Source organism: Streptomyces sp. GB4-14, from assembly GCF_022696125.1.
Classification (GTDB): Bacteria; Actinomycetota; Actinomycetes; order Streptomycetales; family Streptomycetaceae; genus Streptomyces; species Streptomyces werraensis.
This window is the reverse complement of the sequence record NZ_RZHO01000002.1, coordinates 1425811-1483481: the sequence shown is the minus strand read 5'-3', so window position 1 is coordinate 1483481 and position 57671 is coordinate 1425811. Positions and strand designations below refer to the sequence as shown.

Sequence of the window (57671 nt, the reverse complement as noted above, 5' to 3'; positions counted from 1 at the left end):
GGCGGAGTTGGAGCAGCGGCAGAAGGCGCTCCAGGCGTCCAACGCCGAGCTGGAGGAGAAGGCCGAGCTGCTGGCCCGTCAGAACCGCGACATCGAGGTGAAGAACACCGAGATCGAGGAGGCGCGGCAGGTCCTGGAGGAGCGCGCCGAGCAGCTCGCGGTGTCGATGCGCTACAAGAGCGAGTTCCTGGCGAACATGTCGCACGAGCTGCGCACGCCGCTCAACTCGCTGCTGATCCTGGCCAAGTTGCTCGCGGACAACGCGGAGGGGAACCTCTCCCCGAAGCAGGTGGAGTTCGCCGAGACGATCCACGGCGCCGGGTCGGACCTGCTGCAGCTCATCAACGACATCCTCGACCTGTCCAAGGTCGAGGCGGGCAAGATGGACGTCTCCCCGACGCGCATCGCGCTGGTGCAGCTCGTGGACTACGTGGAGGCCACGTTCCGGCCGCTGACGGCGGAGAAGGGCCTGGACCTGTCGGTGCGGATCTCGCCGGAGCTGCCGGCCACCCTGCACACCGACGAGCAGCGGCTGCTCCAGGTGCTGCGGAACCTGCTGTCCAACGCGGTGAAGTTCACCGACTCCGGATCGGTCGAGCTGGTCATCCGGCCCGCCCGGGACGACGTCCCGCAGGCCATCCGGGAGCAGCTCCTGGAGGCCGGTTCGCTGACCGACCCGGACGCGGACCTGATCGCGTTCTCGGTGAGCGACACGGGTATCGGCATCGCGGCCAGCAAGATGCGGGTGATCTTCGAGGCGTTCAAGCAGGCCGACGGCACCACCAGCCGCAAGTACGGCGGCACGGGACTCGGGCTGTCCATCTCGCGGGAGATCGCGCAGCTGCTCGGCGGTGAGATCCACGCGCAGAGCGAGCCGGGCCGCGGCTCGACGTTCACGCTGTACCTGCCGCTGCACCCGAGCGAGCTGCCGCCGAACGGCTACCAGCAGCCGCCCATGCCGGCGCTGGAGGCCGGGGACCTGGTGGCGTCGGCCGAGCTGACCGCGCCGGAGGCCGAGACCCCGGCGGAGGTGACCTCGTACCGGGAGGCGCGGAACGGTCCGGCGGCGCTGTTCCGGCGCCGGCGCCGGGTCTCGCTCCAGCAGGATCAGCGGCCCTCCGCGGAGCTGGAGGAGTGGCCGGCCGTGGAGCAGGAGCAGCAGGCGGCGCGCACGCCGCGCAAGAACATCCGCTTCGGCGGGCAGAAGGTGCTGATCGTCGACGACGACATCCGCAACGTCTTCGCCCTGACCAGCGTCCTGGAGCAGCACGGCCTGTCCGTGCTGTACGCGGAGAACGGCCGCGAGGGCATCGAGGTCCTGGAGCAGCACGACGACGTGGCGGTGGTGCTGATGGACATCATGATGCCCGAGATGGACGGGTACGCGACGACCACGGCGATCCGGCGCATGCCGCAGTTCGCCGGGCTCCCGATCATCGCGCTCACCGCGAAGGCGATGAAGGGCGACCGGGAGAAGGCCATCGAGTCGGGCGCCTCCGACTACGTGACCAAGCCGGTCGACCCCGATCACCTGCTGACGGTGATGGAGCAGTGGATGAGGGGGGAGTGAGACCGGCGACGGCGGAGCGTGCGAAGCTGACGGCAAGCTTCCGAGGACGCGCGGAGTTGTCCACGCGTCGTGCGCGAAGTTGTGTAGAAGTGCGGTATTCGGGGAACCTTCTGGTCTCCCGCAGCGTTTCCGCTACGTGCACAGTGACATCGCGGTGACAGGGTGTGGCGACGAGCGGGGTGCGGCTACGATGACCGGCACAAGGACGGGCGGCGCAAGGGAGTCGTCGCCTGGGGCGGCACCCGCAGGTGCTGTGCCAGGTCCTGCGGACAGGGAGGGCCCCAAGCCGGGGCGAGGAGGGCGGGCCATGGTGCAGAAGGCCAAGATCCTCCTGGTCGATGACCGGCCGGAGAATCTGCTGGCGCTCGAGGCGATCCTCTCGGCGCTCGATCAGACGCTGGTGCGGGCATCGTCCGGGGAGGAAGCGCTCAAAGCACTGCTCACGGACGATTTCGCGGTCATTCTGCTGGACGTCCAGATGCCGGGCATGGACGGTTTCGAGACCGCCGCCCACATCAAGCGGCGGGAGCGGACCCGGGACATCCCGATCATCTTCCTCACCGCGATCAACCACGGCCCGCACCACACCTTCCGGGGTTACGCGGCGGGCGCGGTGGACTACATCTCCAAGCCGTTCGACCCGTGGGTGCTGCGCGCGAAGGTCTCGGTCTTCGTCGAGCTGTACATGAAGAACTGCCAGCTGCGGGAGCAGGCGTCGCTGCTGCGGCTCCAGCTCGAGGGCAGCGAGAAGGACTCGGGCGAGTCCAAGGAGTCCGTGGGGCTGCTCGCCGAGCTGTCGGCGCGGCTCGCCGCCGTCGAGGAGCAGGCCGAGGCGCTCACCAAGCAGCTGAACGACGAGTCGACGGACGCGGCCGCGGTCGCCACGGCGGCCCATCTGGAGCGCAAGCTCACGGGATTGCGGCGTGCGCTGGACGCCCTGGATCCCGGGACGGGAAGCGCGTCGTCGGTGTCCTCGCAGAACTGACCCCGCACGCGGGATGGGTTCCCGTCCCCGGAGAAGGCCCTCTCCCTGAGGGGGCCTCACCTGCGTGCCTCGAGGGCACCACGCGTCAGTTCCGCGCCTCGCAGTGGGCGACACGAACGGGTGAAGCATCCGCCACGCGTGTCACGTGCCGTCTCCCCCGGTAACCTCACACCATGGCCTCACGTCCCTCCGCAGCCAAGAAGCCGCCCGCGAAGAAGGCGGCCGCTTCCGCGAAGGCTCCGGCGAAGAAGGCCGCCGCCAGGAAAGCCCCGGCGAAGAAGGCGCCCGCCCGGAAGGCTCCGGCGAAGAAGCCCGCCCCCGCGCCGGCCCCGAACCCGACCGGCGCCGTCTACCGGCTCGTCCGCGCCCTGTGGCTGGGGCTGGCGCACGCCGTCGGCGCGGTGTTCCGCGGCATAGGGCAGGGCGCCAAGAACCTCGACCCGGCCCACCGCAAGGACGGTCTCGCGCTGCTGCTGCTCGGTATCGCGCTGATCGTCGCCGCCGGCACCTGGGCCGACCTCCAGGGACCCGTCGGCGAGCTGGTGGAGATCCTGGTCACCGGCGCGTTCGGACGGCTCGACCTGCTGGTGCCGATCCTCGTCTCCGTCGTCGCCGTGCGGTTCATCCGGCACCCCGAGAAGCCCGAGGCCAACGGGCGGATCGTGATCGGACTGTCCGCGCTCGTCATCGGCGTCCTGGGCCAGATCCACATCGCGTGCGGCTCGCCCGCGCGCGCCGACGGCATGCAGGCCATAAGGGACGCCGGCGGCCTCATCGGCTGGGGCGCGGCCGCCCCGCTCTCGTCCACCATGACCGACGTCCTGGCCGTGCCCCTGCTGGTGCTGCTCACGGTCTTCGGCCTGCTGGTCGTCACCGCCACCCCGGTGAACGCGATCCCGCAGCGGCTGCGTCAGCTCGGCGTGCGGCTGGGCCTGGTGCACGAGCCGGAGGAGTACGGCGAGGACGACGAGCGCTACGAGGAGCAGTGGCGCGAGGCGCTGCCCCAGAGCCGCCGCAGGCGCCGCCCCGCGCCCGAGGAGTACGACCCGGAGCGCGCGGAGGAGGCGGCGCTGTCCCGGCGGCAGCGCCGCCCGCGCCGGTCCGCGGTGCCGCAGCCCGACGCCAACCGTCCGATGGACGCCGTGGACGTGGCCGCCGCCGCGGCCGCCGCGCTCGACGGCGCCGTGCTGCACGGCATGCCGCCCTCCCCGGTCGTCGCCGACCTCACCCAGGGCGTCAGCACCGGTGACCACGAGCCGACCACCCCGACGCCGGTCCCGTCCGCCCGCCCGCGGCCCGACACGCCCAAGAAAGGCGAGACCAGGCGGGACACGCCCGCGAAGGACGAGGGCACCGAGCAGCGGGAGCGGCCGCCCGCGGGCGTGCTCGACATGACCAAGGCGCCGCCGCGCGAACCCCGTGAGCTGCCGCCGCGCGCCGAGCAGTTGCAGCTCTCCGGCGACATCACCTACTCCCTGCCCTCGCTGGACCTGCTGCACCGCGGCGGTCCCGGCAAGGCGCGCAGCGCGGCCAACGACGCCATAGTGGAGGCGCTGCGGAAGGTCTTCACCGAGTTCAAGGTGGACGCCGACGTCACGGGCTTCACCCGCGGCCCGACGGTCACCCGGTACGTCGTCGAACTGGGCCCGGCCGTGAAGGTCGAGCGGGTCACCGCGCTCACCAAGAACATCGCGTACGCCGTCGCCAGCCCGGACGTGCGGATCATCAGCCCCATCCCCGGCAAGTCCGCGGTCGGCATCGAGATCCCCAACACCGACCGGGAGATGGTGAACCTCGGCGACGTGCTGCGGCTCGCGGAGTCCGCCGAGGACGACGACCCGATGCTGGTCGCCTTCGGCAAGGACGTCGAGGGCGGCTACGTCATGGACTCGCTCGCGAAGATGCCGCACATGCTGGTCGCCGGCGCCACCGGCTCCGGCAAGTCGTCCTGCATCAACTGCCTGATCACCTCGATCATGATGCGGGCGACCCCCGAGGACGTCCGGATGATTCTCGTCGACCCCAAGCGGGTCGAGCTGACCGCGTACGAGGGCATCCCGCACCTGATCACGCCGATCATCACCAACCCCAAGCGGGCCGCCGAGGCGCTGCAGTGGGTCGTGCGCGAGATGGACCTGCGCTACGACGACCTCGCCGCCTACGGCTACCGGCACATCGACGACTTCAACCGCGCGGTGCGCGAGGGCAAGGTCAAGCCGCCCGAGGGCAGCGAGCGGGAGCTCCAGCCGTATCCGTACCTGCTGGTGATCGTGGACGAGCTGGCCGACCTGATGATGGTCGCCCCGCGCGACGTCGAGGACGCCATCGTGCGCATCACCCAGCTCGCGCGCGCGGCCGGCATCCACCTGGTGCTGGCCACCCAGCGGCCCTCGGTCGACGTCGTCACCGGTCTGATCAAGGCGAACGTGCCGTCCCGGCTGGCGTTCGCCACGTCGTCGCTCGCCGACTCGCGGGTCATCCTCGACCAGCCCGGCGCCGAGAAGCTGATCGGCAAGGGCGACGGACTCTTCCTGCCCATGGGTGCGAACAAACCCACGCGTATGCAGGGCGCGTTCGTGACCGAGGAGGAGGTCGCGGCGGTCGTCCAGCACTGCAAGGACCAGATGGCGCCGGTCTTCCGGGACGACGTCGTCGTCGGCACCAAGCAGAAGAAGGAGATCGACGAGGACATCGGCGACGACCTCGACCTGCTGTGCCAGGCGGCCGAGCTGGTCGTCTCCACCCAGTTCGGGTCCACGTCGATGCTCCAGCGCAAGCTGCGCGTCGGCTTCGCCAAGGCGGGCCGGCTGATGGACCTCATGGAGTCCCGTAACATCGTCGGACCGAGCGAAGGTTCGAAGGCTCGTGACGTTCTTGTGAAGCCTGATGAGCTGGACGGCGTGCTCGCGCTGATCCGCGGGGAGTCTGAAGGGTAGACGGCGGGAACACGCTCGTCGCGCCGGGACGTCCGGCCGGGTGATCGTGACCCTTCCGTAAGCGATCAACGAGCAACCGTTTCCCGTCGGCACACGTCAAGTTGAACGAAGTGTCAGACAGCAGGACGACCATCGGAATGTCGGGCCATTCCGATGGCGTACAAAGTCCGAACGCCCGGTTGCCCCACCCCTTCGTACCCCACCTAGACTGAACCTCCAGCACAGGCGGCTACACGCTCGAAAGGCGCCCCCGTGTCCATCGGCAACTCCCCTGAAGACGAGCGTCCGTTCGAAGACGTTTCCGAGGAAGACCGCCCTTCCGTCTCGGTCGGCCGTGCGCTGCAGCAGGCGCGCATCGCCGCCGGGCTCACCGTCGACGACGTCAGTAGCGCCACCCGCGTCCGCATCGGCATCGTCCACGCCATCGAGCGGGACGACTTCGCTCCCTGCGGCGGCGACGTGTACGCGCGCGGGCACATCCGTACGCTGGCCAAGTTCGTGAAGCTCGACCCGGCCCCGCTGCTCGCCCAGTACGAGGCCCAGAACGGCGGCGGCCGTCCGGCGCCCACCCCGGCCGCGCCCCTCTTCGAGGCGGAGCGCATCCGTCCGGAGCGGCGCGGACCCAACTGGACCGCCGCCATGGTCGCCGCGATCGTGGTCGTGATCGGCTTCGTCGGCTTCACGATGGTCAACGGCGACGACGGCGAGGCGAACGTCGCCGGCGACACCGAGCCGACCGCGTCGCCCACGCCCAGTCCCAGCAGCAAGACCGCCAAGCCCGTCGTGCCCGCGCCGGAACCCTCGGACAGCGCCATCGCCGCGGCCCCGCAGGACAAGGTGACCGTCAAGGTCGTCGCCGCCGACGGACCCAGCTGGATCTCCGCCAAGGACCACAACGGCAAGGTGCTCTTCGCCGAGCTGCTCAAGGAGGGCGAGGACAAGACCTTCCAGGACAGCTCCAAGATCGACCTGGTTCTCGGCGACGCGGGCGCCCTCGACCTGTTCGTGAACGGCAAGAAGATCGAGGACGACTGGCAGCCGGGCGCCGTGGAGCGCCTCACCTACACCAAGGGCGACCCCGAGGCCGGGTGACCGGCTCCCGGACACGCGATCACCACGGGGTTGGCCGGGTCCGGCCAACCCCGTCGACATGGGGCGTCGCCGGGACGAAGTAGTCTTGAGCCCATGCCTGAACGCCGTACCGTCGCACTGGTCACCCTTGGCTGCGCCCGTAACGAGGTGGACTCGGAGGAGCTCGCAGGCCGTTTGGAGGCGGACGGCTGGCAGCTCGTCGAGGATGCCGAGGACGCGGACGTCGCCGTCGTCAACACCTGTGGATTCGTCGAGGCCGCCAAGAAGGACTCCGTCGACGCCCTCCTGGAGGCCAACGACCTCAAGGGACACGGGAGAACCCAGGCGGTCGTCGCCGTCGGCTGCATGGCGGAGCGGTACGGCAAGGAGCTCGCCGAGGCCCTTCCCGAGGCCGACGGCGTGCTCGGCTTCGACGACTACGCGGACATCTCCGACCGCCTGCAGACCATCCTGAACGGCGGCATCCACGCCGCCCACACCCCGCGCGACCGGCGCAAGCTGCTGCCCATCAGCCCGGCCGAGCGGCAGGAGTCCGCCGCCGCCGTCGCGCTGCCCGGGCACGCCCCGGCCGACCTGCCCGACGGCCTCGCCCCCGCCTCGGGCCCCCGCGCGCCCCTGCGCCGCCGCCTGGACGGCTCCCCGGTCGCCTCGGTGAAGCTGGCCTCCGGCTGCGACCGGCGCTGCTCCTTCTGCGCCATTCCCTCCTTCCGCGGCTCCTTCATCTCCCGACGCCCGAGCGACGTCCTCAACGAGACGCGGTGGCTGGCCGAGCAGGGCGTGAAGGAGATCATGCTGGTCTCCGAGAACAACACCTCCTACGGCAAGGACCTCGGCGACATCCGCCTGCTGGAGTCCCTGCTGCCCGAACTCGCCGAGGTCGACGGCCTGGAGCGGGTGCGCGTCAGCTACCTCCAGCCGGCCGAGATGCGGCCCGGTCTGATCGACGTGCTGACCTCAACCCCCAAGGTCGCCCCCTACTTCGACCTCTCCTTCCAGCACTCCGCGCCCGACGTGCTGCGCGCCATGCGCCGCTTCGGCGACACCGACCGCTTCCTGGAGCTGCTCGACACCATCCGGAGCAAGGCGCCCCAGGCCGGCGTGCGCTCCAACTTCATCGTCGGCTTCCCCGGCGAGTCCGCGTCCGACCTCGCCGAGCTGGAACGCTTCCTGAACCACGCCCGGCTCGACGCCATCGGCGTGTTCGGCTACTCCGACGAGGAGGGCACCGAGGCCGCGGGCTACGACGGCAAGCTGGACGAGGACGTGGTCGCCGAGCGGCTGGCCCGCGTCTCCCGGCTGGCCGAGGAACTCGTCTCGCAGCGCGCCGAGGAGCGGGTCGGCGAGACCGTGCACGTCCTGGTGGAGTCCGTCGACGAGGAGGAGGGCGTGTACGGCCGTGCCGCGCACCAGGCTCCCGAGACGGACGGCCAGGTGCTGCTCACCAGCGGCGAGGGACTGAGTGTCGGCCGTATGGTCGAGGCGAAGGTGGTCGGCACGGAAGGTGTCGACCTGGTGGCCGAGCCGCTCTTCGAGGGCTCGCCCGCGCGCATCGAGGAGGCGGGCAGATGACGGGTGTCCCGGCATCGGCGGCAGGTGGCCCCTCCGGCGCGAGGAGGGCGAAGGGCCCCGCGTCCGGGGGCCTGACACCGGCGTCCGGCCGCGCGCTCGCGCGGGAGGCCAGGGACACGGCTCCGGGCGACTCCGGGGACGGGCGGGCACGGCGTGAGGTGCCGGGCCCCGAGGAGGTCCGCCCCGCGGCTCCTTCCTCACCGCAGCAGCCCACTGACGGGAGCGGCGGGACCGCAGAGGCACAGGGTTCCACACGGGCCCCGCGCGGCGGGAAGATCGCAGCGGCGGCCGTCGACCAGGCCAGCGTCTGGAACATCGCCAACCTGCTGACCATGCTCCGGCTGCTGCTGGTACCGGCGTTCGTCATGCTGATGCTGGCCGACGGCGGCTACGACCCGGCCTGGCGCTCGCTCGCCTGGGCGGCTTTCGCCATCGCCATGATCACCGATCTGTTCGACGGTCATCTGGCGCGCACCTACAACCTGGTCACCGACTTCGGGAAGATCGCCGACCCCATCGCCGACAAGGCCATCATGGGGGCGGCGCTGATCTGCCTGTCCGCGCTGGGCGACCTGCCGTGGTGGGTCACGGGCGTGATCCTCGGCAGGGAACTCGGCATCACCCTGCTGCGTTTCCTCGTCATCCGTTACGGGGTGATCCCGGCCAGCCGCGGCGGCAAGCTCAAGACCCTCACCCAGGGCGTCGCCGTCGGCATGTACGTGCTGGCGCTGACCGGATGGCTGGCGACGCTGCGGTGGTGGGTGATGGCCGCGGCGGTGGTGCTGACCGTGGCGACCGGACTCGACTATGTGAAACAGGCCATTGTGCTCCGCAGACAGGGAATCGCCGAGCGCAAGGCGGCGTTGGAGGAGACGGAAGAGTGAGTTCAACGGCCACCGAGGTGGTGCGACTACTCACCGTGAAGGGCGGGACGCTCGCGGTCGCCGAGTCGCTGACCGGTGGCCTGGTGGCGGCGGAGATCACCTCCGTACCCGGGGCGTCCAAGGTCTTCAGGGGCTCGGTGACGGCCTACGCCACCGAGCTCAAGCACCGGCTGCTGGGCGTGGACGCCACTCTGCTGGCCCAGCGCGGAGCGGTGGATCCGCAGGTGGCGGCCCAGATGGCGGCCGGAGTGCGCACAGCACTCGGCGCCGACTGGGGCATCGCCACCACCGGGGTGGCCGGCCCCGAGCCCCAGGACGGACAGGCCGTCGGAACGGTGTACGTGGCCGTGGACGGCCCCTCCGCGGACGGCGGCGGTTCCGCCTCTGGCGGAAAAGTGCGCCAGCTGCGGTTGAACGGCGACCGCGCGGAAATTCGTATGGAGAGTGTACGGAGCGTACTCGCACTGCTCCTCGCGGAGCTTGCGGGCGAACAGACCGGGAATGAGCGGGCACAGGATACGGAACGGAACGGGGGGTTTTGATGTTTGCAGCCCAGAGTGAACACGACATCGCTCCCCGCACGGCCGCGGCGCGAGGCGGTACGGTGGGGCGAGAAGGATGCGGCTACGCGGTCCGAGGAGGGAGCCACCGATGATTCTGCTCCGTCGCCTGCTGGGTGACGTGCTGCGTCGGCAGCGCCAGCGCCAGGGCCGTACTCTGCGCGAAGTCTCCTCGTCCGCCCGAGTTTCGCTCGGCTATCTCTCCGAGGTGGAGCGGGGGCAGAAGGAGGCTTCCTCCGAGCTGCTCTCCGCGATCTGCGACGCGTTGGACGTACGGATGTCCGAGCTCATGCGAGAGGTGAGCGACGAACTCGCTCTCGCCGAGCTGGCCCAGTCTGCTGCAGCGACCCCAAGCGAGCCCGTACCCACGCCGGTTCGACCGATGCTGGGTTCCGTGTCGGTGACCGGTGTGCCACCGGAACGGGTGACCATCAAGGCGCCCGCCGAGGCGGTGGACGTCGTCGCCGCCTGAGCCCGGTCTCCGGCGCCCTGCGCGGTGTGAAGGTGTGAGATGCCCCGGTGAGGGCTCCTCCTGAGGATTCAGGAGGGGTGCCGCCGGGGTTTTCGCATGCCCGGGGAGTCGTGGGGAGCGGGGCAGGGCTGCGTTTGCCGGTGCGGCGGCGGGCCGTCATGGTGGAGACGGAGACGGGGGGCCAGCCACGGAGGTGCGGATGTACGTCGTGAAGAGCCCGTTGTCCGACGAGAACCTGAAGACCGTTTCTGAGGCACTGCAGGGCGCCCTGGTCGATCTGGTCGACCTCTCCCTGGTGGCCAAGCAGATCCACTGGAACGTGGTCGGACCACGCTTCCGCTCCGTCCATCTCCAGCTCGACGAGGTCGTGACCACCGCGCGCGGTCACTCCGACACGGTGGCCGAGCGCGCCGCGGCCCTGGGCGTCTCGCCCGACGGGCGGGCCGCGACCGTGGCCGTCGGCAGCGGCATCGGCGTCACGCCCGAGGGCTGGGTGGACGACGCGGCGGCGGTGAGCGCGCTGGTGGACGCCCTGGGCGCGGTGATCGCCCGCATGCGGGAGCGGATCGCGGCGACCGAGGAGCCCGACCCGGTGACCCAGGACATCTTCATCACCATCACCGCCGACCTCGAGAAGCACCACTGGATGTTCCAGGCCGCGAACGGGTGACCCGGCCGCGGGGCGCCGGGCCGGCCCCTGTGCGGAGGACCGTGCCGGGGATCTGCCGGTGCGCCGTCGGCGCGGCGCTCACGGCCCTGTGGTGGTGGGCGGCGGCACGGCTGCTGCTCGCGCCCGACGCCGGCGCCCTGGAAGGCGTGGTCGCGGCCGGCGGCTGGGGACTCAGCGTGCTTCCGGTGCACTGTCTGCCCAAGGCGCGCGCGGACGGGGCGCTCGCCGCCGGGCGATGGCGTCGGGCCTGGCGTGCCGCTCGTAGGCCCGGGGCGGAGTGACGCCCCGGCCGGCCTCCGCGGTACGGAGTGACGCCCCAATCGGCTAGCGGGCGGGGCTTCGGCGGCCTCGTGGCGCGGGATCGGGGGCCGGTCCCGGCTGGCAGACGGGGCACCAGTACGTGGGGCGTTCGCGTGAGCCGTCGCCCTGCTCGGCCACCCGGATCGGTGTCCCGCAGCGCAGACAGGGGCGGCGGGCCCGGCCGTACACGTAAAGGTCCTGGCCGCGCCGGCCCGTGGTGTTGCGGATGGGGCGGTCGCGGTTGAACTCCAGCAGCTTCCTCGCCAGCTCCGGGAGGCTCGCCATGCGGTCGGCGGGCAGCTCGCCGACGGGGAGCCAGGGCGTGACGTTGAGCAGGAAGCACAGCTCGCTCTTGAACACGTTGCCGATTCCCGCGAGGTTCCGCTGGTCCAGCAGGGCCTCGCCGAGTTCGCGTTCGGAGTCCTTCCCGAGGTTGGCGAGCGCGATGTCGGCGTCCCAGTCGGGGCCCAGCAGGTCGGGGCCGAGGTGGCCGACCGCGCGGTCCTCCTCGTCCTCGGTGCGGATCAGCTCCAGTACCGGAAGCCGGTAGCCGACCGCAGTGCGCTCGGCGTTGGCGAGGACGGCGCGGATCTGGTGCGCCGGGCCGCCGTTCCAGCGCTGCCCGGGCGCGAAGATCCGCCACGAGCCGTCCATCCGCAGGTGCGAGTGCAGCGTCAGGCCGCCCTCGATCCGGGTCAGCAGGTGCTTGCCGCGTGCCGTGACGTCCAGTACCGAGCGTCCGGTGAGGTCGGACGTGGCGAAGCGGGGCACGCGCAGATCGCTGCGGACCAGGACTCTGCCCGCGAGGGCGTCGTGCAGCCGTCGCGCGGCCTGCCAGACCGTGTCTCCTTCGGGCATGCGTCAAGGGTGACACGGCCGGCCCGGACACGGTCAGGCGCGCAGCCGCAGCCCCCTCGGCGTGGCCACGAAGCCCGCGGTCTCCAGGAGGGCGCCCAGCGGGGACGACAGCGCCGGGGAGCCGTTGACGCGCTCCACGGTCACCGTGCCGAGGGAGCCCGCGCGGGCGGCCTTCGCGAGCGCCTCGGCGGCCACCGGCAGCCTCGGGTCGTCGGCCGGGTCGGCGCCGGGGCCGGCGGGCCAGGCCAGCACGGTCTTGCCACCGCGCTCCATGTAAAGCGTCAGCTCGCCGTCCACCAGCACCACCAGGGAGCCCGCCTTGCGGCCCGGCTTGTGGCTCGCGCCCTCCGGTGACTCCGGCCAGCCCAGGGCCGCCCCGTAGGCGTTGGCCGGGTCGGCCGCGGCCAGCACGACGGCCCGGGAGCCGCGCTCCGGCCCCGTACGGCGTCCGGCGAACGGGTCGTACGAAGGCCCCCCGCCGTTCTGCCAGGGCTGCGTGCCCTGGGCGGCGAGGTCGCGCGGCGAGACGTACTCACCGGGCCGCGAGGGCAGGTACGACGCGTCGCCCGTGCCCTGCCCCAGCCCGTACGGGTCCGACTGCCCGCCGAACGGAGCGGGCGCGTCCGGGGCCGTGTGCCCCTCGCCGCGCTCCCGGGCGTTGGCCGCAGCGCGCAGGCGGTCCACGGCGCCGTCCATCGCGAACTGGGCGGCGCCGAGGCCCTCCACCACGTAGCCGCGCCGGGCCTGCCCGGTCTCCTCGAAGGCGGACAGCACCCGGTACACCGCCGAGAAGCCGCCCTCGACGCCTTCCGCCGCGACGGCGCCCCGGGTCACCACACCGTGCCGGTCCAGCAGGGTGCGGGCCAGGGCGTGGGCGCGGACCGTGGCGTCGCCCTCCCGGCCGGGCAGCAGCGACCAGCGGCCGGCCACCGTGGGCGGGCCCGTGCGGGAGGCGCTGCGGGCCGCCGCCGTGAGGGAGCCGTAGCGTCCGCGCGGCACCGCGCGCTTGGCGCGGTGAGCCGTGGACCCGGCGGTGCGGCCGGAACCGAGCAGGGCGCGCAGCGGGTTGAGCGTGTCGTTGGTGAGCCGCCCGGACCAGGCGAGGTCCCACAGGGCGTCGGCGAGCTGCACGTCGCTCGCCTCGGGGTGCGTGGTGGCGCGGACCTGGTCGGCGATCTGACGGAAGAACAGGCCGTAGCCGCCGGACAGGGCGGCCAGCACCGCCTCGTGCAGCGCGGTCGTCTCCAGCGGATGCGGGGGAGGCAGCAGCAAGGGAGCCGCGTCGGCCAGATACAGCGAGACCCAGCCGTCCTTGCCCGGCAGGGAGCCCGCACCCGCCCAGACCACCTCGCCGGACGCGGTCAGCTCGTCGAGCATGGCCGGGGCGTAGTTCGCCACCCGGGTCGGCAGGACCAGCTTCTCCAGGGCGGAGGCGGGTACGGACGCGCCCTGCAACTGCTCGACGGCCCGCAGCAGTCCGTCGACGCCGCGCAGGGAGTGGCCCTTGCCCATGTGCTGCCACTGGGGGAGGAACTGGGCCAGCGCGGCGGGCGGAACCGGCTCCAGCTCGTGCCGCAGCGCGGCCAGGGAACGGCGGCGCAGCCGGCGCAGCACCGCCGCGTCGCACCACTCCTGTCCGATCCCGGCCGGGTGGAACTCGCCCTGCACGACCCGGCCGGCCGCCGCCAGGCGCTGCAGGGCACCCTCGGTGACGGCCACGCCCAGCCCGAAGCGGGCGGCCGCCGTCGCCGACGTGAACGGGCCGTGCGTGCGCGCGTACCGCGCGAGGAGGTCGCCCAGGGGGTCCTTCACGGGTTCCGTGAACGCCTCGGGCACGCCGACCGGCAGCGCCGTGCCCAGGGCGTCCCGCAGCCGGCCCGCGTCCTCGACGGCCGCCCAGTGGTCCTCGCCCGCGACGCGCACCCGGATGGCACGCCGCGCGGAGGCCAGCTCCCGGGCCCACTGCGGCTCGGCGCCCCGCTCGGCCAGCTCCGCCTCGGTGAGCGGACCCAGCAGTCGCAGCAGGTCGGCGACGCTCTCCACGTCCTTCGCGCGCCGGTCCTCGGTGAGCCACTGCAGCTCGCGCTCCAGCTCCGTGAGCACCTCGGCGTCCAGCAGCTCGCGCAGCTCCGCCTGGCCGAGCAGCTCCGCGAGCAGCCGCGAGTCCAGCGACAAAGCGGCCGCACGGCGCTCGGCGAGCGGGGAGTCGCCCTCGTACAGGAACTGGGCGACGTACCCGAACAGCAGGGAGCGGGCGAACGGGGACGGTTCCGGCGTGGTGACCTCGACCAGCCGCACCTTCCGGGACTCCAGGTCGCCCATCAGCTCGACCAGGCCGGGGACGTCGAACACGTCCTGGAGGCACTCGCGGACCGCCTCCAGGACGATCGGGAACGACCCGAACTCGCCGGCCACCTGGAGCAGCTGGGAGGCGCGCTGACGCTGCTGCCACAGCGGCGTGCGCCGGCCGGGATTGCGGCGCGGCAGCAGCAGCGCGCGGGCGGCGCACTCACGGAACCGGGAGGCGAAGAGGGCCGAGCCGCCGACCTGGTCGGTGACGACCTGGTCGACCTCGCCCTTGTCGAAGACGACGTCGGCGGCGCCCACGGGGGCCTGGTCCGCGTCGTACTCCGCGCCGGCCTTAGCCGGCTCCTGGTCGAGCAGGTCCAGGCCCATCAGGTCGGCGTCGGGGAGGCGCAGGACGATGCCGTCGTCGGCGTGCATCACCTGGGCGTCCATGCCGTACCGCTCGGACAGGCGCGCGCCGAGCGCGAGCGCCCAGGGGGCGTGCACCTGCGCGCCGAACGGGGAGTGGACGACCACCCGCCAGTCGCCCAGCTCGTCGCGGAACCGCTCCACCACGATCGTGCGGTCGTCCGGGATGTGCCCGCAGGCCTCGCGCTGCTCCCTCAGGTACGACAGCACGTTGTCCGCGGCCCAGGCGTCCAGGCCGGCGGCCAGCAGCCGCAGCCGGGCGTCCTCGTCGGACAGCGAGCCCACCTCGCGCAGGAAGGCGCCCAGCGCGCGGCCCAGCTCCAGCGGGCGGCCCAGCTGGTCGCCCTTCCAGAACGGCAGCCGGCCCGGCACGCCCGGCGCGGGGGAGACGAGGACCCGGTCGCGCGTGATGTCCTCGATGCGCCACGAGCTGGTGCCGAGGGTGAAGACGTCGCCCACACGCGACTCGTAGACCATCTCCTCGTCCAGCTCCCCGACCCGGCCCCCGCCCTTCTTGGGGTCGGCGCCCGCCAGGAACACGCCGAACAGGCCCCGGTCCGGGATCGTGCCCCCCGAGGTGACGGCCAGGCGCTGGGCTCCCGGGCGGCCGGTGATCTCGCCCGTGACCCGGTCCCACACCACGCGCGGACGCAGCTCCGCGAAGGCGTCCGACGGATACCGCCCGGCGAGCATGTCCAGCACGGACGTGAACGCGGACTCGGGCAGCGAGGCGAAAGGGGCCGCTCGGCGCACCACCGCCAGCAGGTCGTCGAACTGCCAGGTGTCCATCGCCGTCATCGCCACGACCTGCTGCGCCAGGACGTCCAGCGGGTTCGACGGGACGCGCAGAGCCTCGATCTCGCCCGTGCGCATCCGCTCGGTCACCACGGCGGCCTGCACCAGGTCGCCCCGGTACTTCGGGAACACCACGCCCGTGGACACCGCGCCCACCTGGTGTCCCGCGCGGCCCACCCGCTGGAGGCCGGAGGCGACCGACGGCGGCGACTCGACCTGCACCACCAGGTCGACGGCGCCCATGTCGATGCCCAGCTCCAGGCTGGACGTGGCGACCACCGCGGGCAGCCGTCCCGCCTTCAGGTCCTCCTCCACCTGCGCGCGCTGCTCCTTGGACACCGAGCCGTGGTGCGCCCGCGCGATGACCGCGGGCGCGCCCTGGGCGGCCCCGGAGCCGCCCATCAGCTCGGCGGGGGAGTGATGCTCGTCGAGGGGCTCGCCGGTGGCGCGCTCGTAGGCGATCTCGTTGAGCCGGTTGCACAGCCGCTCGGCGAGGCGGCGGGAGTTGGCGAACACGATGGTCGAGCGGTGGCTCTGCACCAGATCGGCGATCCGCTCCTCGACGTGCGGCCAGATGGAGGGCTTCTCCGCGCCCTCCGCACTCTCGGAGACCGGCGAGCCGCCCAGCTCGCCGAGGTCCTCGACCGGCACCACCACGGAGAGGTCGAACTCCTTGCCCGACTCGGGCTGCACGATCTCCGTCTTGCGGCGCGGGGACAGGAAGCGGGCCACCTCGTCCACGGGACGCACCGTCGCCGAAAGGCCGATGCGGCGGGCCGGCTTCGGCAGCAGCTCGTCGAGCCGCTCCAGGGACAGGGCCAGGTGCGCGCCGCGCTTGGTGCCCGCGACCGCGTGCACCTCGTCGAGGATCACCGTCTCCACGCCCGCGAGCGCGTCGCGCGTGGCGGACGTCAGCATCAGGAACAGCGACTCGGGCGTGGTGATGAGGATGTCCGGCGGCCGCGTGGCGAGGGCGCGGCGCTCGGCGGGCGGGGTGTCGCCGGAGCGGATGCCGACCTTCACCTCGGGTTCGGGCATTCCCAGGCGCACGGCCTCCTGGCGGATGCCGGTCAGGGGGCTGCGCAGATTGCGCTCGACGTCCACGGCGAGGGCCTTCAGCGGCGAGACGTACAGCACCCGGCAGCGCTTCCTGGGGTCGGCCGGCGGGGGCGTCGAGGCCAGCTGGTCCAGGGCGGCGAGGAACGCGGCCAGCGTCTTGCCGGAACCGGTCGGCGCCACCACCAGCACGTCCGAGCCCGCCCCGATGGCCTGCCAGGCGCCGGCCTGGGCGGCCGTGGGCGCGGAGAAGGCCCCCGTGAACCAGCCACGGGTCGCGGGGGAGAAGCCGTCGAGGGCGCGGCGCGGATCGCTGACCATGCGTCCATCGTGCACCCGGCCACTGACAACCGGGCCGGTCCGGGGCGCCGGCCGGGCCGCGTGACAATGACGGTATGGCGGAAACGCGTGAGGAACGGGCGCGGCACTGGCGGTACGAGGAACTGCCCGGTGTCGACCTGCTGCGTGCCCGCTACATCCGCAAGTCGTTCGTCCGGCACACCCACGAACACTTCGTGATCGCCGCCATCGCCGACGGCGTGGAGGTCTTCCACCACGGGAGCGGCGACCAGTACGCGGGCGCGGGCGCCCTCGCCCTGGTGAACCCGGACACGCCCCACACCGGCCGGGCGGGCGTCCCGGAGGGCTGGCAGTACGGCGCCGTCTACCCGTCGCCGGACGTCGTGGCCGCGATCGCCGCCGAGACCACCACCCTGCGCGGCACCCCGGGCTTCGTCACCCCGGTCCTCGACGACCCGTACACCGTCCGGCTCGTCCACCAGGTGCTGCGGGCCACCGACGAGGGCAACGCGCTCGCCGCCGACACCCTGCTGCGGGTCGCGGTGACCCGGCTGCTGCGGCTGAACGGCGGCACGCTGCCCCGGCGCGAGGTCCGCACGGCCGGCGCCCGGACCGCGGCACGCGCGCGTGCCGTGCTCGAGGAGCGCATGGCCGCGCCGCCCACCCTGGAGCAGCTCGCCGCCGGCCTCGGCACGAGCCCGTTCGCCCTGCTGCGCGCCTTCCGCGACACCTACGGCATGCCCCCGCACACCTGGCTCACCGACGCGCGCGTACGGCGCGCCCGGCGGCTGCTGGACGCGGGGACGACACCGTCCGAGGCGGCCGCCACCGTGGGGTTCACCGACCAGCCGCACCTCAACCGGCACTTCAGCCGCATCGTCGGTGTCCCGCCGGGCGCCTACCAGCGCGAGCGCAAGAACGTACAAGACGCGCGCGGGGACCTTTCCGTAGCGTCCGGGGTGTGGCAGTGGAACGGACAGCAGAGCACGAGCACGCGGACATACCGTCCGACGGAGAACACACCCCGCCCGAGGGCGTCCGGGGCGGAGGGAAGCCGGACGGCGCCGTGGTACGGGACGCCCTCGGCGTCGGGGTCGCCGTCGGACTCTCCGGGTTCGCCTTCGGCGTGACCTCGGCGGGCAGCGGGCTCAGTCTGCTCCAGACCTGCGCGCTCAGCCTGCTGGTGTTCACCGGCGCCTCCCAGTTCGCCCTGGTGGGAGCACTCGCTGCGGGCGGCGGCGCCGTCACGGCCGCCGCGGGCGCGTTCTTCCTCGGCGTGCGCAACGCCTTCTACGGGCTGCGGCTGTCGCAGCTACTGGCGCTGCCCCGCGCGGTGCGGCCGTTCGCCGCGCAGTGGGTGATCGACGAGACCACCGCCGTCTCGCTCGCCCAGCCCACCCGCCGCGCCGCCCGCATCGGCTTCCTGGTCACCGGACTCAGCCTCTACGTCCTGTGGAACCTCACCACGCTGCTCGGCGCGCTGGGCTCGGACGCCATCGGTGACACCGAGGCGTGGGGCCTGGACGCGGCAGGTCCCGCGGTGTTCCTGGCGCTGCTAGCCCCCATGCTGCGCACCGGCACCGAGCGGGCCGTCGCCGCGCTCGCCGTACTGCTGGGGCTCGGCCTGCTGCCCGTGCTGCCCGCCGGTGTCCCGGTCCTGGTGGCCGCTCTGGCGGCACCGGTCGTCCTGTGGGCGCACGGCCGCAGGACCGCTCCGCGCGCTCACACGAAGGAGGGGGAGCGGTGAACATCTGGCTCGCGATCGGCCTGACCGTCGTCGGCTGCTACGCCGTGAAGCTCGCCGGGCTGCTGGTGCCCGCGGGCGTCCTCGAACGGCCCCTGGTCCGGCGCCTCGCCGCGCTGCTCCCCGTCGCCCTGCTCGCCGCCCTCACGGCCCAGCAGGCCTTCGCGGACGGGCGCGCCCTGGTGCTGGACGCGCGCGCGGCCGGTCTGGCGGCCGCCGCCGTGGCCCTTCTGCTGCGCGCGCCGTTCCTGCTCGTGGTGGCGGCGGCCGTGCTCGTGACGGCGGGGGTACGGGCGCTGGGCGGGTGAGGCGGGTGCCTCGCCCAGCCTCCCGCGGCCACCTCAGGCGGGGCTGTGTGCGGCCAGGTGTGCAGTGCCTCGGGCCGTCCCGGGCGGGGACGGACGCACGCAACCGAGGTGTGCGGCGCCTCGGTGGTGCGACGAGCCGGGCATCGGGCGGACGGAGGACGGGCGCCTCGTCCGGCTTCCTGGCGGTCGTCGGACGCCGCCTCAGACGAGGCGGCCGTACGCGGTCAGGGCGCGTAGCGCCTCGATCGTGTGGATGGAGCGAGTCTCCAGGAGCGCGCCCGGGGCGGGCTCCTGGGTGCCCGGCAGCCGGCGGGCGGGCCAGCCTCCGTCGTCCTGCTGCCCGGCAGCGAGGGCGTCCAGGGATCGGTCCGTCTCCGCGTCGGTGAACCACGCGCGCGCCAGTGAGTCCGGGGTCGGCGCGTAGTCGTGGGGGAAACGGCGCTCGCCGGTGGCGTGGTCCGAGCCGTCCGGGTCGAGCACTGCCAGCCCTGCCCGGCGTACCAGGCGGCCCAGCCGCTCGGCGGCGGCCTCCGCGCGGGTGCGGTCCGGGGCGTGGTCCAGGAAGAGCACCGCGGCCTTCACGTCACCGGGACGCGCCGTCCCCAGCGACTCCACGGCCTGGCGGCAGAAGTCGGTCGCGCGGAACAGCCACGGGTGCCACACCTCGTTGCGGTGCAGCAGCCCCACCACCGGGGCGGTGGCCGACAGCGACCCGGGGAGTCCTGCCGCCCCACCGTCGTTCGCGCGCCTGCCTACGGCCGGAAGCGCGCCCTCCGCCGTCGAGACGGACGTCAGATACCGGCACACGTCCTCCGCGCGGCGCGCGTCGCAGCGCCCCACGGCGTCCAGCACGTGCAGCGCGCGTGCCGTGTGCGCGGGCAGGCTGGCCGGTCCGCGCAGGGCGGGCTCCAGGGCGTGGCCGTAGCCGCCGTCGTCGTTCCGGTACGCATCGAGGGCGGTCTCCACAGGTCCCGCGGCGCCCTCGCGGAAGTGATGGGCGAACAGGCGCTGCTCCAGTACGCGCGCGGTGAGCCACACGAAGCGCTCCGCGCGCGCGAGCGTGCCGCCCGGAGGGGACGCCGGGGTGAGCGGTACGGCTGCGATGTCGGCCATGGCACCGACCGTAGGGGCACGGCGGAGCCCCCCAGGGCCCGTGGCAGGGCGTCACCCCCGCAGGCGGGATACTGGGGGCATGCGGTTGACGGTTTTCTGGGAGCGCATGACGGAGTACTTCGGCGCGGGGTACGCCGACACCTTCGCGCGCGACCATGTCATGTCCGAACTCGGCGGACGGACCGTCCACGAGGCGCTGGCGGCAGGCTGGGACGCCAAGGACGTCTGGCAGGTGGTCTGCTCCGTCATGGACGTCCCCCGGGAACTGCGCTGATCGTCACATAAGCCCCACGGGAGCGGACAGTTGTCGTGGCCGTGGGTGAGACTTGGGCCGTGGCAGCCACCGACGAAACCGGGCCCGCCGGCCAGAACACGACCGCGCCCGGCGCGCCCCCGCCCGCCGGCCCGCCGACGGACCCCGCGCCCCGGGCCCGGGCCCGGATGCCGCGATGGCTGCCGCGCGCCATGGTGCTCGCGCTTGCGCTGATCGCCGTCTTCCAGCTCGGCAGCTGGGCCTTCCACCAGCTCACCGGGTTGCTGATCAACATCCTGATCGCGTTCTTCCTGGCGCTCGCCGTGGAACCCGCGGTGAGCTGGATGGCCGCGCGCGGGGTGCGCCGGGGTTTCGGCACCTTCCTCGTCTTCGTGGGCGTCCTGGTCGTGGGCGCGGGCTTCGTCACGCTGCTCGGCTCGATGCTCGCGGAGCAGATCATCAAGATCGTCGAGGACTTCCCGCAGTACCTCGACTCGGTGATCAACTGGATCAACACCCACTTCCACACCGAACTGCGGCGCGTCGACATCCAGGAGAACCTGCTGCGGTCCGACTGGCTGCGCAACTACGTGCAGAACAGCGCCACCGGCGTCCTGGACGTGTCCGCCCAGGTGCTCGGCGGGCTCTTCCGGCTGCTCACCGTCGCCCTGTTCTCGTTCTACTTCGCCGCCGACGGGCCCCGGCTGCGCCGCGCCATCTGCTCCGTCCTGCCGCCGGCCCGGCAGACCGAGGTGCTGCGCGCCTGGGAGATCGCCGTGAACAAGACCGGCGGCTACCTCTACTCCCGCGGCCTGATGGCCCTGGTCTCCGGCCTCGCGCATTACGTCCTGCTCGAGTTCCTCGACGTGCCCTACGCCCCCGTGCTGGCCGTGTGGGTCGGTCTGGTCTCGCAGTTCATCCCCACCATCGGCACGTATCTGGCGGGCGCGCTGCCCATGCTGATCGCCTTCACGGTCGCGCCCTGGTACGCGGTGTGGGTGCTGGTGTTCGTGGTCGTCTACCAGCAGTTCGAGAACTATGTGCTGCAGCCCAAGCTGACCGCCCGGACCGTCGACATCCACCCGGCGGTCGCCTTCGGCTCGGTCGTCGCGGGCACGGCCCTGCTCGGCGCGGTCGGCGCCCTGATCGCCATTCCCGCCGTCGCCACGCTCCAGGCGTTCCTCGGCGCGTACGTGAAGCGGTACGACGTCACCGACGACCCGCGGGTGCTCGGGCATCGCGGCTCGGGCGGGACGAGTGCCTTCGGCCGGCGGGTCCGGGGGCTGTGGGCCCAGCGGCGCCCGGAGGGTGACGGTGCCGAGCGGGCGGCCGGGGCCGGGGTGGCCGGCGCGGGAACGGCCGGCTCCGGTGCGGCCGGTGCGGCCGGGCCTGGTGACGGCGGGACGGCCGGGGCGCCGTGAGGGGCCGGGGCTTGTGACGTCGCGGGGTGCGGATCCCCGGCGGTGCGGCTTGACACGAAAATCGAACATCTATTCTTATGGGGGAGCCGGTGAGGCTCAACGCCGGGCGTTCTGCCCCAGTCGGGGCGGGTATGGGCCCGGGTTATCCACAGGCCGGACGTGCGTCGGGGCGCGTTGTCAGTGGCAGGCGTTAGCGTCTTTGACGTGAAGCGATCGACTCAAGCAAACCGGGTGGAACCCATGGCAGGAACCGACCGCGAGAAGGCGCTCGACGCCGCGCTCGCACAGATTGAACGGCAATTCGGCAAGGGCGCGGTCATGCGCATGGGCGAGCGGTCGAAGGAGCCCATCGAGGTCATCCCGACCGGGTCGACCGCGCTCGACGTGGCCCTCGGCGTCGGCGGCCTGCCGCGCGGCCGTGTGGTGGAGATCTACGGACCGGAGTCCTCCGGTAAGACGACCCTGACCCTGCACGCGGTGGCGAACGCGCAGAGGGCCGGCGGCCAGGTCGCGTTCGTGGACGCGGAGCACGCCCTCGACCCCGAGTACGCGAAGAAGCTCGGCGTCGACATCGACAACCTCATCCTGTCCCAGCCGGACAACGGCGAGCAGGCCCTGGAGATCGTGGACATGCTGGTCCGCTCCGGTGCCCTCGACCTCATCGTCATCGACTCCGTCGCGGCGCTCGTGCCCCGCGCGGAGATCGAGGGCGAGATGGGCGACAGCCACGTGGGTCTGCAGGCCCGTCTGATGAGCCAGGCGCTGCGGAAGATCACCAGCGCGCTCAACCAGTCCAAGACCACCGCGATCTTCATCAACCAGCTCCGCGAGAAGATCGGCGTGATGTTCGGCTCGCCGGAGACCACGACCGGTGGCCGCGCGCTGAAGTTCTACGCCTCCGTGCGCATCGACATCCGTCGTATCGAGACCCTCAAGGACGGCACCGAGGCGGTCGGCAACCGCACCCGCTGCAAGGTCGTCAAGAACAAGGTCGCGCCGCCCTTCAAGCAGGCCGAGTTCGACATCCTCTACGGCCAGGGCATCAGCCGTGAGGGCGGTCTGATCGACATGGGCGTGGAGCACGGCTTCGTCCGCAAGGCCGGCGCCTGGTACACGTACGAGGGCGACCAGCTCGGCCAGGGCAAGGAGAACGCCCGCAACTTCCTGAAGGACAACCCCGACCTCGCCAACGAGATCGAGAAGAAGATCCTCACGAAGCTGGGCGTCGGCGTACGGCCCGAGGAGGCCGCTGCCGAGGCAGGTGCGGACGCCGCCGCTCCGGCCGAGCCCGCGGCGGTGCCGGCCCCGGCGGCCAAGGGCTCCAAGTCCAAGGCCGCGGCGGCCAAGAGCTGACCCGTGACCCGACGAACGGACTGGGCCGAGTACGAGTACGACGCTCCCGGTGTCCCACGGGGGAGGGACGCCGTGGGCGGCGACGACCCGGCCGTCGGCGGTGACACGGCGTACGACGACGCGGACCCCGGACTCCCGGAAGCGGGCGGTGGCGGACCCCGGCGACGCGGCGGTCGTACGGCACGGACGGGTGGCTCGCGTGACGGCGGGCCGCACGGTGGGCGTGGCCGCCGACGCCGCTCCTTCGGTGAGGCGGCCGCGGCGGACGGAGGCGCCTCCGACTCGGTGAGGGCAGAGCGGGAGGAACCTCCGGGGGACCCGGTGGAGCGGGCGCGGGCGATCTGCCTGCGGCTGCTCACCGGGACCCCGCGCACCCGGAAGCAGCTCGCCGACGCCCTCCGCAAGCGGGAGATCCCCGACGAGGCCGCCGAGGAGGTGCTGTCCCGGTTCGAGGAGGTCGGACTGATCAACGACAGTGCCTTCGCGGACGCCTGGGTGGAGTCCCGGCACCACGGCCGAGGGCTGGCCCGGCGCGCCCTCGCGCGGGAGCTGCGCACCAAGGGTGTCGACTCCGCCCTGATCGACGAAGCCGTCTCCCGGCTCGACTCCGAGCAGGAGGAGGAGACCGCCCGCGAACTGGTCGCCCGTAAGCTGCGCGCCACCCGCGGGCTCGACCGCGACAAGCGGATACGTCGCCTCGCCGGCATGCTCGCCCGCAAGGGCTACCCGGAGGGCCTCGCCCTGCGCGTCGTCCGTCAGGCGCTGGAGGAGGAGGGCGAGGACACCGAGTTCCTCGGTGACGAGGGGTACTGAGCGAGCGCCCGGGCGCTACCGGCTACGCGGCTGCCGTCGTCACCGGAAGCCCTGCCGCCCGCCAGGCCTGGAAGCCGCCGACCAGATCGGTGGCCCGGTGCAGCCCCAGCCGGTGGAGCGACTCCGCGGCCAGACTGGAGGCGTACCCCTCGTTGCAGATGACGACCACGCGCAGGTCGTGGTGGGTGGCCTCGGGGAGGCGGTGGCTGCCGCGTGGGTCCAGCCGCCACTCCAGTTCGTTGCGCTCGACGACCGTCGCGCCGGGGATCAGCCCGTCCCGCTCCCGCAACGCGGCGTAGCGGATGTCCACGAGCAGCGCGTCACCGGCCCGCCAGGCGTCGTACGCCTCCTGGGCCTCGACACGGGTGTATCCGGCGCGGACGCGCTGCAGCAGCTCGTCGATGCCGGGCCGGCGGCCGCCGTTCCGGGCGGCGTGCCCCTCGGTTTCCGATCCGCTCACTGCCAGTCCTCCGGGCGCTCCACCTGCTCCAGGCGCAGGGTCTGGGCGGTGCGGCTGTAGCGGCGGATGCGCGGCAGTGGCGGGTAGTAGGCGTGCACGGAGATCGCATGCCGGTCCGTCGACTCGTTCAGCACCTCGTGCACATGGTGCCGGCCGAAGGCACGGCCCTGTCCGGTCGCCAGCCGCCGCTCGCGGTCGACGCCCTCGGTGAGTTCGAGGGTCGTCCAGCCGTCGGTGGGGAGCCGCACGGCGAGCGAGTTCTCCCTCAGCTCGCCCGACGCGGTCATGAACGCGCCGACGGAGTCCGCGTGGTCGTGCCAGCCCGTGCCGGTGCCGGGCGGCCAGCCGATCAGCCAGGCCTCGCTGCCGCCCGGCCCTTCGAGCCGGACCCAGGTGCGCCCCTCGGGATCGAGGGGGAGCGAGGCGATCAGATCGGCGTCGGCGACGGCACGCCGTACGAAGTCGAGGAGTTCGGCCTGCGTCGGCGCGGACGCGGAGACGGACGCAGGGGCAGCGGAGGAGACAGACATGTGCACCGTCCTGGAGGTGAAGTCGCGGAACGCGCGCGGTGACGACGCCGTCCGGGACGGACGGTCGGGGCGCGCGGAAAGAAGGGGCAACGTCGCGAATCAACAGGACGGGCGACACACGCAGCCCGCGTAACGGACGAGGTCCATGTGGACCCTCCGCCACAGGCGCACGCGGGTGTCGGTCATGACCGGAGTACACCATGGGGCTGCGACCGGGTTCAACCGGTCGCCACGATGTGGACGCCGGCGTGGCGCGGGCGCTCCGGCGTCCGCGCCGGGGACACGGGGGACGCGCCGGGTGCGGGGCGGCGGGCGCGGGTGGTCGCACCATGGTGCGGGCCGGACGTGCGCCGGAGTGCCCGGGTGGGCCTCGCCGCCGCGGAAGAACCCGCGCTCAGCGCGTCCATCACGACCGGGGTGCTCCGCCCGTCGCGCCCTCGCGCTCAGAGCCGCGTGAAGCGGGGACCGTCCGCCGCCTCGCGCTCGGCGCACTCCGCCGTTCGGCGGAGTCGGGGGCGGGTTACGTGAGCGGACGCGGGGCTTGGGGCGCTCTGGCCCCGAGCCGGACCTCGCGCCTCACCGCGACCCCGCCCCCGCGTCCTCCCGCGCCCCCGACTCGGCATCGGCGCCGGCCTCCGACGTCGTCCCGGTCGCCGGCCCGCCCAGGGCCGTCTCCGCCGCCGCGTACATGTCCGCCGGACGGACGCCGCTCAGGGCGGTCACGAGGTGGCCGTCGGGGCGGACCAGCAGGACCGTGTGGGCCGCCGCGCCCGGATAGCTCTCGGCGACCAGCAGTTCCGCGCGGTGCGGCAGCGCGGAGACGGCGGCCGCCAGGCGCGGCATGATCCCGGCGGACACCCAGTGGCGGCGTTCCCACACCCCTGTGCCCGGTGCGATCAGCACCACCAGCAGGGCGCCTCGCCCGAGCCGGTCCCGGAGGCGGACGAAGGTGCCGTCCTCGGCGGTGACGATCACGTCCGTGACGGTCGCCCCCGGGGTCGTGGCGACCGGGGCCTCGCCCTCCAGACGGCCGGGAGCGAGGGGCGAGTCGGCGTACGTGCCGGGCGCACCCAGTGCTCCACGCCCGAGGTGACCGTCCATCAGGAGCGTGTCGAGGCTGCGCGAGGAGCCGGGGACGTAGGTGCGCAGTCCTCCGCCGCCGCGCAGCAGCGGCAGTGCCTGGTCGGCGGCGCGCAGCCGGGAGGCGACGAGGGCGCGGCGCTCGGTCTGGTAGCTGTCGAGCAGTGCCTCGTGCGGGCCGTGGTGCCAGGCGAGGGCGAGTTTCCAGGCGAGGTTGTCGGCATCGCGCAGCCCCTCGTCCAGCCCGTGCGTGCCCAGCGCGCCGAGCAGATGGGCCGCGTCCCCGGCGAGGAAGACGCGGCCGGCGCGCCAGCGCCGGGCCAGCCGGTGGTGGACGGTGTGCACACCGGTGTCGAGGAGCTCGTACGGGGGCACCGTGCCGCCGTTCCAGCCGGCCAGGGTCTCCCGGATGCGGGTGAGCAGCATCTCGGGGGTGACCAGGTCCTTGCCCGGCGGCAGCAGCCAGTCCAGCCGCCACACATCGTCCGGCAGCGGCCGGGCGGTGACCTCCCCGGCGAAGGGACCGGAGGTGCGCCACGGCGGGGAGCGGTGCAGCAACGCCTCGTCCTGCCAGGGGAGCTCGGTGCGCAGGGCGGCGACGGCGTGACGTTCCACCGCGGTGCGGCCGGGGAAGCGGATGTCCTGGAGCTTGCGCACGGTGGAGCGGGGGCCGTCGCAGCCGACCAGGTAACTGCCGCGCCACCAGGTGCCGGAGGCGCCCCGGGTGTGGGCGGTGACGCCGGACCGTTCCTGCTCCATGGTGTCCAGCCGGCTGTCCACGGCGATTCTGACGAGCCGTTCGTTCTCCAGGGCGGCGCGCAGCGCGCCGGTCAGGACGTGCTGGGCGATGTGCAGGGGAGCGGCCTCGGCGTCCTCGAAGGCGACCTCGTTCGTCACCTGCTTGCGCCGCATCGACCGCCATCCGGCCCAACGGAACCCCGCGTGGTCGAGGGACAGCCCGGTCAGCCGCTCCATCAGCGCGGCGGTGTCCTCGCGCAGCACGACGGTGCGGGCGGGACGGGGTTCGTCCTTGCCCGGCCCCTCGTCCAGGACCACGCACGGCACGTCCTGACGCGCCAGCGCCAGTGCCAGCGTGAGCCCGACGGGCCCCGCTCCGACGACGATCACCGGGTCCACGGCGCGGCGCTCCCTGCTCGGAGTGACGTCGGGGAGGACGTGGGAGAACAGGAAGATGGAGCAGGGTGCACGATCACAGAACGTATGCAACCCATTGCCGGTGCTTGCGTCAAGTGACCGAAGGGCAGTGGCGATCATGAGCCGCCGCGGGAGCGGTCCCGGCACGTGACAGTTCATCACAGGGGTCCACGGCGCATCGCCCATCCGTCACGCTGACGACGGCCGGTCACCGGCATGACTGTGGCCCGCCGTTCCCGGCGGGCCACAGTCATGTCAGGAGGAAGTCGTGCGTCAGACGCCGTCGGTCTTGTGCGGACCGCCGACCTCGGCGGCGTTGATGTCGTCGACGTCCTCCACGCCGAGCACCGCGCCCGTGCTGCGCTTGCTGCGGCGCAGGCGCGCCTCGAGCCAGCTCGCGAACGTCGTCAGGGCGAAGTTCAACGCGATGAAGATCAGCGCCACGATGGTGAAGCTGGCAATCGTGTTGGCGCCGTAGTAGGCGCTCATCGTGTTCGCGGAGGCCAGCAGTTCGCCGAAGGTGAGGACGGCGCCGCCGAGGGCGGTGTCCTTCACGATGACGACGAGCTGGCTGACGATGGCCGGGAGCATCGCGGTGACCGCCTGAGGCAGCAGCACCAGCCGCATCAGCTGGTTCTTGCGCAGGCCGATCGCCATCGCGGCCTCGGACTGGCCCTTGGGCAGCGACAGGATGCCGGCGCGCACGATCTCCGCGAGGACGGAGGCGTTGTAGAGCACCAGGCCGGTGACGACCGCGTACAGCGGCCGGTCGTCCGAGGACACGCTGGTGTACTCGGAGAACAGGGCCAGACCGAAGATCATCAGGACCAGCACGGGAATAGACCGGAAGAACTCGACCACGATCGCGGCCGGCACACGCACCCAGACGTGGTCCGACAGCCGGGCGATGCCGAGGACGGCACCGAGGGGCAGCGCGATGATCACGGCGAGGACAGCGGCCTTGAGAGTGTTCTCCAGACCGGGCCAGATGTACGTCGACCAGGCCTCGGTGCCCGTGAAGAACATCTCCCACTTGGCCCACTCGAGCTGGTCCTTCTCAACGAGCTTGCCGATCACCCACCACAGAGCCGCGGCCAGGGCGACCAGGAAGACGACCGTGAAGACAATGTTGCGCCGTTTAGCGCGAGGGCCCTGGGCGTCGTAGAGAACCGAACTCATCGCTTCACCGCCACCTTCTTGCCCACCCAGCCGAGGAAGAGCCCGGTCGGCAGGGTCAGAACCACGAACACCAGGGCGATGATCGCGGAGATCAGCAGCAGCTGCGCCTCGTTCTCGATCATCTCCTTCATCACCAGTGCCGTCTCGGCGACACCGATCGCGGCCGCCACCGTGGTGTTCTTGATGAGCGCGATCAGCACGTTCGCCAAGGGGACGACGGAGGACCGGAACGCCTGGGGCAGCACGATGTTCGCCAGCACCTGGCCGAAGCTGAGTCCGATCGCACGAGCCGCCTCAGCCTGGCCGACGGGCACCGTGTTGATACCGGATCGCAGCGCCTCGCACACGAAGGCGGAGGTGTAGAGCGTCAGGCCCAGGACCGCGAGCCGGAAGTTGATCGTCTCGAAGTCGCCGCCCCCGCCGAGTGTGATGCCCAGAGTCTGGTTCAGGCCCAGTGACGCGAACAGGATGATCACGGTCAGCGGGATGTTCCGCACGATGTTCACGTAGGCGGTTCCGAAGCCCCGCATCAAGGGAACGGGGCCGACCCGCATGGCCGCCAGTACGGTGCCCCAAATCAGGGAACCGACGGCCGAGAGCACAGCAAGCTGCACTGTCGTCCAGACGGCTCCCGCCAGGTCGTAATCCTGAAGAAAGTCGAACACGATCTCCCGCGCTTCCGCGTGTAGGGATGCCCGCCCCGGCGCGCCGCCCCTCCGCGTGGGCGGCGCGCCGGGGCGGGCCCAGCCTCAGCTCTTGATGTCGCCGATCTTCGGCGCCGGCTCGTTCTTGTAGTTGGCCGGACCGAAGTTCTCCTTGACCGCCGCGTCCCAGGCGCCGTCGGCGACCATGTCCTCGAGGGCCTTGTTGATCTTGTCCTTGAGGTCGCTGCCCTTCTTGACGCCGATGCCGTAGTTCTCGTTGGTCATCTTGAAGCCGCCCAGCTTGAACTTGCCCTTGAACTGGGACTGCGAGGCGTAGCCGGCGAGGATCGAGTCGTCTGTGGTCAGCGCGTCGATGGCACCGTTCTGGAGGCCGGTCAGGCAGGCCGAGTACGTCGGGTAGTTCTGCAGTTGTGCCTTGGGAGCCAGCTTCTCCTTGACGTTCTGGGCGGACGTCGAGCCGGTGACGGAGCAGAGCTTCGCGTTGTTCAGGTCCTCGGGAGACTTGATCTTGTCGTCGTCGGCGCGGAGCAGCACGTCCTGGTGGGCGAGCAGGTAGGGGCCGGCGAAGTCGACCTTCTCCTGACGCTCCGGGGTGATCGAGTAGGTGGCGGCGATGAAGTCGACGTCGCCGCGCTGCAGCATCGTCTCGCGGTCGGCGCTCTTCGACTCCTTCCACTCGATCTGGTTCTCCTCGTAACCGAGCTTCTTGGCGACGTAGGTGGCGACGTCCACGTCGAAGCCCGCGTAGCCCTGCGGGGTCTTCTGGCCGAGGCCCGGCTGGTCGAACTTGATGCCGATCGTGATCTTGTCCTTGCCGCCGCCCGAGGACTCGTTGTCCCCGTCGCCACCACCGCAGGCGGTGGCGGTCAGGGCGAGGGCGAAGACGGTGGCCGAGGCGGCGGTGACCTTGCGGAGCTTCATGTGCACATCCTTTGACTGGTGAAGTGATGCGGCCCGGTCAATGTCCGGTGACGCAGGTCGGCAGGGGCGCGGCGCCGCGCCTCAGTGGTGAAGGATCTTCGACAGGAAGTCCTTGGCACGGTCGCTGCGCGGGTTGCTGAAGAACTGGTCCGGCGTCGCCTGCTCGACGATGCGGCCGTCCGCCATGAACACCACGCGGTTCGCGGCCGACCGCGCGAAGCCCATCTCGTGGGTCACGACGATCATCGTCATGCCGTCACGGGCGAGCTGCTGCATGACTTCGAGAACCTCGTTGATCATCTCCGGGTCGAGAGCCGACGTCGGCTCGTCGAAGAGCATGACCTTGGGCTCCATCGCCAGGGCCCGCGCGATGGCGACGCGCTGCTGCTGACCACCGGAGAGCTGTGCGGGGTACTTCTCGGCCTGTGCGGCCACGCCGACCCGGTCGAGGAGGGCACGCGCCCGCTCCTCGGCCTCCTTCTTGTCCTTCTTGCGGACCTTGACCTGTCCGAGCGTCACGTTCTCGAGCACGGTCTTGTGCGCGAAGAGGTTGAAGGACTGGAAGACCATCCCCACGTCGGCACGGAGCTTCGCGAGCGCCTTGCCCTCGTCGGGCAGGGGCTTGCCGTCGATCGTGATCGAGCCGGAGTCGATCGTCTCCAGACGGTTGATGGTGCGGCACAGGGTGGACTTCCCGGACCCGGAGGGTCCGATGACCACGACGACTTCGCCACGGGCGATCGTCAGGTCGATGTCCTGGAGAACGTGCAACGCGCCGAAGTGCTTGTTGACGCTCTTCAGGACGACCAGATCGCCGGTCGCGGCCACATCTTCCTTGGCCACCGATACTTCGGTCATCGCTCTCAGGCTCCGTCCTCCTCGGTTTCGGAGGACAGTAGTAACCCTTCAGACCAGCGTCATTACATCTGAGGGGAATCTGAGCATCACGATCCGATAGCAATCGGACACCTGTCGTAGCACTTGTGAGCTGGAACGCGTCCGCGCGAGGCACCGGTACCGAAGCGCAACCGGAACCCTCTTGACGTGGTCGTCCCTCATCGGCGTGACTGCAAGGTGCACCTGGTGTGCCCATGATGGACACACCCGACAAACGGCCGATGAACCGAAGGGGGCCCTGGTGAGACTGCTGCTCGTCGAGGACGACAACCACGTCGCCGCGGCCCTCTCGGCCGTGCTGGCCCGGCACGGCTTCGACGTCACCCACGCGCGCAGCGGCGAGGAGGCCCTCCAGGCGCTCGTCCCGGGACGTGAAGGCTTCGGCGTCGTCCTGCTCGACCTCGGCCTGCCCGACCAGGACGGGTACGAGGTCTGCGGCAAGATACGCAAGCGCACCAGCACCCCCGTGATCATGGTGACCGCGCGCTCCGACGTACGCTCCCGCATCCACGGGCTCAACCTCGGCGCCGACGACTACGTGGTGAAGCCGTACGACACGGGGGAACTGCTCGCCCGGATCCACGCCGTCAGCCGGCGCAGCGTCCAGGAGGAGGCCACCGGCTCCACGGAGACCCAGGTGCTCCTCGGCCCGGTGCGCATCGAGCTGCCCACCCGGCAGGTCAGCGTCAACGGCACGCCCGTCCAGCTCACCCGCAAGGAGTTCGATCTGCTCGCGCTGCTGGCACAGCGGCCGGGGGTGGTCTTCCGCCGGGAGCAGATCATCAGCGAGGTGTGGCGCACCAGCTGGGAGGGGACCGGCCGCACCCTGGAGGTGCACGTGGCCTCCCTGCGCTCCAAGCTGCGCATGCCCGCCCTGATCGAGACCGTGCGCGGCGTCGGCTACCGCCTCGTCGCGCCCGCTGCGTAGCGGGGCCGGGTGCACACACGTCTGCTGCCGCTGCTCATCGTCCTGATGGCGGCCGTCCTGCTCGCCCTCGGCGTGCCGCTCGCGGTGAGCCTCGCCGGCGCCCAGCAGCAGAAGGTCGTGGTCGACCGGATCGACGACACCGCACGCTTCGCCGCCCTCGCCCAGTTCGTCACCGAGCCCGCCGACACCTCCGGCGGCGACATCAACGAGCGCCGCGAGACCCTCAGCGCCGAGCTGCGCAGCTACTACGAGGTGTACGGCATCCGCGCCGGCGTCTTCTACCGCAACGACGCCCCCATGGCGCACGCCCCCGACGACTTCTTCCTGCCCCGCGCCGGCGAGGTCCGGGACGCCTTCGAGGAGGCGCTGCTCAGCCGCCGCAGCCACGACCCCGAGCAGGTGTGGCCCTGGCAGCGGAGCCCCCTGGTGGTCGCCTCACCGGTGATCCGGGACGGCGACGTCGTCGCGGTCGTGGTCACCGAATCGCCCACCGGGCAGATGCGGTCCCGCATCCTCCAGGGCTGGCTGGTCATCGCCGCGGGGGAGGCGGCCGCGATGCTGCTGGCCGTCGGCGCGGCCCTCCGGCTCACCGGCTGGGTGCTGCGCCCGGTGCGCGTCCTCGACGCCACCACCCACGACATCGCCACCGGCCGGCTGAAGTCCCGCGTCGCGGTGGCCGGCGGCCCGCCCGAGCTGCGCCGCCTCGCACGTTCCTTCAACGAGATGGCGGACAACGTCGAGAACGTGCTGGAGCAGCAGCGCGCCTTCGTCGCCGACGCCTCCCATCAACTGCGCAACCCGCTGTCCGCGCTGCTGCTGCGCATCGAGCTGCTCGCCCTGGAGCTGCCCGAGGACAACGAGGAGATCGCCTCCGTGCGCGCGGAGGGAAAACGGCTGGCGCAGGTCCTCGACGACCTGCTCGACCTGGCCCTCGCCGAGCACAGCGCACCCGACCTGCGGATCGTCGACATCGGCGCGGTGGCCGCCGAACGGGTTGCCGCCTGGTCGCCGTCCGCCGACGCCAAGGACGTCACGCTGACCGGCGTCTGCCCGCCGACCACCGCCTGGGCGGACCCGGTGGCGCTGTCCAGCGCGCTGGACGCGGTCATCGACAACGCGGTGAAGTTCACGCCCTCCGGAGAGACGGTCGAGGTGACCGTCGCCTCCAACGGCGACACGGCGACCGTCGTCGTCACCGACAACGGCCCCGGACTGACCGACGAGGAGCTGACCCGCGTCGGCGACCGCTTCTGGCGCAGCGGACGGCACCAGAACATCAAGGGCTCGGGACTCGGCCTGTCCATCTCCCGGGCGCTGCTCGCCGCGGGCGGCGGCTCCCTCTCCTACGAACGGCACGAGCCGCACGGGCTGCGGGTGACCGTGTCCGTGCCGCGCAACGCCCCCGCGGGCGAGGCGGACGGTCAGGGCTTGACGGACCGGTAGTACCGGCGGGCGCCCTCGTGCAGCCGCAGCGGATCGGTGTAGATGGCGGTGCGCACGTCGACGAGCTGCGCGGAGTGCACATGGGCGCCGATGCCGTCACGGCTCTTCAGCACGATCCGGGTGAGCCACTCGGTGAGCCGTGGGTCCGCGTCCGCGCGCGTGATCAGCAGGTTGGACACCGCCATGGTCGGCACGGCCGAGCCGAGCTGACTGCCCGGGTAGGCCGACTCCGGGATGCTGGTCGCGCGATAGTAACGGGTGGCCTTGCCCTGCTCGTGCACCTTCGCGATCAGGGAGGCGTCGATCGGCACGAACCGCAGCGCGGAGTCCTCCGTGTACTTCTTCAGGCCGTCCGTGGGCAGCCCGCCCGACCAGAAGAAGGCGTCCAGCCCGTGCCCCAGACGCCCGGGCCCGGTGTCGATGCCGTCCGCGGACGGCACGATGTCCCGCTCCGGGTCGATCCCGGCCGCCCGCAGCAGCCGGTTCGCTATGAGCCGCACCCCGGACTTCGGCGGCCCTATGGCGACCCGCTTGCCCCTCAGGTCGGCGACGGTACGGATGCCCGAGCCGGGTGCCACGGCGAGCTGTACGTAGTCGTCGTACAGGCGCGCCACCCCGCGCAGCCCCTGGGCGCCGGTGCGGCCCTCCTGCCGGTACGTCTCCACGGCGTCGGCCGCCGCGAAAGCGAAGTCGGCCTGCCCGGTGGCGACCCGGCGGACGTTCTCCCAGGAGCCGTCGCTGGTCTCCAGCCGCACCTCAAGACCGGGCATGTCCTTGCCGAGCGCCGTCCGCAGCAGCTCGCCGTACTTCTGGTAGACCCCGGCGCGGGTGCCGGTGCTCATCGTGATCGTCCCGCCGGGCGGTTCCTCGCGCCACGGCGCCACCCACCACAGAAGCAGCCCGAGCACCACGAGACCGGCGGCCGCGCCCCTCAGGGCCCGCCGCCTGCCGATGCGGGACAGCACGTGGGACATGGCCGCGATCCTGCCAGCCCGGTGCCCCGCTGACCAGGGCGGAACTCACAGGGAGGACCGGCCGTGGGACACGCGGACCGTGAAGTGGGTAAACCCGGAACCGAGTTGACGCGTCGCGCCAGCCTCCACCGATGACGCCCTCCACCGAGTCCGCGCTGACGCCGTCCGCCTCCGACGCCGAGTGCCTCGCGCTCACCCGGCAGCTGCGGCGCCGGGGCACCGTCGTGCTGTCCTTGTTCGCGCTGGCCCTGGCTTTCGCGGGCGCCTCCGGCACCGGCCCGGCGACGGACATGGTGCCGGTGGCCGTCGAGGCGGCGGCGCGAACTGGGCCCGCGGGGTGGGCATCGTCAACGGCGTCGAGCTGCTGGCCGTCGTCGCCGTGATCGCCGCGGCCAACTCCTCCGGACGCCCGGCGTACATCCCGGCCGGCATCGCGCTCGTCGTGGGCCTGCACTTCTTCCCGCTCGCCCGGCTGTACGACCAGTGGCAGTACCGGTGGACGGGCGTGCTGATGACCGTGGTGGCGGTCGTCGGCGCCGTGCTGGTCCTGGCCGGTGCGTCGGCCGGGACCGTGCGGGTCGTGGTGGGTCTGGCCTGCGCGGCGGTCCTCTGGGTCTCCGCCTGCCACCTGGCCGTACGCGGCTGAGCCACCTGGCCGGACGGAGCCGTAGGGGAACACCGGGCGGAGCCGCTCCGGGAAACGCCTACCCTTGTTGCCATGACCAGCAGCAGTGACCGGAGCCCCGCCGTGGACGTTCTCTCGACCAGGACCTACGAGATTCGCACCTACGGGTGCCAGATGAACGTCCACGACTCCGAGCGCCTCGCCGGGCTGCTGGAGGACGCCGGGTACGTCCGCGCCCCCGAGGGCTCCGACGGCGACGCCGACGTCGTCGTGTTCAACACGTGCGCCGTGCGCGAGAACGCCGACAACAAGCTGTACGGCAACCTGGGCCACCTCGCCCCGAGGAAGGCGAGCCGCCCCGGCATGCAGATCGCGGTCGGCGGCTGCCTCGCGCAGAAGGACCGGGACACCATCGTCAAGCGCGCCCCCTGGGTGGACGTCGTCTTCGGCACGCACAACATCGGCAAGCTGCCGGTGCTGCTGGAGCGCGCCCGCGTCCAGGAGGAGGCGCAGGTCGAGATCGCCGAGTCGCTGGAGGCGTTCCCCTCCACGCTGCCCACACGCCGCGAGAGCGCCTACGCGGCCTGGGTGTCGATCTCCGTCGGCTGCAACAACACCTGCACCTTCTGCATCGTCCCCGCCCTGCGCGGCAAGGAGAAGGACCGCCGCCCCGGCGACATCCTCGCCGAGATCGAGGCCCTGGTCGCCGAGGGCGTCTCCGAGGTCACCCTGCTCGGCCAGAACGTCAACGCCTACGGCTCCGACATCGGCGACCGCGAGGCCTTCAGCAAGCTGCTGCGCGCCTGCGGGAAGATCGACGGCCTGGAGCGGGTCCGCTTCACCTCCCCGCACCCCCGCGACTTCACCGACGACGTCATCGCCGCCATGGCCGAGACGCCCAACGTGATGCCGCAGCTCCACATGCCGCTCCAGTCCGGCTCCGACCCGGTCCTCAAGGCCATGCGCCGCTCCTACCGCCAGGAGCGCTTCCTCGGGATCATCGAGAAGGTCCGCGCCGCCATCCCCCACGCGGCGATCAGCACCGACATCATCGTGGGCTTCCCCGGCGAGACCGAGGAGGACTTCCAGCAGACCCTGCACGTCGTCCGCGAGGCCCGCTTCGCGCAGGCCTTCACCTTCCAGTACTCCAAGCGGCCCGGCACCCCGGCCGCCGAGATGGACGGGCAGATCCCCAAGAAGGTCGTCCAGGAGCGCTACGAGCGTCTCGTCGCCCTCCAGGAGGAGATCTCCTGGGAGGAGAACAAGAAGCAGGTCGGCCGCACCCTGGAGCTGATGGTCGCCGAGGGCGAGGGCCGCAAGGACGACACCACCCACCGTCTCTCCGGCCGCGCCCCCGACAACCGCCTGGTGCACTTCACCAAGCCCGACCAGGAGGTCCGCCCCGGTGACGTCGTCACCGTCGAGGTGACCTACGCGGCCCCGCACCACCTCCTCGCCGAGGGCCCCGTCCTCGGCGTGCGCCGCACCCGCGCGGGCGACGCCTGGGAGAAGCGCACCGCGGAGAAGGCCTCCAAGCCCGCGGGCGTGCTGCTCGGCCTGCCCAAGGTGGGCGTGCCCGAGCCGCTCCCGGCGGTCACCGGCGGCTGCGCCGTCGACTGACCCCACTGCCCGGACCCGCCCCGACGGACGGGCCCGTACGGCCGCAGTAGGCTGCTGATCATGCTTGTCGCCGCCGCAGCCTGCCCCTGCCCGCCGCTGCTCGTGCCCGAGGTCGCCGCCGGCGCCGCCCCGGAGCTCGACGCCGCGCGCGCCGCCTGCACGGACGCGCTCGGCGTGCTCGCCGCCGCCCGCCCCGACCTGCTGGTCGTCGTGGGCCCGGACGACGGCTCCGGGACGCACGACTACCCCGCCGGAACCCCGGGTTCCTTCCGCGGCTTCGGCGTCGACCTGGACGTGCGGCTGGGGGACGGCGACGGCGCGGCCGGCCGGGAGCTGCCGTACGGACTCGCCGTGGGCGCCTGGCTGCTGGGGCGGACCGGGTGGGCCGGCGCCCCCGTCGAAGGGCGGGGCGTGGGAGAGTCCCTCGCGCCCGACGCGTGCCGCGCGGAGGGGCGCCGGCTGGCCGGCCGGGCCGGCCGGGTGGCGCTGCTGGTGATGGGCGACGCCAGCGCCTGCCGCACCCCGAAGGCGCCCGGCTACCTCGACGAACGCGCGGTGCCCTACGACGCGGAGATCGCCCGCGCGCTCTGCTCGGCCGACACGGCCGCGCTGCGCGCGCTGGACCCTCGAGCGGCGCGCGAGCTGAAGGTGTCAGGCCGCGCGCCCTGGCAGGTGCTCGCCGGCGCGGCCGAGGGCGGCGCCGGCCTGGCCGGCGCGCTGCTCCACGAGGGCGCCCCGTACGGCGTGGGGTACGTCGTCGCCACCTGGTCGTAGGCGCGCGGACGCGAACGAACGGCGGACGGCCGGGGCGAGATGCCCCGGCCGTCCGCCGTTCGTGCCGCTCAGGAGGCGGGCGGCGGCCCGGCCGGCGGTGTGGCGCCGCCCGCGTCCGGACCTGGATCGTTCTTGTGCGCGAAGCGGTCCACGGCCTCCTTGGCCTTTCCCGTACCCGACTGGATCCTGTCGCTGTACTTGCCCTTGGTTCCCCGGTCGACGGTGTGCGCCGCCTTCTCCAGGCCGTGCTGGATCTTGTCCTCGTGCTGCTGCGCGAGGCCGGAGACCTTGTCCTTGGCAGGGCCGAGCTTGGCCTTCAGATTGTCCAGGAGACCCATGATGTACCTTTCCTCGCCGCACGCTACGTGCGGGCGCCCTCGCCGGCCTCGGTGTCGGCGGCCTTGCCGGACTGCTGCTTCGGGATGTCGACGCTCTCCGTGACGCCGGCCTCGTCGGACTCCTTCACCGGGGCCTCGGAGGCTGCCTTCGCCCCGTCGGCCACGGCCTCGGACCCAGGCGTCGCCGCCGTGTCGTCCGTACCGGCTCCGGTCTTCTCCCCGTCGGTCCGGGTCTCGGCCGCCGCTGTCTCTCCCGTGGTCTTCGACCTCCGAAAAAGCCGTGCAAAAACGCCCATATCCACTCCATACGTTACTCGTGCGGGCGAAATTCCGCGTAGCCCGGTGTGTCCATCCGTGTGAGCCGGGCGAGCGCCGCCGTGATCCGGCGGCGGGAACCTCGAACGGGCAACGACGTGGCGGACCCCGCGTCACGTAACCCGATCGAGAGCAGCCCGTGAGGTTTGGGAGACTGGATCGGTGAGCAGCGCACCCCACGCCCCCCGCGTCATCGCCGTCGTCGGTCCCACCGCGGCCGGAAAGTCCGATCTGGGCGTCTTTCTCGCCCAGCGGCTGGGGGGTGAGGTCGTCAACGCCGACTCCATGCAGCTCTACCGGGGGATGGACATCGGCACCGCCAAGCTGACGCCCGAGGAGCGCGGCGGTGTCCCGCACCACCTGCTCGACGTCTGGGACGTCACCGAGACCGCCTCCGTCGCCGAGTACCAGCGGATGGCCCGGGAACGGATCGACGCGCTGCTCGCCGACGGACGCTGGCCGATCCTGGTCGGCGGTTCCGGCCTGTACGTCCGCGGTGCCGTCGACAACCTGGAGTTCCCCGGCACCGACCCGGAGGTCCGGGCGCGCCTGGAGGAGGAACTGGCGCTGCGCGGCCCCGGCGCGCTGCACGCCCGGCTCGCCGCGGCCGACCCCGACGCCGGCCGCGCGATCCTGCCGAGCAACGGGCGCCGCATCGTCCGCGCGCTGGAGGTCATCGAGATCACCGGGCGGCCCTTCACCGCCAACCTCCCGGGCCACGACTCGGTCTACGACACGCTGCAGATCGGCGTCGACGTGGCTCGCCCCGAACTCGACGAGCGCATCGCCCGCCGGGTCGACCGCATGTGGGAGGCCGGGCTCGTCGAAGAAGTGCGCGCACTCGAGGCGCAGGGGTTGCGTGAGGGGCGTACGGCGTCGCGCGCCCTCGGCTACCAGCAGGTGCTCGCCGCACTCGCCGGCGAGTGCACCCTGGAGGAGGCCCGGGCCGAGACCGTCCGTGCCACCAAGCGCTTCGCGCGCCGTCAGGATTCATGGTTCAGGCGCGATCCGCGGGTGCACTGGTTGAGTGGGGCCGCGGCGGACCTCGGGGAACTTCCGCAGCTCGCGACGGCGTTGGTCGAACGACCGGTTACAGCCTGATCACGTCCTGGCATCGGGACGCCCAGGCCGTCATCCGGGCCTGTGACGCCGTGCCATCATCAAGCTTCGATCGACCAGTGGAGTCCTAAGTTGGGAGGGCGCGTGGCGATGGAGGCCGGCCCTCGCGACACCGCACACAGCACCGAGCACCTCACCGCCCGGCGGGATGCCCCGGAGCCGGAGACCGGGCGTCTCAGCCCCGACGGGCCCGAGGAGACGCAGGGCGGGGTGACCGACGACGGTCCCGAGCCGGAGGAGATGTTCACCGGCGGGGACGAGGTCGAGGTCGAACTGCGCCCACAGCGCCGACTGCGTGTCTGGCAGCTCGCCCCGATCGTCGGCCTCGGCGCGCTCGGCTCCCTGATGTTCGCCTTCCCGCTCGCCTTCGACTTCGGCGACAGCGGCGCGGTGATCGCCATGCTGGGACTGCTGATCTGCTCCTGTGCGGCCGGCTGGGGCATGATGGCCGCCCGCAAGGTCGGCTACACCTGGCCGGGGCTCTCCGCCCGCGGCTCGGACCGCAAGTCCGACTGGCGCGTGGTGGCCGCCTACGCGGTGATGGTCGCGGCGGTGGTGGCCCTGGCGGTGTGGCGCGTGGCCCGCCTGCGCTGAGGGTCCCCCTGACGCGGGGGCTGTGTCACGCCCTTCGCGATCACCCGACCCGGCTCGCGCGAGCCCCCGCCCCTGGGGGGCCGCCTGTGCCGAAGCCCTGCGGTGTCCGCGCCGGCAACGCGGCTTGACCCGAGCCGAGGCCACGGCATCCCGTTCCGCAGCCGCCGGCCTTCGCAGCCTTGCGTCGGCCGGGCTCGCGCCGAACCCGTGCCCGGAGGTCGGCTCGTGCCGAACCCGTGCTTCGAGGCCGGTTCGCGCCGAACCCGTGCTCCGAGGCCGGTTCGCGCCGAACCCGTGCCCCGAGACCGGCTCGCGCCGAACCCGTGCTTCGAGGCCGGTTCGCGTCGCCCCTGCACGAGATCGCAGCCCGCGCGCGCCGGCCCTTCCGTCGGCTCGCGCCGAGCCTGTGGCACAAGGCCCGCAGTCGCCGGCCTTCGCAGCCTTGCGGCCAGGCTCACGACGGAACCCGCGGCCGTGAGGCCGGCTGCGCAGGGCGCGGCCCGCCCGCGCCGGTCATCGCGGCCGCCCGTTCGGGCCGTATGCGCCCCGATGCCGGGGTCCGTGCGGACCGGCCGTGCAACGAACGCCGGGCTCCGCCCGTGTCCACACCCGTCGTCACGGCCCCCGACGCCACCCCGGCCTCACCCCGTAGGATCGAGGAATGAGCACGCGGATCGCCTTCCTCAAGGGGCACGGCACGGAGAACGACTTCGTGATCGTGCCGGACCCGGAGAACGCCGTCGAGCTGTCGGCGGCGGCCGTCGCCGCGCTGTGCGACCGGCGCGCGGGCATCGGGGGCGACGGACTGCTGCACGTCGTGCGGTCCGCGGCGCATCCCGAGGCGCGGGCCATGGCGGACGAGGCCGAGTGGTTCATGGACTACCGCAACGGCGACGGATCCGTCGCCGAGATGTGCGGCAACGGCGTGCGCGTCTTCGCCCGCTACCTCCAGCACGCCGGGCACGTCGGCGAGGGCGACCTCGCGATCGCCACGCGCGGCGGCGTGAAGACCGTGCACATCGCCAAGGACGGCGACATCACCGTCGGCATGGGCCGTGCGGTCCTCCCCGAGGGCGACGTCACCGTGGCCGTCGGCGAGCGCAGCTGGCCCGCGCGCAACGTCAACATGGGCAACCCGCACGCCGTGGCCTTCGTCGCCGATCTGGCGGACGCGGGCGGCCTGTTCACCGCGCCTTCCTTCGCCCCTGAAGCCGCCTACCCGGACGGTGTGAACGTGGAGTTCGTCGTCGACCGGGGCTCCCGGCACGTCGCGATGCGCGTGCACGAGCGGGGTGTCGGCGAGACCCGCTCCTGCGGTACCGGGGCGTGCGCCGTCGCCGTGGCCGCCGCCCGCCGCGACGGCGTCGACCCGCGCGACACCGGCCTGCCGGTGACGTACACCGTGGACCTCCCCGGCGGCACGCTCCTGATCACCGAACAGCCGGACGGCCGCATCGAGATGACCGGTCCCGCGGTCATCGTCGCCGAGGGCGCGATCGAGGCCGAGTGGCTGGAGAACGCCCTCGGCTGAACAGTGCGCTGTACGATCTTCCGCTCTCGACCCCGGCCCGCCGTCGATCCGCAGGCCGGAGCGGGTGCGAGGCTTCGGGATTATGGCGCGTCGCTGACCCGATGGCGTGAAAACGACCGTGAAGGGCCCGTCGCTCTTTGGAGTGATCCGTTTCACGCTCGGCCGGAGGCGGCCGGTCCGACCCCCTGCGGCTGGATAGCATCAAGCACCGGCCCGGACGGGGGATCAACGCCGTCTCCCAGGCCCGAGTCCGCCCTGGGGCGCCGTCCGCCGGATCCACGCAGCCGGAGGTGCTCATGAACGCGGAGGCCGCGAAACCTGCGACCCCGGGCCCGCTCGCACCGGGTCACGTCACACCGGCCGGGACGCGCCGCAAGTCCCGCCCCCGGCTCGACCTGCGCCGGCTGGGCCGCGCCGCCCTGATGGGGTCGTCCTCCGCCCGCGACCGGCTGCCCGACGCCATCGGCCACGTCGTCGAGGCCCACCGCGCCCACCACCCCGACGCCGACCTCGAACCGCTGCGCCGCGCCTACCTCCTCGCGGAGTCCTCGCACCGAGGCCAGATGCGCAAGAGCGGCGAGCCGTACATCACCCACCCGCTCGCCGTCACCCTCATCCTGGCCGAACTCGGCGCCGAGACAACGACGTTGACCGCCTCGCTGCTGCACGACACCGTCGAGGACACCGACGTCACCCTCGACCAGGTGGGCGAGGAGTTCGGCGAGGAGGTGCGCTATCTCGTCGACGGCGTGACCAAGTTGGAGAAGGTCGACTACGGCGCCGCCGCCGAGCCCGAGACCTTCCGCAAGATGCTCGTCGCCACCGGCAACGACGTCCGCGTGATGTCGATCAAACTCGCCGACCGGCTGCACAACATGCGCACCCTCGGCGTGATGCGTCCCGCCAAGCAGGAACGCATCGCCAAGGTGACACGTGACGTGCTGATCCCGCTCGCCGAGCGCCTCGGCGTCCAGGCGCTCAAGACGGAGCTGGAGGACCTGGTCTTCGCGATCCTCCACCCCGAGGAGTACGAGAAGACCCGCGAGTTGATCGTCCGCAACGCCGCCCGCGAGGACGACCCGCTCGCGGACGTCGCCGACGACGTCCGCAAGGTGCTCCGTGAGGCCGACATCCCGGCCGAAGTCCTCATCCGGCCACGGCACTTCGTCTCCGTGCACCGCGTCTCCCGCAAGCGGGGCCCGCTGCGCGGCGCCGACTTCGGCCGGCTGCTGGTGCTGGTGAACGAGGACGCCGACTGCTACGCCGTGCTGGGCGAGTTGCACACCTGTATGACGCCGGTGGTGTCGGAGTTCAAGGACTTCATCGCCGTACCCAAGTTCAACCTGTACCAGTCGCTGCACACCGCGGTGGCGGGTGACGACGGCCAGGTCGTCGAAGTCCTCATCCGCACCCACCAGATGCACAAGGTCGCCGAGGCCGGCGTCGTCGCCCTCGGCAACCCCTACGCCGCCCCGCCGGAGGAGCAGTCCACGGGCGACGGCGAACGCGCCGACCCGACCCGCCCCGGCTGGCTGTCCCGGCTGCTCGAATGGCAGCAGGCCGCGCCCGATCCCGACACCTTCTGGTCCACGCTCCGCGAGGACCTCGCCCAGGACCGGGAGATCACCGTCTTCCGCCCCGACGGCGGCGCCCTGGGCCTGCCCGAGGGGGCGACCTGCGTGGACGCCGCCTACGCGCAGTACGGCGAGGACGCCCACGCCTGCATCGGCGCCCGGGTCAACGGGCGGCTCGCCAGGCTCAGCACCGTGCTCAAGGACGGGGACACCGTCCAGCTCCTCATGGACCAGGACGCGGCCTCCGCGCCGTCCCGCGAGTGGCTGGACCACGCGACCACCCCGGCGGCCCGTATCGCCATCCAGCGGTGGCTCGCCGCCCACCCCACGGCCGAGGACGGCGACGCGCGCTCCCTGGCGGACGACGTCGAGACCCTCAGGTCGCCCGGGACGGAGACCCCCCAGCCCTCCGGCGCCGACGACACGGACCCCGGGCGTCCCGCCGCCGCCCAGGTGCTGGTCGACCGGGACGGTGCGACCGTTCGGCTGGCCGGCTGCTGCACACCCGTACCGCCCGACGAGGTCACCGGGTTCGCGGTGCGCGGGGGAGCGGTCACCGTGCACCGGACGGGGTGTCCGGCGGTGGCGCGGATGAAGAGCACGGGGCGCACGGAGGTCGGCGTGCGCTGGGGCGAGGGCGCCGAGTGCCGGGTCACGCTGGTGGCGGAGTCGTTCGTCCGGCCGCATCTCCTCGCGGACCTCACCGAGGCGATGGCCACCGAGGGTGCCGAGATCGTCTCCGCCACCGTCGAACCGCCGGACCGGCAGCAGGTGCGCCACACGTACACCGTGCAGCTCCCGGACGCCGCCCAGCTGCCCGCCCTGATGCGCGCCATGCGCAACGTGGCGGGCGTGTACGACGTGAGCCGGGCGCAGCCGCAGGCGCCGGGCGCCTGAGAACGCCCCCGGCACGGTCGCGGCCGGTGACGGCACTCGGCGCACAGACCCCTGCGGTGTGATTACCCGATCGGGTGGGTCGGGAGCGCGCCGCCGCAGCGGCGCCCGCCCGCGCTGATAGCCGTGTGGCATGCCGCTCTCCTCCCGCCGCCCCGCCCGGCAGACCTCCCGACGCCCGGCGTCCCGCGCCCGCCGTCGCACCGCCCAGGCGCTGCTCGCCTCCGCCGTCGGCGTCTGCCTGGTCGCCGCGAGCGCCCCCGCCGAGCCGCTCGGCATCGGCGACCCGCTCTTCCCGCACCTCGGCAACCCCGGCTACGACGTGCAGACGTACGACCTGGACCTCACCTATCCCGGCAGCAACGACCGGCCGCTCCAGGCCGTCACCACCGTCGACGCCCGGATCACCGCCGAGCTGGACCGGATCAACCTGGACTTCGCCCACGGCACCGTCCACTCCGTCGAGGTCGACGGCGAGCCGGCCGTCTTCACCGGCGCGGGGGAGGATCTGGTGATCACCCCCGACGACGACCTCGACCCGGGCGAGTCCGTGCGCCTCACCGTCCGGCACACCAGCGACCCCCGGCCCGGGGACCGCGAGGGCGGCTGGGTGCGCACCGCCGACGGCCTCGCCCTCGCCAACCAGGCCGACGCCGCCCACCTGGTGTTCCCGTGCAACGACCACCCCTCGGACAAGGCGATGTTCACCTTCCGGATCACCGTCCCGGAGGGATACACCGCCGTCGCCAACGGGCTGCCCACCGCCGTCGACCGCGCCCCCGGCACCACCACCTGGAGCTACCGGACCCGCAACCCCATGGCCACCGAACTCGCCCAGGTGTCCATCGGCCGCTCCACCGTCCTGCACCGCGCCGGACCCCACGACCTGCCCCTGCGGGACGTCGTCCCCACCGAGCACCGCGCCGCCCTCGAACCGTGGCTGGCGAAGACCCCGGCGCAGATCTCCTGGATGGAGGACCGGGTCGGCCGCTACCCCTTCGCCACCTACGGTCTGCTGCTCGCCGAGGCCCACACCGGCTTCGCCCTGGAGACCCAGACGCTCTCCCTCTTCGAGCGCGACCTGTTCACCGACCCGGCCCTGCCCGCCTGGTACGTCGAGTCGATCATGGTGCACGAGCTGGCCCACCAGTGGTTCGGCGACAGCGTCAGCCCCCGCACCTGGGCCGACCTCTGGCTCAACGAGGGACACGCGACCTGGTACGAGGCGCTGTACGCCGAGGAACGCGGCGGCAGGACCCTTGAGGCGCGGATGCGGGCCGCGTACGAGTCCTCCGACGGCTGGCGCGCCGCGGGAGGACCGCCCGCCGCGCCGAAGCCGCCCGAGCCGGGCCACAAGATCGGCATCTTCCGCCCGGGCGTCTACGGCGGCGCCGCGCTGGTGCTCTACGCCCTGCGCCAGGAGATCGGACAGGAGACGTTCGACCGGCTGGAGCGCGCCTGGGCCGGCCGGTACCGCGACGGCAACGCCTCCACCGCCGACTTCGTCCGGCTCGCCTCCGAGACCGCGGAACGCGACCTCACCGCCTTCCTGCACGCCTGGCTGTACGACGAGACCACCCCGCCGATGCCCGGCCACCCCGACTGGCGGTCCTCCGCGCGTGCCGTGACGGAGGAGCCCGGCCCGCACGGGCGTCCGGCGCATCGGCCGGACGCGGGCGGGGAATAACACGGTGACGAGACGGGCCGTACCGTGCGACCATCGTCGAGTTCCGCGCGACAGGGGAAACGGGAATCTCCCGGGGTACCCGGACGTTGTGGACAGTGACGGAAGGCCGATCGGCCGGATCCGTCGCCGCAGACGGCAACCCAACGACGTAAGGACCCAATGACCTCCTCTTCTTCCCCTTCCCAGGACACCAAGCGCTTCGCGCACAGCCACGCCGAGGGTCTTCGGGCCGATGCCCTGATGGAAGAGGACGTCGCCTGGAGCCTCGAGATCGACGGAGAGCGGGACGGCGACCAGTTCGACCGCTCCGAGCGCGCGGCGCTGCGCCGCGTCGCCGGCCTCTCCACCGAGCTCGAGGACGTCACCGAGGTCGAGTACCGACAGCTCCGCCTGGAGCGCGTCGTGCTCGTCGGGGTGTGGACCTCGGGCACCGCGCAGGACGCCGAGAACTCCCTCGCCGAGCTCGCCGCCCTCGCCGAGACGGCGGGCGCCCTCGTCCTCGACGGCGTGATCCAGCGCCGGGACAAGCCGGACGCGGCCACCTACATCGGCTCCGGCAAGGCCGAGGAGCTGCGCGACATCGTGCTCGAGTCGGGCGCGGACACCGTCATCTGCGACGGTGAGCTCAGCCCGGGCCAGCTCATCCACCTCGAGGACGTCGTCAAGGTCAAGGTCATCGACCGCACGGCCCTGATCCTCGACATCTTCGCCCAGCACGCCAAGTCCCGAGAGGGCAAGGCGCAGGTCGCGCTCGCGCAGATGCAGTACATGCTGCCGCGGCTGCGCGGCTGGGGTCAGTCGCTGTCCCGGCAGATGGGCGGCGGCAAGGGCGGCGGCCTCGCCACCCGTGGCCCCGGTGAGACCAAGATCGAGACCGACCGGCGACGGATCCGCGAGAAGATGGCGAAGATGCGCCGGGAGATCGCGGAGATGAAGACCGGCCGCGAGATCAAGCGCCAGGAGCGCAAGCGCAACAAGGTGCCGTCCGTCGCCATCGCGGGCTACACCAACGCGGGCAAGTCCTCACTGCTCAACCGGCTCACCGGCGCGGGCGTGCTGGTGGAGAACGCCCTGTTCGCCACCCTCGACCCGACCGTGCGCCGGGCCGAGACCCCGAGCGGCCGGCTGTACACGCTGGCCGACACCGTCGGCTTCGTCCGGCACCTGCCGCACCACCTGGTCGAGGCGTTCCGCTCCACCATGGAGGAGGTCGGCGACTCCGACCTGATCCTCCACGTGGTGGACGGCTCGCACCCGAACCCGGAGGAGCAGCTCGCCGCCGTGCGCGAGGTGATCCGGGACGTCGGCGCCACCGACGTGACCGAGATCGTCGTGATCAACAAGGCGGACGCGGCGGACCCGCTGACCCTGCAGCGGCTGCTGCGGGTGGAGCCCCGCTCCATCGCCGTCTCGGCCCGCACCGGCCGGGGCATCCCGGAGCTGCTCGCCCTGATCGACAGCGAGCTGCCCCGCCCGTCGGTGGAGATCGAGGCCCTCGTGCCGTACACCCACGGCAAGCTGGTCGCCCGTGCGCACGACGAGGGCGAGGTCCTCTCCGAGGAGCACACCCCGGAGGGCACCCTGCTCAAGGTGCGGGTGCACGAGGAGCTGGCGGCGGAGTTCGCGCCGTACGTTCCCACCCCGGCCGGCTGACCCGGACCGCGGACACGTGAGAGGGCCCGCCCCCTGCCGAGTGCAGGGGGCGGGCCCTCGTCACGTACGGCTCAGCGGCCGCCGTAGGTCCTGCTCATGTTCTGGTACAGCGCCTCGGCGTCCGGGCCGAGCCGCGGGCCCGCGAGCCAGGTGTGGTCCAGCGGGCCGATCGAGGTGTTCGACACCAGCACCGTCTCACCGTTCACCACCCGGAACCAGCCGCCGCCGGACGAGCCGCCCGTCATCGTGCAGCCGATGCGGTACATGTCCGGCAGGCTCGGGGCGAGCGAGAAGCGGCCCGGGGCGTCCAGGCACTTGAACATCCGCAGCCCGTTGTACGGCGGCGCGGCCGGGTAGCCCCAGGCGCCCGTCGTACCCGCCTCGGCGGCGGTCGGGCCGGAGAAGTCCACGTCGAGCGCGGCGCCGACGGTCTCCTCCAGGGACTGCGAGCCCTGCTCCGGCCGCACGTGCAGCACGGCGTAGTCGTACGCCGCCCCGTCGCCGCCGCTCTCCGAGCCGCCCTGGATCCAGCCGTTCGACGTCGACGCCCAGTCCGCCCACCAGTTGCCGTACGGGGCGATCTCGGAGGCGTCCGCCTGGCCCAGCTCCGCCTCGGACCGGCCGTAGTCGTTGTAGGCCGGGACGAAGACGATGTTGCGGTACCAGCCGCCGTCGGCGCCCGCGTGCACACAGTGCCCGGCCGTCCACACGAGGTTGGACTTCCCCGGGTGGTTGACGTCCTTGATCACCGTGCCGGAGCAGACGGCCGGGCCCTCGGGGGAGTCGAAGAACACCTTCCCGACCGGGGCGGCGTTCTCGTGGTACGGCGTCCTCTCCGCCTGCGCGGTCACCGGCGCCGGCTCCGGGTCGCTCAGCCCCTGGGCCGCGGAGGCGTCCTTCGTGGTGACCGTCTTCTCGGCCTCCTCGGCGGACCGCATTCGCTCCGGCTTCCAGAGGCCTTCGATGACCGGGTTGACGAAGTCCCGCGCCTCGCGCAGCCACTCGTCCTCGTCCCAGTCCTTCCAGCCGCCGTCCCGCCAGCGGTCCACGTCGATGCCGTGGTCCTTCAGACGGTCGGCGAGGTCGGCCGGAACGCGGACGCCGCCGCCCGCGTCCTCCCCGGCACGGCTCGCCGTGGCGTCGGGCCGGTCGGCCGCCTTGTCCTCCGTGGACCCGCCGCACGCGGTCGCGGTCAGCGCCACCACCGCGAGCAGCGCGCTCGCGGCGAGGGCGGTCCGCCGTCCGCGCCGGCGCGGGACGGACGTGGAGAGGGAACGCATGATGTGGTGACCCCCGTCACTGCTCAAGAATCGTGTGCCGCTGCTCCGGTGGTTCCGTCGTCCGCCCCGGGTGCGCGGCGCCACCCGGGGCGGACGGTCCGGTCACTGACCGGCGAACTTCTCACTGACCGCGTCGTAGACGCCCTTGGCCTCCTTGCCGAGCCGCGGCCCGGCCAGCCAGCCGGTCGTCACCGGGCCGATGGAGGTGTTGGAGACCAGCGCCGGCTCGCCGTCCTGGCCGGCCGCGATCCAGCCGCCGCCGGAGGAACCGGCGGTCATGCTGCACCCGATGCGGTACATCGTCGGGTCGGACGCGCTCAGCGACAGCCGGCCCGGCTTGTCCTCGCAGGAGTACAGGGACTGCCCGTCGTACGGCGGCGCGGCCGGGTAGCCGATCGCCGTCATCTCCTCGATCTTCGGCACGGCGGGCGCGTCGAAGTCGACGGGCATGGCCGAACCGACCGTCTCCTCCAGCGACTTGCCGTCGCCGCCCTTCTCCGGAGTCACATGGATGACGGCGAAGTCGTACGAGGCGCCGTCGCCGCCCGTCGCGCCGCCCTGCTCGATCCACTGGTCCGAGGTCTGCGCCCAGTCGCCCCACCAGACGCCGTACGGAGCGACCTCCTCCTTCGTGGCCCCGCCGATCTCCTTCGCCGACATGCCCGAGTCGTTGTACGACGGCACGAAGGCGATGTTGCGGTACCAGCCGCCCTTCTTGCCCGCGTGCACGCAGTGGCCCGCCGTCCACACCATGTTGGACCTGCCGGGGTTGGCCGGGTCCTCGACCACCGTCGCGGAGCAGACCATCGTGCCCTCCGGGGAGTCGAAGAAGACCTTCCCCGCGGTGGGCGCGTTCTCGTGGTACGACGGCGGCACCGCCTTGGCCTGCACAGGATCCGGCGTCGGGTCGGTGACGCCCTGGTCGCCGGAGATGTCGTTCTCGTCGACCTCCGGCTGGTCGGGCTCGTCGGCGTCCCGCATGCGGTCCGGGTCCCACAGGTCCTCGATGATCGGGTTGACGAAGTCCTGCGCCTCGCGCAGCCACTTGTCCTTGTCCCAGTTCCTCCAGGCGCCGTCGCGCCACTTGTCGAGGTCGATCCCGTGCTCCTTGAGCCGGTCGGCGATGTCGTCCGGGATCTTGAGCTTGCCGTCGTCGGCGGCGGCCGTCGCGGAGGCGTCCGCGCCGGCGTCGGTGTCGCCCGACTCGCACGCGGTGGCGGTCAGGGCGAGCGCGGAGGCGAGGGCAACTGCCGCCAGCACGGGGGAGGTTCCGCGCGACCGCCTCCTCTCGCGACGTGCGGTGGACGACGGCCGTATGGATCGCATGATCTGAACTCCCCCTGGAATGAACGATGGTGGTACGACGCCCGTCTTCACATCCGACCCGGACGAGTCGCTTCGCTGCTCCGACGGCTTTGGGACAACGGCACCACACACTAGGCGTTCGCCGCGGGGGACGTCCGACGGAACGGCAACGGTTCGGCTACAAGGCGTCTGACCTGGCCGGTCGTGCGCGGATCTCGTGGAGCGGGGGCGTGGGGGCGCGGGGGGTGGCAGCGGCGGCGGTCCTTCCGCGCGCCGTGCGCGGGGGCGGTGCCTCGGGCGCGGGGCGCCGGTCGCCTCGGCCGCCCTCCGTGTGCGCGCACGTTTGTCGGTGGGGGGCCGTAGGGTTGGTCGGGCTATGACTCAGCCCTCACTCCCCGAACTCCTGCATGCTGCCGTCACTGCCGTCGGCGGCACGGAGCGCCCCGGTCAGGTGGCCATGGCCGAAGCCGTCGCCGAGGCGATCGACGACGGCGCCCATCTGCTCGTCCAGGCCGGAACCGGCACCGGTAAGTCCCTGGGCTACCTGGTGCCCGCGCTCGCGCACGGTGAGCGGGTCGTCGTGGCGACGGCGACCCTGGCGCTCCAGCGGCAGCTGGTGGAGCGGGACCTGCCGCGCACGGTGGAGGCGCTGCATCCGCTGCTGCGCCGCCGCCCGGAGTTCGCCATGCTCAAGGGCCGGTCGAACTACCTGTGCCTGCACCGGCTGCACGAGGGCGTCCCGCAGGACGAGGAGGAGGGCCTCTTCGACCAGTTCGAGGCGGCCGCGCCCACCAGCAAGCTGGGCCAGGACCTGCTGCGGCTGCGCGACTGGTCGGACGAGACGGAGACCGGCGACCGGGACGACCTCACGCCCGGCGTGTCCGACCGGGCCTGGTCGCAGGTGTCGGTGTCCTCGCGGGAGTGCCTGGGCGCCACGAAGTGCGCGTACGGCGCGGAGTGCTTCGCCGAGGCGGCCCGCGAGCGCGCCAAGCTGGCCGAGGTGATCGTCACCAACCACGCGCTGCTCGCGATCGACGCCATCGAGGGCGCCCCGGTGCTGCCGCAGCACGAGGTGCTGATCGTGGACGAGGCGCACGAGCTGGTCTCCCGGGTGACCGGGGTGGCCACCGGCGAGCTCACCCCGGGTCAGGTGAACCGTGCGGTGCGGCGCGCGGCGAAGCTGGTGAACGAGAAGGCGGCCGACCAGCTGCAGACGGCCGCCGAAGGCTTCGAGCGGCTGATGGAGCTGGCCCTGCCCGGCCGGCTGGAGGAGATCCCGGAGGATCTCGGCTACGCCCTGATGGCGCTGCGCGACGCGTGCCGCACAGTGATCTCCGCGATCGGCTCCACCCGCGACAAGTCGGTCCAGGACGAGGATGCGGTGCGCAAGCAGGCACTGGCCTCGGTGGAGAGCGTCCACGACGTGGCGGAACGGATCACCAACGGCTCCGAGTGGGACGTCGTCTGGTACGAGAGGCACGAGCCCCGCGGCGGAGCCGCATATCGGCACAGTGGGGCCTCGCTGCGGGTCGCGCCCATGTCGGTCTCGGGGCTGCTGCGCGAGAAGCTGTTCACCGACCGCTCGGTCGTGCTGACGTCCGCGACGCTGAAGCTGGGCGGCGACTTCAACGGCGTGGGGGCGTCGCTGGGGCTCGGTCCCGAGGGCGCCGAGGGGGACGACCTCCCGCAGTGGAAGGGCGTGGACGTCGGCTCGCCGTTCGACTACCCCAGGCAGGGCATCCTGTACGTCGCCAAGCACCTGGCCCGTCCGGCCCGCGACGGCGACCGCAAGGACATGCTGGACGAGCTCACGGAGCTGATCCAGGCGGCCGGGGGCCGCACCCTGGGGCTGTTCTCGTCGATGCGGGCGGCACAGCTGGCGGCGGAGGAGCTGCGGTCGCGGATCCCGGAGTACCCGATCCTCCTCCAGGGCGAGGAGACGCTCGGCGAGCTGATCAAGAACTTCGCGGCGGACCCGCGGACATGCCTTTTCGGCACGCTGTCGCTGTGGCAGGGCGTGGATGTCCCCGGACCGAGCTGCCAGCTGGTGGTCATGGACAAGATCCCGTTCCCGCGTCCCGACGACCCGTTGATGAGCGCCCGCCAGAAGGCAGTGGAGGAGGCCGGCGGCAACGGCTTCATGGCGGTCGCCGCGACCCACGCGGCCCTGCTGATGGCCCAGGGAGCGGGCCGTCTGGTCCGCGCCTCGGGCGACCGCGGAGTGGTGGCGGTCCTGGACCCACGCTTGGCGACGGCGCGCTACGGCAGCTATCTGAAGGCATCGATGCCGGACTTCTGGTACACGACGGATCGGAACCAGGTGCGGAAGTCACTGGCCGCGATCGACGCGGCGGCGAAGGCGGCTGAGCAGTAACGGGGTCTGGGCCCCCCGGTGCCCCCCTGGGAGGCGTGGTGGGGGGCTCACGCCCCGTGAGAGGGCGAAGACGCGGCTCCGGGAGGCCGCCCTGTAAGGACGGCGTCCAGAAGCCCCCGAGAAGCGCCCCGAGCGCGGCCGGGGCCCCACTTGCTCAAGAGGTCCAAAGCGCCGTCCCAGGCGTCGCCAGGCAACGCAGGACCCCGGAACCGGCGCAGGGGTTCCGGGGTCCGCTCGGGGGCGGGGCGGGCCGAGGGAGTGGCCCGGCGTCCCGTCGGGATCAGACGCGGCGGAGGACGGCCACCACCTTGCCGAGGATCGTCGCGTCGTCGCCGGGGATCGGCTCGTAGGCCGCGTTGTGCGGGAGCAGCCACACATGGCCGTCCTCCCGCTTGAACCGCTTCACGGTCGCCTCGCCGTCGAGCATCGCCGCCACGATGTCGCCGTTCTCGGCGACAGGCTGGCGGCGGACCGTGACCCAGTCACCGTCGCAGATCGCGGCCTCGATCATGGAGTCACCCACGACCTTCAGCACGAACAGCTCGCCGTCGCCGACGAGCTGCCGAGGCAGCGGGAAGACGTCCTCGACCGACTCCTCCGCGAGGATCGGGCCACCGGCGGCGATGCGGCCGACCAGCGGCACGTAGGACGCGGCGGGCTTGCCGGCGGTGTCCGTCGGCTGCACGGACGCGGCCTGGTCGGACCCCCGCACCTCGTACGCGCGCGGACGGTGCGGATCACGGCGCAGGAAACCCTTGCGCTCCAGCGCCATGAGCTGGTGCGCGACGGAGGAGGTGCTGGAGAGCCCGACCGCCTGGCCGATCTCCCGCATCGACGGCGGGTATCCGCGCCGCTGCACCGAGTCCCTGATGACCTCGATGACCCGGCGCTGGCGGTCGGTGAGTCCGGAGCTGTCCGCCCGGATGCCGGGAGGTCGGCCCGGCAGGGAGCGCTTGTGCGCCTCGGGATTCGTGGCTTCGTTCATCGCATGCACCGGCTCGATGCGGCCCTGGGAGCGGTCCTGGGCAGTGATGGCGGCACTGTCTGCGGTGGTGGTCACGTCGGCCCCTCTCGATGGTCTCCCTGCAGCACAACGGTAGATGCTTTCGAAAGGTTGCGCCAAACACACGTTCGAGTGAAAAATCGCGAATTGCGGCACGCGTTCTTTCGTCGAGGTGTATTGGTCGCCGCACTTCCTGCCGGACAAACGGGCCATTTGTTGTACTCTTCACCGCCGAGGTCTCCGCCGGGGCGGCGGCCTCGCGGCGCGCGGACTCAGTCTGCCATCGTGGGTCCCCGCGTGCGTGAAGCGGCCCCGCCTTCTTCCGGAGCGGCACGCCCCCTCCCCGCATCCGGCACCGCTTCTCCTCATGGGGGGACGGGCCTGCGAGCCCGGGTCGAGCCGGTGGCACGCAAGCCCGGGGGTGCCTTCGGGCAGGCTTCCAGGGCCGTCTTCCCCTTCCGGCGCACGACACGCGTATCTGCCTTGTTGTATGCGCCAATCCCCACATCTAGTGGTTGGATTGCAACAGCAGCCCAGAAGTTGTGGTCCCCCCGGTCTCCGAGAGCTCCGCGATCGCCTATGCTGGTGCTGCTTCGTGAGGCCCCTGAGGTCTGGCGAGGCCATTGAGTCTGCTGTGAGGAGGGTTGGGATCCATGCACTGCCCCTTCTGCAGGCACCCCGACAGCCGTGTCGTCGACAGCCGCACGACCGACGACGGCACGTCGATCCGCAGGCGCCGCCAGTGCCCGGACTGCTCCCGTCGTTTCACGACCGTGGAGACGTGTTCGCTCATGGTGGTCAAGCGGTCGGGAGTCACCGAGCCGTTCAGCCGCACCAAGATCATCAACGGTGTGCGCAAGGCGTGCCAGGGACGGCCCGTCACCGAGGACGCCCTCGCCCAGCTCGGCCAGCGGGTCGAGGAAGCGGTGCGGGCCACCGGTAGCGCCGAGCTGACCACCCACGACGTGGGGCTGGCCATACTCGGCCCGTTGCAGGAACTCGACCTCGTGGCCTACCTGCGGTTCGCGTCCGTCTACCGGGCGTTCGACTCGCTGGAGGACTTCGAGGCCGCGATCGCGGAACTCCGGCGGGCGGAGCGGCCCGCCGAGGGCGACGGGGGCGGCGACGGGGCCGCCCCGGGGAGCCAGGAAGACGACAGCGGGCAGGAGGGGGCCGCGCAGGTCCCCGCGCCCGCTCCCGCCGCCGGCTGAGCGGCGGTCCGGCCCCGGACGCGAGGGTCCGGGGACCGGTTCGGCCGGCGACGACGAAGACCTGTTGCGGGCAGGTGAGTGGGTGCCCGCAGCATCAGACAGAACACCGTGCCACGGGAACATCGGGGCACTTCAGGGCGTTTTCGCCCGTATCAGGGAGGCGGCATGACAGAGACGGCGAGCGGTCCGGCACGTAGTTCCCGAGCCAAGGCGAGCAAGCCCGGCAAGGGACTGCGCGTCGAGCGCATTCACACCACCCCGGGGGTCCACCCGTACGACGAGGTGGCCTGGGAGCGCCGTGACGTCGTCATGACCAACTGGCGCGACGGCTCGGTCAACTTCGAGCAGCGCGGCGTGGAGTTTCCCGACTTCTGGTCGGTGAACGCGGTCAACATCGTCACCAGCAAGTACTTCCGGGGCGCCGTCGGCACCCCGCAGCGCGAGACCAGCCTCAAGCAGCTGATCGACCGCATCGTGAAGACGTACCGGAAGGCCGGCGAGGACAACAGGTACTTCGCCTCGCCCGCCGACGCCGAGATCTTCGAGCACGAGCTGGCCTACGCCCTCCTGCACCAGATCTTCAGCTTCAACAGCCCCGTGTGGTTCAACGTGGGCACGCCCCAGCCGCAGCAGGTCAGCGCCTGCTTCATCCTGTCCGTCGACGACTCCATGGAGTCGATCCTCGACTGGTACAAGGAAGAGGGCATGATCTTCAAGGGCGGCTCCGGCGCCGGCCTGAACCTCTCCCGCATCCGCTCCTCCAAGGAGCTGCTCTCCTCCGGCGGCAACGCCTCCGGCCCGGTCTCCTTCATGCGCGGCGCCGACGCCTCCGCCGGCACCATCAAGTCCGGTGGCGCCACCCGCCGCGCGGCGAAGATGGTCGTGCTCGACGTCGACCACCCCGACATCGAGGACTTCATCGAGACCAAGGTGAAGGAGGAGGAGAAGATCCGCGTCCTGCGCGACGCGGGCTTCGACATGGACCTGGGCGGCGACGACATCGCGTCGGTCCAGTACCAGAACGCCAACAACTCCGTGCGCGTCAACGACGAGTTCATGGAGGCCGTCGAGAAGGGCGGCAAGTTCGGCCTGCGTGCCCGCATGACCGGCGAGGTCATCGAGGAGGTCGACGCCAAGGCGCTCTTCCGCAAGATCGCCGAGGCCGCGTGGGCCTGCGCCGACCCGGGCATCCAGTACGACGGCGTCATCAACCACTGGCACACCTGCCCCGAGTCCGGCCGGATCACCGCGTCGAACCCGTGCAGCGAGTACATGCACCTGGACAACACGTCCTGCAACCTGGCCTCGCTGAACCTGATGAAGTTCCTCAAGGACGACGGCAAGGGCAACCAGTCGTTCGAGACCGAGCGCTTCCAGAAGGTCGTCGAGCTGGTCATCACCGCGATGGACATCTCGATCTGCTTCGCGGACTTCCCGACCGAGAAGATCGGCGAGAACACCCGCGCCTTCCGCCAGCTCGGCATCGGCTACGCCAACCTCGGCGCCCTGCTGATGGCCACGGGTCACGCCTACGACTCCGACGGGGGCCGCGCCCTCGCCGGATCCATCACCTCCCTGATGACCGGCACCGCCTACCGCCGCTCCGCCGAGCTGGCCGCGATCGTCGGCCCGTACGACGGCTACGCCCGCAACGCCGACGCCCACAAGCGCGTCATGAAGCAGCACGCCGACGCCAACGGCACCGCCACGCGCATGGACGACCTGGACACCCCGGTGTGGGCCGCCGCCACCGAGGCCTGGCAGGACGTCCTGCGCCTCGGCGAGAAGAACGGCTTCCGCAACGCCCAGGCGTCGGTGCTCGCCCCGACCGGCACCATCGGCCTGGCGATGTCCTGCGACACCACCGGTGTCGAGCCCGACCTCGCCCTGGTCAAGTTCAAGAAGCTGGTCGGCGGCGGCTCGATGCAGATCGTCAACGGCACCGTCCCGCAGGCCCTGCGCCGCCTGGGCTACCAGGAGGAGCAGATCGAGGCGATCGTCGCCCACATCGCCGAGAACGGCAACGTGATCGACGCCCCCGGCCTCAAGCAGGAGCACTACGAGGTGTTCGACTGCGCCATGGGCGAGCGCGCCATCTCCCCGATGGGCCACGTCCGCATGATGGCCGCGATCCAGCCCTGGATCTCCGGCGCCATCTCCAAGACGGTCAACATGCCGGAGACGGCGACCGTCGAGGAGGTCGAGGAGATCTACTTCGAGGCCTGGAAGCTGGGCGTCAAGGCGCTCGCCATCTACCGCGACAACTGCAAGGTCGGCCAGCCCCTCTCCGCGAAGACCAAGGAGAAGGAGAAGGCCGAGGTCACGGAGAAGGCCGAGGAGACCATCCGCGCCGCGGTCGAGAAGGTCGTCGAGTACCGCCCGGTCCGCAAGCGCCTCCCGAAGGGCCGTCCCGGCATCACCACCTCCTTCACTGTGGGCGGCGCCGAGGGCTACATGACCGCCAACTCCTACCCGGACGACGGTCTCGGCGAGGTCTTCCTGAAGATGTCCAAGCAGGGCTCCACGCTCGCCGGCATGATGGACGCCTTCTCCATCGCCGTCTCGGTGGGCCTCCAGTACGGCGTGCCGCTGGAGACGTACGTCTCGAAGTTCACCAACATGCGCTTCGAGCCGGCCGGCATGACGGACGACCCGGACGTGCGGATGGCGCAGTCGATCGTCGACTACATCTTCCGCCGCCTGGCGCTGGACTTCCTGCCCTTCGAGACGCGCTCCGCGCTCGGCATCCACTCCGCCGAGGAGCGCCAGCGTCACCTGGAGACCGGCTCCTACGAGCCGACCGACGACGAGGTCGACGTCGAGGGCCTCGCCCAGTCGGCCCCGCGCGCCCAGGAGCTGAAGGCGGTCACCGCGCCGAAGGCCGAGACCGAGGCGGCCAAGCCCGCCCCGAAGCAGGCCCACACCAGCGCCGAGCTGGTGGAGATGCAGCTGGGCATCCAGGCCGACGCCCCGCTGTGCTTCTCCTGCGGTACGAAGATGCAGCGCGCCGGCTCCTGCTACATCTGCGAGGGCTGCGGCTCGACCAGCGGCTGCAGCTGACGCCGACCCGTCCGGGCACTGCCCGGCGGTGAGACGGTGAGGGCGGTGACACCGGGAAACCGGTGTCACCGCCCTCGGGCGTTCGTGCCCCTCTTCGCGGGCCGTCCGTTCGGTGTCAGGCCCGGCGGGCCGCGCCCATCACGCGCGTGAAGTCCACCGGGTCGCCGTCGAAGCCCTGCACGCCCGCCCGGAACTCCCACGGGCCCGAGCCCTCCCGGACGAACTCCGCCACCGTGGCCGCCGTCGCCCCCAGCACCCCGCCGAAGTCGTCCTCCGCCAGCACGTCGTAGCCCTCGCGGATGCGCAGCCCCGGGCTGCGCACCCCGGAGAACGTCCGCGGCCCCTGCTGTTGCTGGATGACGACCCCGACCACCACGCGCGCGTAGCGCGGGTCCAGACGGTCCAGCTCCAGCGTCATGACCTCGTCGTACCCGAAGCCCTTGCCGTCCTGGCTGTCCCGGTTGAGCGTGATGGTGCCGTCGGGGGAGCGGCTGTCGAAGTGCACCACGTAGGCGGGGTCCCCGTGCGGGTCGTCCGCCGGATAGGGTGCGGCGACCAGGTCGAGGTCGGTGGAGGGCTCTCCCGACGGACTCGGATCCCACCGCAGCGCGATCTCGACCTTGCGGATCCCCTTGCTGAGGCCGTTCACCAGTTGTCCCCTTCCTCGTGACCGTCCTGCCGGCGCACCCCAACCACCGTGATTCCACGGCAGGTT

The 57671-nt window shown here is 72.1% G+C and carries 50 protein-coding genes (1 of these 50 running past the window's edge); 32 read left to right on the top strand and 18 right to left on the bottom strand.

All coding sequences use genetic code 11. The features are described from left to right. The 10 genes from ELQ39_RS07805 to ELQ39_RS07760 all read left to right on the top strand — a co-directional run. On the top strand, positions 1 to 1570 hold the final stretch of the coding sequence (locus ELQ39_RS07805) for a HAMP domain-containing protein (protein WP_242591484.1). Its footprint begins 3908 nt before the window's first position; only the last 1570 of its 5478 coding nucleotides appear in the window; the start codon falls outside the window, past its left edge; the stop codon is at positions 1568 to 1570. A 307-nt stretch (positions 1571 to 1877) separates the two neighbouring features. After that, positions 1878 to 2555, top strand: coding sequence for a response regulator (locus ELQ39_RS07800; protein WP_225624947.1), 678 nt, complete (start codon positions 1878 to 1880; stop codon positions 2553 to 2555). Between the two features lie 173 nt (positions 2556 to 2728). Next, on the top strand, positions 2729 to 5491 hold the full coding sequence (locus tag ELQ39_RS07795; RefSeq protein ID WP_242591483.1) for a DNA translocase FtsK: 2763 nt from the start codon (positions 2729 to 2731) through the stop codon (positions 5489 to 5491). 252 nt (positions 5492 to 5743) lie between these two features. Further along, positions 5744 to 6583 carry a helix-turn-helix domain-containing protein gene (locus tag ELQ39_RS07790; protein ID WP_190000976.1) on the top strand — a complete coding sequence of 280 codons (840 nt, stop codon included), beginning with the start codon at positions 5744 to 5746 and terminating at the stop codon, positions 6581 to 6583. A gap of 93 nt (positions 6584 to 6676) precedes the next feature. Continuing rightward, positions 6677 to 8152 carry a 30S ribosomal protein S12 methylthiotransferase RimO gene (gene rimO / locus ELQ39_RS07785; RefSeq protein ID WP_190000977.1) on the top strand — a complete coding sequence of 492 codons (1476 nt, stop codon included), beginning with the start codon at positions 6677 to 6679 and terminating at the stop codon, positions 8150 to 8152. After that, positions 8149 to 9036, top strand: coding sequence for a CDP-diacylglycerol--glycerol-3-phosphate 3-phosphatidyltransferase (gene pgsA, locus ELQ39_RS07780; RefSeq protein ID WP_242591482.1), 888 nt, complete (start codon positions 8149 to 8151; stop codon positions 9034 to 9036). Before rimO ends, pgsA begins: the two co-directional genes overlap by 4 nt. Next, the gene (locus tag ELQ39_RS07775) at positions 9033 to 9578 is read left to right on the top strand and encodes a CinA family protein (RefSeq protein ID WP_242591481.1); all 546 of its coding nucleotides are present in this window, start codon (positions 9033 to 9035) and stop codon (positions 9576 to 9578) included. Before pgsA ends, ELQ39_RS07775 begins: the two co-directional genes overlap by 4 nt. 109 nt (positions 9579 to 9687) lie before the next feature. Then, positions 9688 to 10068: a helix-turn-helix domain-containing protein gene (locus ELQ39_RS07770; RefSeq protein WP_003993396.1), complete on the top strand. Its 381-nt coding sequence runs from the start codon at positions 9688 to 9690 to the stop codon at positions 10066 to 10068. Between the two features lie 199 nt (positions 10069 to 10267). Continuing rightward, positions 10268 to 10738: a Dps family protein gene (locus ELQ39_RS07765; RefSeq protein ID WP_190000980.1), complete on the top strand. Its 471-nt coding sequence runs from the start codon at positions 10268 to 10270 to the stop codon at positions 10736 to 10738. Positions 10739 to 10788: 50 nt separating this feature from the next. After that, a complete protein-coding gene (locus ELQ39_RS07760) occupies positions 10789 to 11019 on the top strand; it encodes a hypothetical protein (RefSeq protein WP_242595563.1) in 231 nt (76 codons plus the stop codon). A 43-nt stretch (positions 11020 to 11062) separates the two neighbouring features. Here the strand turns inward: ELQ39_RS07760 and ELQ39_RS07755 are convergent, their stop codons facing one another. Both ELQ39_RS07755 and ELQ39_RS07750 read right to left on the bottom strand, forming a co-directional pair. Then, positions 11063 to 11896: an Fpg/Nei family DNA glycosylase gene (locus ELQ39_RS07755; RefSeq protein WP_242591480.1), complete on the bottom strand. Its 834-nt coding sequence runs from the start codon at positions 11894 to 11896 to the stop codon at positions 11063 to 11065. 33 nt (positions 11897 to 11929) lie between these two features. After that, a complete protein-coding gene (locus ELQ39_RS07750) occupies positions 11930 to 16783 on the bottom strand; it encodes an ATP-dependent helicase (protein WP_242591479.1) in 4854 nt (1617 codons plus the stop codon). A gap of 74 nt (positions 16784 to 16857) precedes the next feature. On the opposite strand from ELQ39_RS07750, the gene ELQ39_RS07745 reads away from it, so the two are divergent. Genes ELQ39_RS07745 through ELQ39_RS07735 form a run of 3 tightly spaced genes read left to right on the top strand, consistent with a single transcriptional unit; the run spans position 16858 to position 18814 of the window. Then, positions 16858 to 17892 (top strand): AraC family transcriptional regulator, encoded by a 1035-nt coding sequence (locus ELQ39_RS07745; protein ID WP_242591478.1) that lies wholly within the window; start codon positions 16858 to 16860, stop codon positions 17890 to 17892. Next, complete coding sequence (locus tag ELQ39_RS07740) at positions 17829 to 18509, top strand: AzlC family ABC transporter permease (RefSeq protein WP_242591477.1); 681 nt, start codon at positions 17829 to 17831, stop codon at positions 18507 to 18509. The genes ELQ39_RS07745 and ELQ39_RS07740 overlap by 64 nt, the downstream gene beginning before the upstream one ends. Then, the gene (locus tag ELQ39_RS07735) at positions 18506 to 18814 is read left to right on the top strand and encodes an AzlD domain-containing protein (RefSeq protein WP_006130040.1); all 309 of its coding nucleotides are present in this window, start codon (positions 18506 to 18508) and stop codon (positions 18812 to 18814) included. The genes ELQ39_RS07740 and ELQ39_RS07735 overlap by 4 nt, the downstream gene beginning before the upstream one ends. Positions 18815 to 19015: 201 nt before the next feature. Here ELQ39_RS07735 and ELQ39_RS07730 read toward each other — a convergent pair whose 3' ends face one another. Next, on the bottom strand, positions 19016 to 19927 hold the full coding sequence (locus ELQ39_RS07730; RefSeq protein ID WP_242591476.1) for a hypothetical protein: 912 nt from the start codon (positions 19925 to 19927) through the stop codon (positions 19016 to 19018). 79 nt (positions 19928 to 20006) lie between these two features. Between ELQ39_RS07730 and ELQ39_RS07725 the strand changes: the two genes are divergently transcribed. The 4 genes from ELQ39_RS07725 (at position 20007) to recX (ending at position 23767) form a co-directional block, all read left to right on the top strand. Then, on the top strand, positions 20007 to 20201 hold the full coding sequence (locus tag ELQ39_RS07725) for a DUF3046 domain-containing protein (RefSeq protein ID WP_006130038.1): 195 nt from the start codon (positions 20007 to 20009) through the stop codon (positions 20199 to 20201). A gap of 59 nt (positions 20202 to 20260) precedes the next feature. After that, positions 20261 to 21601 (top strand): AI-2E family transporter, encoded by a 1341-nt coding sequence (locus tag ELQ39_RS07720; RefSeq protein ID WP_242591475.1) that lies wholly within the window; start codon positions 20261 to 20263, stop codon positions 21599 to 21601. Between the two features lie 240 nt (positions 21602 to 21841). Further along, entirely contained in the window at positions 21842 to 22954 is a 1113-nt protein-coding gene (gene recA / locus ELQ39_RS07715; protein WP_190000985.1) for a recombinase RecA, read from the top strand. 3 nt (positions 22955 to 22957) lie between these two features. Further along, positions 22958 to 23767, top strand: coding sequence for a recombination regulator RecX (gene recX, locus ELQ39_RS07710; RefSeq protein ID WP_242591474.1), 810 nt, complete (start codon positions 22958 to 22960; stop codon positions 23765 to 23767). Positions 23768 to 23789: 22 nt separating this feature from the next. Here recX and ELQ39_RS07705 read toward each other — a convergent pair whose 3' ends face one another. The 8 genes from ELQ39_RS07705 to ELQ39_RS07675 all read right to left on the bottom strand — a co-directional run bounded on the left by ELQ39_RS07705 (position 23790) and on the right by ELQ39_RS07675 (position 30615). Continuing rightward, positions 23790 to 24227 carry a rhodanese-like domain-containing protein gene (locus tag ELQ39_RS07705; RefSeq protein ID WP_242591473.1) on the bottom strand — a complete coding sequence of 146 codons (438 nt, stop codon included), beginning with the start codon at positions 24225 to 24227 and terminating at the stop codon, positions 23790 to 23792. Next, positions 24224 to 24757, bottom strand: a complete 534-nt coding sequence (locus tag ELQ39_RS07700) for a cysteine dioxygenase (RefSeq protein WP_190000988.1) — start codon at positions 24755 to 24757, stop codon at positions 24224 to 24226. Before ELQ39_RS07700 ends, ELQ39_RS07705 begins: the two co-directional genes overlap by 4 nt. 99 nt (positions 24758 to 24856) lie before the next feature. After that, positions 24857 to 24943, bottom strand: a complete 87-nt coding sequence (locus ELQ39_RS32675; protein ID WP_324608114.1) for a putative leader peptide — start codon at positions 24941 to 24943, stop codon at positions 24857 to 24859. 390 nt (positions 24944 to 25333) lie between these two features. After that, positions 25334 to 26974 carry an FAD-dependent monooxygenase gene (locus ELQ39_RS07695; protein ID WP_242591472.1) on the bottom strand — a complete coding sequence of 547 codons (1641 nt, stop codon included), beginning with the start codon at positions 26972 to 26974 and terminating at the stop codon, positions 25334 to 25336. A 291-nt stretch (positions 26975 to 27265) separates the two neighbouring features. Next, complete coding sequence (locus tag ELQ39_RS07690) at positions 27266 to 28171, bottom strand: amino acid ABC transporter permease (RefSeq protein ID WP_242591471.1); 906 nt, start codon at positions 28169 to 28171, stop codon at positions 27266 to 27268. Continuing rightward, positions 28168 to 28836, bottom strand: coding sequence for an amino acid ABC transporter permease (locus ELQ39_RS07685; protein ID WP_190000991.1), 669 nt, complete (start codon positions 28834 to 28836; stop codon positions 28168 to 28170). Before ELQ39_RS07685 ends, ELQ39_RS07690 begins: the two co-directional genes overlap by 4 nt. Positions 28837 to 28920: 84 nt before the next feature. Continuing rightward, complete coding sequence (locus ELQ39_RS07680; protein WP_190000992.1) at positions 28921 to 29757, bottom strand: glutamate ABC transporter substrate-binding protein; 837 nt, start codon at positions 29755 to 29757, stop codon at positions 28921 to 28923. Between the two features lie 81 nt (positions 29758 to 29838). Next, positions 29839 to 30615, bottom strand: coding sequence for an amino acid ABC transporter ATP-binding protein (locus ELQ39_RS07675; RefSeq protein ID WP_048456267.1), 777 nt, complete (start codon positions 30613 to 30615; stop codon positions 29839 to 29841). Positions 30616 to 30895: 280 nt separating this feature from the next. Here ELQ39_RS07675 and ELQ39_RS07670 point away from each other — a divergent pair, with 280 nt between their 5' ends. Next, positions 30896 to 31582 carry a response regulator transcription factor gene (locus ELQ39_RS07670; RefSeq protein WP_225624962.1) on the top strand — a complete coding sequence of 229 codons (687 nt, stop codon included), beginning with the start codon at positions 30896 to 30898 and terminating at the stop codon, positions 31580 to 31582. A gap of 9 nt (positions 31583 to 31591) precedes the next feature. Continuing rightward, the gene (locus ELQ39_RS07665; protein WP_225624963.1) at positions 31592 to 33025 is read left to right on the top strand and encodes a sensor histidine kinase; all 1434 of its coding nucleotides are present in this window, start codon (positions 31592 to 31594) and stop codon (positions 33023 to 33025) included. Here ELQ39_RS07665 and ELQ39_RS07660 read toward each other — a convergent pair. Next, the gene (locus ELQ39_RS07660) at positions 33004 to 33999 is read right to left on the bottom strand and encodes a TAXI family TRAP transporter solute-binding subunit (protein ID WP_242591470.1); all 996 of its coding nucleotides are present in this window, start codon (positions 33997 to 33999) and stop codon (positions 33004 to 33006) included. The genes ELQ39_RS07665 and ELQ39_RS07660 overlap by 22 nt on opposite strands. 131 nt (positions 34000 to 34130) lie before the next feature. Between ELQ39_RS07660 and ELQ39_RS07655 the strand changes: the two genes are divergently transcribed. The 4 genes from ELQ39_RS07655 (at position 34131) to ELQ39_RS07640 (ending at position 37018) form a co-directional block, all read left to right on the top strand. Further along, positions 34131 to 34382, top strand: a complete 252-nt coding sequence (locus ELQ39_RS07655; protein ID WP_242591469.1) for a hypothetical protein — start codon at positions 34131 to 34133, stop codon at positions 34380 to 34382. Next, a complete protein-coding gene (locus tag ELQ39_RS07650; protein ID WP_242591468.1) occupies positions 34337 to 34645 on the top strand; it encodes a DUF7010 family protein in 309 nt (102 codons plus the stop codon). The genes ELQ39_RS07655 and ELQ39_RS07650 overlap by 46 nt, the downstream gene beginning before the upstream one ends. A gap of 72 nt (positions 34646 to 34717) precedes the next feature. Further along, on the top strand, positions 34718 to 36244 hold the full coding sequence (miaB, locus tag ELQ39_RS07645) for a tRNA (N6-isopentenyl adenosine(37)-C2)-methylthiotransferase MiaB (RefSeq protein ID WP_190000997.1): 1527 nt from the start codon (positions 34718 to 34720) through the stop codon (positions 36242 to 36244). 60 nt (positions 36245 to 36304) lie between these two features. Next, the gene (locus ELQ39_RS07640) at positions 36305 to 37018 is read left to right on the top strand and encodes a class III extradiol dioxygenase subunit B-like domain-containing protein (protein WP_242591467.1); all 714 of its coding nucleotides are present in this window, start codon (positions 36305 to 36307) and stop codon (positions 37016 to 37018) included. A gap of 68 nt (positions 37019 to 37086) precedes the next feature. On the opposite strand, the gene ELQ39_RS07635 is transcribed toward ELQ39_RS07640, so the two are convergent. Both ELQ39_RS07635 and ELQ39_RS07630 read right to left on the bottom strand, forming a co-directional pair. Continuing rightward, positions 37087 to 37356, bottom strand: coding sequence for an antitoxin (locus ELQ39_RS07635; RefSeq protein WP_190000999.1), 270 nt, complete (start codon positions 37354 to 37356; stop codon positions 37087 to 37089). Between the two features lie 23 nt (positions 37357 to 37379). Beyond that, positions 37380 to 37652 carry a hypothetical protein gene (locus ELQ39_RS07630; RefSeq protein ID WP_242591466.1) on the bottom strand — a complete coding sequence of 91 codons (273 nt, stop codon included), beginning with the start codon at positions 37650 to 37652 and terminating at the stop codon, positions 37380 to 37382. Between the two features lie 181 nt (positions 37653 to 37833). Here ELQ39_RS07630 and miaA point away from each other — a divergent pair, with 181 nt between their 5' ends. The 6 genes from miaA to hflX all read left to right on the top strand — a co-directional run bounded on the left by miaA (position 37834) and on the right by hflX (position 46723). Continuing rightward, entirely contained in the window at positions 37834 to 38772 is a 939-nt protein-coding gene (miaA, locus tag ELQ39_RS07625; protein WP_190001001.1) for a tRNA (adenosine(37)-N6)-dimethylallyltransferase MiaA, read from the top strand. A gap of 108 nt (positions 38773 to 38880) precedes the next feature. Beyond that, complete coding sequence (locus ELQ39_RS07620; RefSeq protein WP_225625197.1) at positions 38881 to 39384, top strand: hypothetical protein; 504 nt, start codon at positions 38881 to 38883, stop codon at positions 39382 to 39384. Positions 39385 to 40045: 661 nt separating this feature from the next. Next, a complete protein-coding gene (gene dapF / locus ELQ39_RS07615; RefSeq protein ID WP_242591465.1) occupies positions 40046 to 40915 on the top strand; it encodes a diaminopimelate epimerase in 870 nt (289 codons plus the stop codon). A 296-nt stretch (positions 40916 to 41211) separates the two neighbouring features. Next, the gene (locus ELQ39_RS07610; protein ID WP_242591464.1) at positions 41212 to 43386 is read left to right on the top strand and encodes a RelA/SpoT family protein; all 2175 of its coding nucleotides are present in this window, start codon (positions 41212 to 41214) and stop codon (positions 43384 to 43386) included. 130 nt (positions 43387 to 43516) lie between these two features. Further along, a complete protein-coding gene (locus tag ELQ39_RS07605; protein ID WP_242591463.1) occupies positions 43517 to 45070 on the top strand; it encodes a M1 family metallopeptidase in 1554 nt (517 codons plus the stop codon). 159 nt (positions 45071 to 45229) lie between these two features. Beyond that, a complete protein-coding gene (gene hflX / locus ELQ39_RS07600; protein ID WP_190001005.1) occupies positions 45230 to 46723 on the top strand; it encodes a GTPase HflX in 1494 nt (497 codons plus the stop codon). 71 nt (positions 46724 to 46794) lie between these two features. Here the strand turns inward: hflX and ELQ39_RS07595 are convergent, their stop codons facing one another. Then, entirely contained in the window at positions 46795 to 48003 is a 1209-nt protein-coding gene (locus ELQ39_RS07595; protein WP_242591462.1) for a hypothetical protein, read from the bottom strand. 102 nt (positions 48004 to 48105) lie between these two features. Next, entirely contained in the window at positions 48106 to 49329 is a 1224-nt protein-coding gene (locus ELQ39_RS07590) for a trypsin-like serine peptidase (protein ID WP_242591461.1), read from the bottom strand. A 355-nt stretch (positions 49330 to 49684) separates the two neighbouring features. On the opposite strand from ELQ39_RS07590, the gene ELQ39_RS07585 reads away from it, so the two are divergent. After that, positions 49685 to 51682: an ATP-dependent DNA helicase gene (locus ELQ39_RS07585; protein WP_225624975.1), complete on the top strand. Its 1998-nt coding sequence runs from the start codon at positions 49685 to 49687 to the stop codon at positions 51680 to 51682. A 280-nt stretch (positions 51683 to 51962) separates the two neighbouring features. On the opposite strand, the gene lexA is transcribed toward ELQ39_RS07585, so the two are convergent. Beyond that, positions 51963 to 52742, bottom strand: coding sequence for a transcriptional repressor LexA (gene lexA, locus ELQ39_RS07580; protein WP_024885652.1), 780 nt, complete (start codon positions 52740 to 52742; stop codon positions 51963 to 51965). A gap of 596 nt (positions 52743 to 53338) precedes the next feature. On the opposite strand from lexA, the gene nrdR reads away from it, so the two are divergent. Next, a complete protein-coding gene (gene nrdR / locus ELQ39_RS07575) occupies positions 53339 to 53896 on the top strand; it encodes a transcriptional regulator NrdR (protein ID WP_086699468.1) in 558 nt (185 codons plus the stop codon). Positions 53897 to 54061: 165 nt separating this feature from the next. Beyond that, entirely contained in the window at positions 54062 to 56956 is a 2895-nt protein-coding gene (locus tag ELQ39_RS07570) for a vitamin B12-dependent ribonucleotide reductase (RefSeq protein WP_242591460.1), read from the top strand. A gap of 115 nt (positions 56957 to 57071) precedes the next feature. On the opposite strand, the gene ELQ39_RS07565 is transcribed toward ELQ39_RS07570, so the two are convergent. Next, positions 57072 to 57605: a TerD family protein gene (locus ELQ39_RS07565; RefSeq protein ID WP_242591459.1), complete on the bottom strand. Its 534-nt coding sequence runs from the start codon at positions 57603 to 57605 to the stop codon at positions 57072 to 57074. Positions 57606 to 57671 lie beyond the last annotated feature (66 nt).

Coding starts and splice junctions, on each gene's coding strand:
- ELQ39_RS07595 (WP_242591462.1), bottom strand. CDS start 48,003: ATGCGTTCCCTCTCCACGTCCGTCCCGCGCCGGCGCGGACGGCGGACC.
- ELQ39_RS07635 (WP_190000999.1), bottom strand. CDS start 37,356: ATGGGTCTCCTGGACAATCTGAAGGCCAAGCTCGGCCCTGCCAAGGAC.
- ELQ39_RS07590 (WP_242591461.1), bottom strand. CDS start 49,329: ATGCGATCCATACGGCCGTCGTCCACCGCACGTCGCGAGAGGAGGCGG.
- ELQ39_RS07725 (WP_006130038.1), top strand. CDS start 20,007: ATGCGGTTGACGGTTTTCTGGGAGCGCATGACGGAGTACTTCGGCGCG.
- ELQ39_RS07730 (WP_242591476.1), bottom strand. CDS start 19,927: ATGGCCGACATCGCAGCCGTACCGCTCACCCCGGCGTCCCCTCCGGGC.
- rimO (WP_190000977.1), top strand. CDS start 6,677: ATGCCTGAACGCCGTACCGTCGCACTGGTCACCCTTGGCTGCGCCCGT.
- ELQ39_RS07800 (WP_225624947.1), top strand. CDS start 1,878: ATGGTGCAGAAGGCCAAGATCCTCCTGGTCGATGACCGGCCGGAGAAT.
- miaB (WP_190000997.1), top strand. CDS start 34,718: ATGACCAGCAGCAGTGACCGGAGCCCCGCCGTGGACGTTCTCTCGACC.
- ELQ39_RS07700 (WP_190000988.1), bottom strand. CDS start 24,757: ATGTCTGTCTCCTCCGCTGCCCCTGCGTCCGTCTCCGCGTCCGCGCCG.
- ELQ39_RS07630 (WP_242591466.1), bottom strand. CDS start 37,652: ATGGGCGTTTTTGCACGGCTTTTTCGGAGGTCGAAGACCACGGGAGAG.
- ELQ39_RS07770 (WP_003993396.1), top strand. CDS start 9,688: ATGATTCTGCTCCGTCGCCTGCTGGGTGACGTGCTGCGTCGGCAGCGC.
- ELQ39_RS07675 (WP_048456267.1), bottom strand. CDS start 30,615: ATGACCGAAGTATCGGTGGCCAAGGAAGATGTGGCCGCGACCGGCGAT.
- ELQ39_RS07750 (WP_242591479.1), bottom strand. CDS start 16,783: ATGGTCAGCGATCCGCGCCGCGCCCTCGACGGCTTCTCCCCCGCGACC.
- ELQ39_RS07640 (WP_242591467.1), top strand. CDS start 36,305: ATGCTTGTCGCCGCCGCAGCCTGCCCCTGCCCGCCGCTGCTCGTGCCC.
- ELQ39_RS07660 (WP_242591470.1), bottom strand. CDS start 33,999: ATGTCCCACGTGCTGTCCCGCATCGGCAGGCGGCGGGCCCTGAGGGGC.
- hflX (WP_190001005.1), top strand. CDS start 45,230: ATGACCTCCTCTTCTTCCCCTTCCCAGGACACCAAGCGCTTCGCGCAC.
- ELQ39_RS07765 (WP_190000980.1), top strand. CDS start 10,268: ATGTACGTCGTGAAGAGCCCGTTGTCCGACGAGAACCTGAAGACCGTT.
- ELQ39_RS07680 (WP_190000992.1), bottom strand. CDS start 29,757: ATGAAGCTCCGCAAGGTCACCGCCGCCTCGGCCACCGTCTTCGCCCTC.
- ELQ39_RS07795 (WP_242591483.1), top strand. CDS start 2,729: ATGGCCTCACGTCCCTCCGCAGCCAAGAAGCCGCCCGCGAAGAAGGCG.
- nrdR (WP_086699468.1), top strand. CDS start 53,339: ATGCACTGCCCCTTCTGCAGGCACCCCGACAGCCGTGTCGTCGACAGC.
- ELQ39_RS32675 (WP_324608114.1), bottom strand. CDS start 24,943: ATGACCGACACCCGCGTGCGCCTGTGGCGGAGGGTCCACATGGACCTC.
- ELQ39_RS07755 (WP_242591480.1), bottom strand. CDS start 11,896: ATGCCCGAAGGAGACACGGTCTGGCAGGCCGCGCGACGGCTGCACGAC.
- pgsA (WP_242591482.1), top strand. CDS start 8,149: ATGACGGGTGTCCCGGCATCGGCGGCAGGTGGCCCCTCCGGCGCGAGG.
- recA (WP_190000985.1), top strand. CDS start 21,842: ATGGCAGGAACCGACCGCGAGAAGGCGCTCGACGCCGCGCTCGCACAG.
- ELQ39_RS07585 (WP_225624975.1), top strand. CDS start 49,685: ATGACTCAGCCCTCACTCCCCGAACTCCTGCATGCTGCCGTCACTGCC.
- ELQ39_RS07570 (WP_242591460.1), top strand. CDS start 54,062: ATGACAGAGACGGCGAGCGGTCCGGCACGTAGTTCCCGAGCCAAGGCG.
- ELQ39_RS07690 (WP_242591471.1), bottom strand. CDS start 28,171: ATGAGTTCGGTTCTCTACGACGCCCAGGGCCCTCGCGCTAAACGGCGC.
- ELQ39_RS07745 (WP_242591478.1), top strand. CDS start 16,858: ATGGCGGAAACGCGTGAGGAACGGGCGCGGCACTGGCGGTACGAGGAA.
- ELQ39_RS07610 (WP_242591464.1), top strand. CDS start 41,212: ATGAACGCGGAGGCCGCGAAACCTGCGACCCCGGGCCCGCTCGCACCG.
- ELQ39_RS07655 (WP_242591469.1), top strand. CDS start 34,131: ATGACGCCCTCCACCGAGTCCGCGCTGACGCCGTCCGCCTCCGACGCC.
- ELQ39_RS07605 (WP_242591463.1), top strand. CDS start 43,517: ATGCCGCTCTCCTCCCGCCGCCCCGCCCGGCAGACCTCCCGACGCCCG.
- ELQ39_RS07620 (WP_225625197.1), top strand. CDS start 38,881: ATGGAGGCCGGCCCTCGCGACACCGCACACAGCACCGAGCACCTCACC.
- dapF (WP_242591465.1), top strand. CDS start 40,046: ATGAGCACGCGGATCGCCTTCCTCAAGGGGCACGGCACGGAGAACGAC.